The following is a 55,888-nucleotide window of genomic DNA, read 5'->3' as shown; positions in this document are numbered from 1 at the left end:
GAATGAACTGGAGTGAGTATTCGACCTTCGTCGGCGACGTCTTCGGCGCCCCGCTGGCGATGGAGGCGCTGCTCGCCTTCTTCATGGAGTCGACGTTCCTCGGCCTGTGGATCTTCGGGTGGGACAAGCTGCCCAAACGACTCCACCTGGCCTCGATCTGGGCGGCCGTCATCGGCTCCAACCTGTCGGCCTACTTCATCCTGGCCGCCAACGCCTGGATGAAGCACCCCGTGGGATACGAGGTCGTGGACGGCAAGGCGCGCATGACGGACCTCTGGGCGGTGCTGACCAACTCGACCGCGCTGGCCCAGGTGCCGCACGTGGTCGCCTCGGCGTTCATCGTGGCGGGCGGGTTCGTGCTCGCGGTCAGCGCCTATCACCTGCTGAGGAAGAACGGCGACATGTGGCGCAAGGCGCTGCGCGGCGCGCTGCTCATGACGGCGATCGCGGGGGCCGTGGTCGCGGGCACCGGCGACCAGTCGGCCAGGCTGCTGTACGAACAGCAGCCGATGAAGCTCGCCGCGGCCGAAGGGCTCCAGCACGACACGGCGGGCGCGCCGTTCTCGCTGGTGCCCGGGGTGGAGATCCCGAGCCTGCTGAGCCTGCTCGCCGCGCACGACCCGGGGGCCACCGTACAAGGTACGGAAGACCTGCAGGCCAGGTTCGAGAAGCAGTTCGGCCCGGCCGACTACCGGCCGGACGCCACGATCGTGTTCTGGTCGTTCCGGGTGATGCTGGTCTTCGGCCTGTCCACGTTCGGGCTGGCGCTTCTCGGACTGTGGCTGACCCGCCGCCGCAGGCCGGTCCCCGCCTGGTTCGCCAGGATCCTCCTGCTCGCGCTGCCGCTGCCGTTCATCGCGGTCATCTCGGGCTGGCTGCTGAGCGAGATCGGCCGCCAGCCGTGGACCGTCGCCGGCGAGCTGCTCACCGCCGCCAGCGTCTCGCCGGGGGTGTCGCTGGGCGAGGTGGCCATCTCGCTGACGATCTTCACCCTGCTGTACGGCGGGCTGGCACTGGCCGAGGCGGTCCTGCTGGTCAAGCACGTGCGCAAGGGCGCCGATGCCCAGGAAACCCCCGCCGAGCAGCGCGAACCAGCGCTGATGTACTAGGGACTGACCATCATGATCGATCTGTGGTTCGCCGTCATCGCCTTCCTGTGGACCGGCTACTTCGTCCTGGAGGGTTTCGACTTCGGTGTCGGGCTGCTCGCGCCGTTCATCAGCAAGAACGAGCGCGAGCACCAGCAGGCGCTGCAGACCATCGGCCCGGTGTGGGACGGCAACGAGGTCTGGCTGATCACCGCGGTCGGCGCCATGTTCGCCGCCTTCCCCGCCTGGTACGCGGGCATGTTCAGCACCTTCTACCTGCCCGTCGTGCTGGTTCTCGTGGGCCTGATCGTGCGCGGCGTCGGCCTGGAGTGGCGCTCGAAGCTCGCCTCGCCGCGCCTGGCCGACCTGGGCATCGTGGTCGGCAGCGCACTGCCCGCGTTCCTGTGGGGGGCGATCTTCGCCGACGTCCTGCGGCTCAACCCGATCCTGGGTGGGCTGTTCTCGCTGGCCGTCAGCGTGCTGCACGGCGCGGTGTTCCTGACCTTGAAGACCACGGGCGACGTACGGCGGCGCGCCAGGGTCGCGGCGCTGGGCGCCTCGGCCGTGGTGGTCCCGCTCGGCGCCGTGGCCCTGTCCTCGATCGGCTCGGCGCCCGCACTGGTGGCGATGGCCGCGCTGGCGGCGGCCGTGGCGCTGGTATGGCGTCGGCGCGAGGGCTGGGCGTTCGCCGCCACGGCCGGGGCGATCGTGCTGACGTCGGTGTCGGTCTTCTGGACCCTGCGCACCACCCCCCTGCCCGGCCTCACCCTCGCCGAGGCGGCCTCGGGCCCTTACACCCTGAACGTCCTGACCTGGATCGGACTGGCGGTGCTGCCGTTCGTCATGGTGTACCAGGGCTGGACGTACTGGGTCTTCAGAAAGCGCATCGCCGTGGCATGATCTCCCGATGATCATCCGGCGTCCGTTACTGGTGTTCCTCACCGCGTCCATGGCCGGCGCGCTGGCGTGGGAGTTGTACAAGCCGAACCGGCTCGGCCGCGAGAGCGGGCTCCCGATGGGGAGCGGCAATCTGGCCTGGGACGTCGGGTGGTGGCTGGCTCCCCTGTCCGCGCTGGCCATCGGCGTGCTCGCCGATCGCATACGGCGGCGTACGTTACTCGTGGCGGGGAACCTGGTGGGGGCGGGGCTGCTCGGGCTGCTGGCGGTGTCGTGGTGGCAGGACCTGATCACGTTGCCGCAGGTGTTCGCGGTGACCCTGGCGATCAGCCTGCTGGCCGACGTGTCGTGCGTGGGTGAGGAAGCCTTGCTGCCGACGCTGGTGTCGCGACGGCGGCTGGTGCTCGCCAACACCCTGCTGTACGTCTCCGTGGCGGTGGTCGGGGTGGCCGAGGAGCTCCTGGACGGTCTCCCGATCCCGTTCCTCCTGCTGGCGGGGGCCCTCGCGTACGTGATCGCGGCGCGTGGGTTCGCCAGGAGTGAGGAGGAGCCTCCGGCCCCGGCCCTCGGTGTGGGTCGCTCTCTGGTCGACGGGTTCCGCTTCGCCGCCCGCCATCGCGTGGTCCGCGCGCTCACCCTGTCGCTGATGGCGACGACGTTCTTCGGCTCCTTCGTCAACTCGGTGGAGGCCGCCTCCGCCATAGGCTCTTTCGCGCCCTACGAGACGGTGAAGGCCCTCTGGCTCGGCCAGCTCGGCGGGGTGATCGGTGTCCTCCTCGTCGTGCCCCTCGCCACTCGCTATGGCGCCTTCACCACGGCATGGGTCTCACTGCTGGTGACGCTTCCGCTGGGCATGCTTCTCCCGCTCGTGCTGCTGACCGTTTCCTCAGCGGGGCTCGTCACCCAGTTCATGGTCGCGTTCGCGCAGTCGGCTGGGCTGGCCATCTCCTCGATCGCCCTGCTCAGCCTGCGTCAAGAGGTCACCCCCAGCCACCTGCTCGGCCGGGCGGCGGCTGTCGTGTACGCCGCCACGAGCCTCGCGGCCATCGCCTCCGACGCCCTCTGTGACGCCTTGGGGCCGGAGCAGATGCTCTGGGTCGGCATGTTCGGCCTGCCGCTCGCCGTACTCCCTCTGCTGGCCGTGCGTCGCCACTTCGGGGCCGGAGTCGTCCTCAGCTCTTGACCCGGTGGTCCTTCAGGTGCAGGTCGCCGCCCAGCCGTACCCTCAGCTTGTCCAGCACCTTCCTGCTGGACAGCACCGTCCACAGGTTCCCGACCAGGTGCGGGTTGTACTCCGGCGCCGTGTCCATCCAAGCGTCCTTCCCCGCCTGAGTGGTGAACGTGCTGACGAAGAACTCGCCGTCCCCCGTCTTGCAGTGCCCCGTCCTGATGTCGGACGCGTCGACCTGGATGTGCGGGGTGCAGCCGACCTTGGCGGCCAGCTGCTCCACGGTGAGCGGCTTCTGGGGTACGGCCTGGCGCGAAGCGGGGGAGGCGGGGGAACACGCCGCCGCCAGCGCGGCCACTGCCACGAGTGCGGTGATTGTCTTCACCCTCGAGGTACGCAGCCCCGCACAGGACGGTTCAGCGCAGCACGACGCAGCCCCGCGCCTCCAGCTCCCCCTGCCACGGCAGGTCGAGCTTGTTCCACCGCAGGTCCAGCTTCTCCAGGGGCAGGTCGAGCAGCTGCTTCGGGAGGGAGCGCAGCCGGTTGTTGCGCAGGTCGAGGTGGCGCAGCCGTCCCAGCTGCCCGATGGAGGCCGGTAGCGAACTGACCTGGTTGTTGCGCAGGTCGAGGTGGCGCAGCTCGCCCAGGCCGCCGACCGACGACGGCAGCGTGGTCAGCCTGTTGCCCTGGAGATGCAGTTCGCGCAGCCGACCGAGCCCGCCGATCGACGCGGGCAGCGACTCCAGGCGGTTGTTGTACAGGCGCAGCTCCACCAGCCCGGCCATGTTCCCGAGCTCGGAGGGCAGCTCGGTCAGCCGGTTGTCAGTGATGTTGAGATAGGCCAGCCGGTCGAGCGCCCCCAGCGCGGCGGGCACCTCGGTGAAGCGGTTGTCGCTCAGGTAGAGGTAGTCGGTCAGGCCGAGGTCGCCGAGCTCCGGCGGGATGGCGCTGAGCGCGTTGTGGCCGAGGTCGAGCATGCGCAGCGCGGACAGCTTGCCGATCCCGGGCGGGACGGCGGTGAGCGAGTTCTCCGCCAGGTTGAGCGACTCCAGCCCGGTGAGCTGCCAGAGCGTGTCAGGGACCGAGGTGAGGCGGTTGCCGCCGACCGACAGGTGGCGCAGGCTCGCCATCCTGCCGAGCTTGGCGGGCAGGGAGCCGATGGCGTTGCCGTACAGGGAAAGAGTCTCGAGGTACGGCGGGCACTGCGGCAGGGCGGTCAGCTTGTTGCCGTCGAGGTGCAGGGCGCGCAGCGCGGTCAGCGTCTCCAGCTCCACGGGCAGCGAGGTGAGCTGGTTGCCGTCGAGCAGCAGCTCCTCCACCCCGTCGAGCTCGGCCAGCTCCACGGGCAGGGTGGTGAGCTGCTTCCAGGCCAGATCCATGAGGAGAACTATGGCAGAGCCTTGACGGGGAACCGCTTTCCGCGAAAGGTGAATCAAGTGGACTACGACGTCTGCATCGTGGGTGCCGGGCCTTCCGGGGCGGTCGCCGCCAAGCGGCTGGCCGAGTCCGGGTTCCGCGTCGCCGTACTCGAGCAGGGCGACTGGCCCGACTACGGCCAGGCCCGCGCTGCCGAGCCGGACTTCGAGATCAACACCGGCACCGCGTGGGAGTGGAACCCCAACGTCCGCGCCAACCCCGCCGACTACCCGATCAACACCGACGACTCCGACATCGACGTGCTCTGCTACAACGGCGTCGGCGGCGGCACGGTCATCTACGCCGCGCACTGGCAGCGCAACCTGCCCTCTGACTTCCGCGTCCGCACCCTGGACGGCGTGGCCGACGACTGGCCGATGACCTACCACGACCTGCGCCCCTACTACGAGCGGGTGGAGCGCGACTTCGGCGTCTCCGGGCTCGCGGGCGACCCGGCGTTCCCGCCGGGCGAGGGCCCGCCCCTGCCTCCGCTGCCGCTGGGCGCGATGGGCGAGCGGGTGGCGCGGGCGCACAACGAGCTCGGCTGGCACTGGTGGCCCGGGCCGAACGCGATCGCCTCGCGCCCGTACGGCGCGCTCTCGCCGTGCGTGCAAAGAGCGGCCTGCCTGTACGGCTGCGCCGACGGCGCCAAGTCGAGCGTCGACCTGACCCACTGGCCGCTCTGCCAGCGCCTCGGCGTCACCCTCATCACCGGCGCCCGCGCCCGCCGCGTGGTCATGGAGGGAAATGTCGCCCGCGGCGTGGAGTGGGTGGACAGATCAGGCGTGGAGCACCTGCTGGAAGCGTCCGTCGTCATCCTCTGCGCGAACGGCATCGGCACGCCCAGGCTCCTGCTGCTCTCCGAGCTGGCCAACTCCTCTGGGCTGGTCGGCAGGCGGCTCATGCTGCACCCGTTCGGCGTGGTCACCGGCCTGTTCGAGGAGAACCTGCACAGCTCGCACGGCCCGTGGGGCCAGCACCTGCACTCCCTGGAGTTCTACGAGACCGACACCTCGCGCGGCTTCGTGCGCGGCGCCAAGTGGGGGCTGCAGCCCACCGGCGGCCCGGTGAACGCCACCCGCTCCTGGCCGTGGGGCGACAACCCGGTGTGGGGCTCCGGCTTCCACCGCGGGGTGCGCGGCCGGGTGGACCATTCGGCCATGTGGGGCATCATCGCCGAGGACCTGCCCGAGGCCTCCAACCGGGTCGAGCTCGACCAGGACGCCACCGACTCCGACGGCCTGCCCGCCGCGAAGGTGGTCTACCGGGTGAGCGAGAACTCCGACCGGCTCATGGACTTCCACCTGGAGCGGGCGCGCGAGTCGCTGGAGGCGGCGGGCGCGTACGCCACGATGACCGCGCCGCAGATCAGGGGCACGGGCTGGCACCAGCTCGGCACGGCGGTCATGGGCGCCGACCCGGACACCTCCGTGGTCGACCCGTACGGCCGCAGCCATGACGTGCGCAACCTCTACGTGTTCGACGGCAGCGTCTGGCCCACCTCGTCCGGGATGAACCCGACGGCGACCATCGCCGCCCTGTCCCTCTACTTCACCGAGGCGCTCATCGCGCGGCGCCGCTCGCAGGAGGTGCTCTAGTGTTCCGGCTCGATCCAGCCGAGCGCGCCACCCTGTCCGCCCTGGCCGACCTGCTGATCCCCGCCGAGGACGGCATGCCGGCCGCGTCCGCCGCCGGGGTTCCGGAGGGCGGCGTCGACTACGTGCTCGACGTGCGGCCCGACCTGTGCGGGCCGCTGGTTACGCTGCTGGCCGAGGCGGCCGACGAGGATCCGTGCGCGTTCCTGCGCGACCTCGACCCTGAGGCGATGGCCGCGCTGGGCGAGGTGGTCGCCGGCGCCTACTACCTCGACGACCGGGTCAGGGTGTTGATCGGCTATCACGGGCGGCGGGCCGTACCCGTGGACGAGTCAGAGGAGATCGACCCCGACCTGCTCGCGCCCGTGCTCGCCCGCGGGCCGATCTTCAGGGACGCCAAGTGAGGTCGCCCTAGCGAGCCCTGAGGTGGAACAGCTCCGACGGCGAGATCGGCATGCGGTCGATCTCGATGCCCTCGGCGTCCTCGATCGCGCTCGCGATCACCGCGGCGACCGGGATGACCCCCGCCTCCCCCGCGCCCTTGATGCCCAGCGGGTTGAGCGGCGACGGCGTCTCCAGGTGGGCGGTCTCGATGTGCGGGATCTCCGTGGCGTACGGCATGAGGAAGTCCATGAACGAGGCGTTGAGCAGCTGCCCGTCCCCGTCGTAGACCATCCGCTCGTACAACGCCCCGCCGATGCCCTGCGCGACGCCGCCGTGGATCTGCCCCTCGACGATCATCGGGTTGATCAGCTTGCCGCAGTCGTGCACGACCGCGTAACGCAGGACGCGGATCTCCGCGGTCAGCGGGTCGGTCTCCACGATCGCCGCGTGCATCCCCGACGCGAACGTCGAGCGGATCGGCGAGTAGTAGTCGCGCCCCTCCAGACCGGGCTCCTCCCCCTCCGCGACAGGAGCCCGGTCCGGATGTCCAGCCGAGGCCGAGGCGAACTGGGTGGCCTTCGAGGTCTCCTCGTCGAAGGCGTAGCGCAGCGGGTTGGACAGCACGGCGACCGTGGACAGCGGGATGGTCGCCTCGGGCGCCCCCTTGACCCGGACGACGCCGTCGACGATCTCCAGGTCGGCGGGATCCGCCTCCAGCGCCTCACCCGCGATGCGCAGCGCCTTGTCGCGCACCTTCTTGCAGGCCAGGGCGATGGCGTTGCCGCTCATCACGGCGGCGCGCGAGGCGAACGTGCCCACGGCGTACCCGAAGCGGCGGGTGTCGCCGGTGACGACGCTGATGCGCTCGATCGGGACGCCCAGCTCGGTCGCGGCGATCTGCGCGAACACCGTCTCGTGCCCCTGGCCCTGGGAGGTCAGTCCCGTGGACACGTGCACGCGGCCGTCCGAGGTCACCTGCACGTGTCCGCCCTCGTACGGTCCCACCCCGGTCCCCTCGACGTAGCAGCCGATCCCGATGCCGAGGCCCGGCCGCTGCTCGAAGGTGTCCCAGCCGATCAGCTCCTTGATCATGCGGAGCATCTCGGGGTAGTCGCCGCTGTCGTAGATCAGCGGCCGCCCGTCCTGGAAGATCAGACCCTGGTCGTAGGGGAACTCGTCGTTCTGGATGAAGTTGTTCGCGCGGACCGCGGTCCTGTCCAGGTCGAGGTAATGGGCGATCTTGTCCATGGTGCGTTCCATGCAGAAGACGCCCTGCGGGCGACCCGCCCCTCTGTACGGCGTGACCTGCACGGTGTTGGTGTAGATCGAGCTGAACTCCACCCGGTAGGCACCGATCTTGTACGGCCCGAGCAGCTGCGTCGAGGTGATGATCGGGACGATGATCCCGTACGGCGTGTAGGCGCCGTGGTCGTGCAGGATCGTCACCTCCAGGCCCTCGATGCGCCCTTCGTCGTCGAACCCGACCCGCACGTACTGCACCTGGCCGCGCTCGTGCGCGCTGGAGATGAAGTGCTCGCGCCGGTCCTCGGCCCACTTGACCTCGCGGCCCAGCGTCATCGCCGCCCACGGCACCAGCAGCTCCTCTGGCCACGGGTGCACGATCTTCACGCCGAACCCGCCGCCGACGTCGGGAGCGATCACTTCCACATGCGGAAGCGGCAGGTTCAGTTTCGCGGCGATCGCCATTCTGACGCTGGTGGAGGTCTGGGTACTCGAGTAGACCCGCAGGTCCTGGCCGTCCCAGCGGGCGTAGACGCCGCGCCCCTCCAGCGGGGTGCAGGCGCTGCGTTCGATGTCGAGCCGGAAGGCCAGCGTGTGCGCGGCGGTCTCGATCGCCTCCCTGGCGTTGCCGACCTCCTGGACCAGGTGCGCGCCGACGTTGCCCGGCACGTCCTCGTGCACGAGCGCCGCGCCCTGGGCGGCGTCCTCCAGGCCGACGACCGGCTTGAGCGGCTCGTAGTCGACCTCGATGAGCGCGCAGGCGTCCTCGGCGAGGTAGCGGTCGGCGGCGACGACCATGACGACGGGCTCGCCGACGTGCCTGACGACGTCCCTGGCCAGGGGGTACGCCGTGCGGGCGTGGGTGAGTGCGGGGTGCGGGATGAGCAGCGGCAGGGGTTGCGCGAGCCGTTCCGGGAGGTCCTCCCAGGTGTAGACGGCGATGAGGCCCTCGACGTCGAGGGCCTGGCTCACGTCGATGTCGCGGATGCGGGCGTGCGCGTGCGGCGACCGCACGAAGGCGACGCCCACCGCCTGCTGTCCCAGGTCGTCCACGAAACGGCCCTGGCCGGTGAGCAGCCTGGGGTCCTCGACGCGTTGCACCCGCTCCCCGAACATCAGGCCTCCTCCGCCATGAGCTCGGCCGCGCGGTGGACCGACTTGACGATGTTCTGGTAGCCGGTGCAGCGGCACAGGTTGCCCGAGATGCCCTCGACGACCTCCTCGTCGCTCGGCGCCGGGTTGTCGCGCAGCAGGGCGGTGACCGTACACAGGAAGCCCGGGGTGCAGAAGCCGCACTGCAGGCCGTGGCACTCGGCGAACGCCCGCTGCACGGGCGACATCCCGTCCGGCCCCGCCAGCCCCTCGACCGTGGTGATCTCCGCGCCGTCCACGCTCACCGCGAACGTCAGGCACGACCGCACCGGCTCGCCGTCCAGCAACACCGTGCAGCACCCGCACACACCGTGCTCGCACCCGACGTGCGTGCCGGTCAGGCCGAGGTCGTGGCGCAGGCAGTCGGACAGCAGGCGGCGCGCGGGGACGCTCACCTGCCTGGCCGAGCCGTTCACGACCAGCGTGATCTCATGCCGCTGCACGGGCCGCCTCCCTCAGCGCCTGTTCCGCCAGCACGCCCACCAGGTGTCTCCTGTACTCGGCCGTCGCGTGGATGTCCGCCTCCGGTTCTGTGCTCTCCTGTACGGCACGCGCCACCGAACGCCAGTCGACCGTCGAGACGGGGCGTCTGGCGCACTGCTCGGTGACGTCGGCCACCATGGGGACGGGGCCGACGCCGATGCAGGCGGTCCTGGCGCGCTCGACCCGCAGGTCCTCGTCGAGGGTGACGACGGCGCACACCCCGGCGAGCGCGTAGTCGCCGTGGCGCCTGGCCAGCTCGCGGAAGGCGCTGCCGGTCCTCGGGGGAAGGTTCGGGAAATATGCGGACACGGCCAGCTCACCGGACTGCAGCGCCGATTCCAACGGCCCTACGAAGAACTCGGCGGCAGGGACGTCCCGATACCCGGCGGTGATGGCGTCGCTTGGTTTTCGCGGGGTGAATCCGCTGGATTCATACCGCGCCAGCCGTACGGACCCTTCGAGGACCGCCAGCACGGCGGGCAGCTCCGCCGCCGGGTCGGCGTGCACGAGCGAGCCCACCACGGTGCCGCGGTTGCGGATCACCGGGTGGGCCACGTGCCGCAGCGCCTGGTCGAGCAGCGGATGCCCGCCCAACGCCGCCGAATGCCTGGTCAAAGCGCCGATGGTCACCCCGTCGAGCCCCTGGTCCACATATGCCAGCGCGTGCAGCCGGTTGATGTCGATCAGGTGCTCGGGGGCGGCCAGGCGCATGTTCATGAGCGGGATGAGGCTCTGCCCGCCGGCGAGCACCTTGCCGTGCGCGCCCGTCCCCGCGAGGACCTCCAGGGCCTCGCCGAGCTCGCGCGGCGCGTGGTACTCGAACGGCGGTGGCTTCACCCGATCGGCTCCTTGACCTCAGTGCTGCGCGTCCCGGCTATCCATCTCAGCAGGTGGTAGCCGCCCACGACCACGATCGTGCCGAACGCGATGCCCTCCAGCCGGAAGTCGCCGCTGATGAGGTGCTTCACCGGGCCGATCGCCAGGATGATGCCCGCGCCGATGGGAACCATGTTCACCGGATCGGCGAAGTCCACCCGGTTCTCGATCCAGATCTTCGCGCCGAGCAGGCCGATCATCCCGTAGAGGATGACGGTGACGCCACCGAGCACGCCGCTCGGCGTGGCGGCGACCAGCGCGCCGAACTTCGGGCACAGCCCGAACAGGATCGCGATGATGCCCGCGATGTAGTAGGCGGCCGTGGAGTAGACCTTGGTGGCCGCCATGACGCCGATGTTCTCCGCGTACGTGGTGGTCGGCGAGCCGCCCACCGCGCTGGTGACCACGGTCGCGACGCCGTCCGCCGCGATCGCCCGGCCCACGTACGGGTCTACGTCGGTCTGCGTCATCTCGCCGACGGCCTTGACGTGGCCGATGTTCTCCGCGATCAGCGCGATCGCCGCGGGCAGCACCAGCAGCACCGCGGAGGTCTTGAAGTCGGGGAGGTGGAAGTTGGGCAGCCCGATCCAGTCGGCCTTCTCGACCGCGGTGAAGTCGACGCGGAAGTGCGCGGGGATCTTCAGCGTGCCGTCGCTGTAGGCGGGGACCATGCCGATGGCCTTGTCCCAGCCCCACGACAGCACGAAGCCCGCGACGAGCCCGAGCAGGATGCCGATGCGGCCGACGAACCCCCTGAACGCGACCACCATCACGAACGTGATGAGCATCGTGATGAGCGCCATCCACTGGTCCTGCGGCCAGTAGAAGTCGGCCACCACGTAGGCCAGGCCGAACCCGATGAGCATGACCACCGCGCCGGTCACGACCGGCGGGAAGATCCGGTTGATGATCTGTACGCCGAGGAAGTGGATGGCGACGCCGACCAGCGCCAGCACCAGGCCCACCACCAGGATGGCGCCGGTGACGATCGCGTCCGTGCCGGCGTTGTCGATCCCGGCCCTGATCGCCAGCACGCCGCCGACGAACGAGGCGCTGGTGCCCAGGTAGCTGGGCACCTTGCCCTTGACGATCAGCAGGAACAGGATCGTCGCCACGCCGGACATCATGATGGCGACGTTCGGGTCCAGCCCCATCACCAGGGGGAAGACGAACGTGGCGCCGAACATCGCGATCACGTGCTGGGCGCCGAAGCCCACCATGCGCGGCCAGGTCAGCCGTTCGTCGGGTCTGACGACCTCTCCGGGAGCCAGATGTTTGCCGTCGCCGTGTTTGGTCCAACCCAAAACCATGAGAGCCCCTTAGGTCGCTCCGGCCCCCGACTCGCACTGTTGCGGGCACATTAGGCCCGTCTGGGCGAGCCCACACCGGCATGATCTGCCAAAAAGAGCCCTCACACCAGTGAGGCCGTAAACCCCGACCAAAATGACCCCTCACCTCAAGAGCGCCCAGAACCCCCTGTGAGGAGACCCTCCCCTCTTCTCATGAGGGAAGGACCTTTATGGAGAGCCTCCACGAGGACGACCTCCACACGAGGGTGACCTCCACGTGAGGGTGACCTCCTCGTGAGGGGAGGTCTTTCTGTCAGGCGCTCTCCGTGGTTGGGGTGATCGCGCGGAGCAGGTGGTAGCCGCCCAGCAACACGATGGTCCCGAGGGCGATCCCGCTGAGCGCGAAGGTGTCCGTGACCGGAAAGGCGACCGGCCCCACGGCGCAGATGATGCCCGCGCCGACCGGCACCATGGTGGCCGGTGCCGACAGGTCGACCCGGTTCTCGATCCAGATCTTCGCCCCGAGCAACCCGATCATCCCGTAAAGGATCGTGGTGACACCGCCCAGCACCCCACCCGGAGTGGCGGCGATGAGCGCGCCGAACTTCGGGCACAACCCGAACAGGATCGCGATCACCGCAGCCACGTAGTAGGCGGCCGTGGAATAGACGCGCGTGGCCGCCATGACGCCGATGTTCTCCGCGTACGTGGTGGTGGCAGGACCGCCGACAGCGGTGGAGACCACGGTGCCGACCCCGTCGGCCAGGACGGCGCGCCCCATGTACCCGTCGACGTCCGCACCCGTCATCTCCCCGACCGCCTTGACGTGACCGACGTTCTCCGCGATCAGCGCGATCACCACGGGAAGCACCAGGATGATCGCCGACACCTCGAAGACCGGCCCGTGGAGCTCCGGCAACCCCACCCAGGCCGCCTCCCCGACTTTGCCCAGATCTATCCGTACAGGCCCGCCGAAAAGATCCAGCACCCACGACAAAAGAAACCCGAAGACCAGCGTGAGCAACACCCCGATCCGCCCCAGGAACCCGCGGAACACCCCGATGAAGAAGAACCCGGCCAGCATCGTCAGCAACGCCACCCACGGGTCCTTCGGCCAGTAGACGTCCGCCGCGACGTAAGCCATCCCGAACCCGATGAGCATCACCACCCCGCCGGTCACAGCGGGCGGGAAGATCCGGTGGATGATCTGGATCCCCAGCAGGTGGATGGCCAGCCCGACCAGCGCCAGCACCACCCCGACCGCCAGCAGGGAACCGGTGACCGTACCGTCTCCCCCACCGGCCGCCCTGATCGCCGCCACCGCGCCCACGAACGACGCGCTCGACCCCACGTAGCTCGGGATCCTGCCCTGCACGATGAGCAGGAACAGGATCGTCGCGACGCCGGACATCATCACGGCCAGGTTCGCGTTCAACCCCATCACCAGGGGGAAGACGAACGTCGCGCCGAACATCGCGATCACGTGCTGGGCGCCGAAGCCCACCATGCGCGGCCAGCTCAGCCGTTCGTCCGGCCTGACCACCTCACCGGCGCGCAGGTGCTTGCCGTCGCCGTGCAGTTTCCACATCTTCCCATTTCACGACGGGTTTCGCCGTTGGCAGGGAAGCCACGCGGAGGCTATTCGACGTGGACGGTGAACCCGTCCCCCGTCACCACCTGCCCGGCGCGGATCTTGCAGGTCTTGCGCAGCTCGACCTCGCCGTCCACCGACACGAACCCCTCGGCGATCAGGTGTTTGGCCAGCCCGCCCGTCTCGGTGACCCCCACGTACTTCAGCAGGTCACACAGCGGGATGTACTCGGTCTGCAGCTCGAAGGTCACGTCCACGGACCCAGCCTAGATCCCCCGCATGCGGAGTACGTGCAGGGCCAGCGTGAGGTTGAGCCGCAGGTGGGGGTCGTCGGTGAAGTTGCCGAGCAGCCGTTCCAGCTTCCCGATCCGGTATCTCAGGGTGTTGTAGTGGAAGTGCAGCCGCCGCGCGGTCTCGGCCACGTTGAGGTTCGTCTCCAGCAGAACCTGGAGCGTACGCCGGAGGTCGGCGTTCTCCGCGTCGTCGTCGGAGGCGAGGGGTCCGAGCGTCTCCCGCACGAAGGCGTGCAGCTCGTCGGTGTCGTTGACCAGGGAGAGCAGCCGGTAGACGCCGAGCTGGTCGAAGTGCGCGACCGCGCCCGGCCCGTGTAACTGGCGCCCGACCCTGGCCGCCTTCAGCGCCTGGGAGTACGCCTCGGGCAGCGTCTCGGGCCCCGTGCACACCCGCGAGGTGCCCGTGGAGAACGTCGCGGGCAGCGCGTCGGCGAACGCGGAGGCCGCGTCCTTGGCCACCCTGGCGGCGTCGAGGGAGGCGTCGATCACCGCGACCACCTCGTGCGAGAACCCGGCGACCGCGCCGCGCAGGTCGTGGCGGCGCATCGCGTTGGTCCACGAGACGACGAGCCGGTCCTGGGCGCTGCGCTCGTCGCTCTCCGGGTCGAGCTCGGCGACGGCGACCGTCATGCGGCGTTCGAGGTCCCAGCCGAACGCCCTGGCCCTGGTCCTGATCCGTTCCGCCGATCCGGCGCGGCCGGTGAGCACGTCGCGCAGGAAGTCGGCGCGGTATTTGCTCTCGACGGCGTTGACCGCCTCCTGCCTGGTCACCACGAGCGCGGCGACCGTGGCGGCACGTTCCAGAATGCCGATGTCGCTGTCGCGGATGGCGCCGGCCGGGCTGAAGGCGACGATCCTGCCGTGGTGGTGCCCGCCCGCCACCACGGGCACGGAGGCGAACGTCCCAGGACCCTGGTCGCGCATCGCGGCGACGTGCTCGGGCGGCCCGGCCGACGCCAGCACCCGGCCCGTGCCGTCCAGCGCCGCGACGGAGACGTCGAGCAGCCCGGAGACCTCGGCCGCGACCTCGTTCAGCCCGCCACCGGCCAGGACGACCTGCACCAGCGCCCGGTGCGCCTCCTCGGCGCGCACCAGCACGGCCGCCTGCCTGTTGAGGATGTCGGTGAGCACCTGGTTGAGGATGTCGTCGAAGCCGACGTCGTTGGGCAGCAGGATCAGCGGGAAGCCGAGCCGGTCGGCCTGCTCCACCATCTCATCGGGCAGCTCGTCGACGTAGCGGCCGAGCTTGATCGCCAGGGCGGCGAGGCCGCGCTCGTCGAGGTCGGCCACCAGGCGGTCCAGGGACTGCGGGGTGTTGCGCAGGGGGTAGCCGGTGGTGAGCAGCAACTCGTGCGGCTTCACCCACGACAGGATGTCGGGCACCTCCATGACGTTGAGGCGCTGCACGATCCGGCCGAGGCCGCTCTCCCCCGCGATGAGCCTGGCCTCCGCGAGTGTCGACACGCCGAGCACCTCGCCCACGGAGACTCCGTGGATGATCGTTCCGGTGCTGGCCAGGCGAACGGGGGGCTCCATGAGGCGATTGTTACCGATGAAGCCGTCTGTCAGGAAGAGCCAACCTTCTGGCGGACTGTTGGCAAATTTCTCCGTACGGAGGGTTCGGAGGCCGTTCTACGGTCAGGTCCAGGATCGATTGGGAGGCCCTGTGACGGTAAGTACCCACGCGCGGCGTGTGCGCACGCATGTGACGGGGGCGGCCAGCGCGGCGGTCCGTCCGCTCCTGGACGCGCCCAGACGCCCGGCGCGGGTGCTCGCCGCGTTTCCCGCAGGCGTGTATCTCGAGGTCAGGACCGATCTGGAGCCGTCCGTGATCGCGGTGATCACCGGCGCTGCCACCCGGCTGCCCAACTCGGTGCTGCTCTCCGGCGATCTTCCGCACGTCACTGTGGGTGACGACGCCTCGGTGGGCGACGGCACGGTCGAGCTGGGGCGGCTGAGCCTGCGCGCCCGCCGCTACTGGGATCCGGCGCCGCCGCTCGGTCCCGTCGATCTGGTACGGCTGGCGCTCGCCGTACCGCTGCTGTCTCCTGTGGCGGAGCGCCCGCCGGGACTCCTGGGCAACGGCGCCATCGACCTCCTCGCCGAGGGGTGCGCCTCCGGGTCGCTCGTCGGCGCGCTGACGGCGGCCGAGCAGCTCGTCGGGCTCGGCCCCGGGCTGACGCCGAGCGGCGACGACGTGCTGGCCGGGCTGATGGTGACGCTCAGGCACGTGGGCGCGGCGGCGCGGGTGGGCAGGGCGGTGTGGCTGGCCGACTGGCTGGCCGCCGCGGTCACCTTCGACGCGGGGACCCGCACGACGCCGATCTCGGCGACGTTGCTGCACTGCGCGGCGCGCGGTGAGGCGAGCCCCGAGGTCACGGCGGTGTTGCGCGCGCTGACCGGCAGGGGGGCGCTGGAGCCGGCGCTGCTGCGGCTGCGGCGGCTGGGACACACGTCGGGCGCCGATCTGGCTCAGGGGGTCGCGATCGGGGTGGCGTCCGTGCTGGCGTTGGGGGGAATGGCATGAACGATCTCGTCCTCGTACGGAAAGGGATTTATCACGACTCGGTGAGCCTGATGCGGGTCAGCCAGTCGCTGACGGCTCTGCCGTACGTCGAGGTGGCGATCGTCGCGATGGCCACGGAGCTCAACCTCGGGCTCGCCAGGGACCTGGCGTTCGAGCTGCCCGCCGCCGAGCCGGCCGACCTGTTCATCGCGTTGCGCGGCAGCGACGTCACCTCCGCTGCCGACGAGCTCGACCGGCTGCTCGCCGTACGAACCACTGGACCTGCCGTGGAGCAGCCGCCCCGTACCACCAGGTCGGCGATCCGGTCGGGGGGCGATCTGGTGCTGGTGTCGGTGCCGGGGGAGCACGCCTTCGCCGAGGCGCTGGACGCGGTCGAGGCGGGGCTGCCGGTGATGATCTTCAGTGACGGGGTTTCGCTGGAGCAGGAGGTGCTGCTGAAGCAGCGCGCGACGGCGCTGGTCATGGGGCCGGACTGCGGCACCGCGATCGTGTCGGGCGCCGGGCTCGGCTTCGCCAACGTCGTACGTCCGGGGCCGGTCGGGGTGGTCGCCGCGTCGGGGACGGGGGCGCAGCAGGTGGTGTCGCTGCTCGACCTGGCCGGGGTCGGCGTCAGCCACGTGCTCGGCACCGGGGGGCGCGACCTGTCGGCCGAGGTCGGGGGCGCTTCGACGATCAGGGCTCTGCGCATGCTCGACGACGATCCGGGCACCGAGCTGATCGTCCTCATCTCCAAGCCGCCCGCCCCAGAGGCCGCACGAGCCGTGCAGGCCGTGGTTGACAGCCTGCGCACGCCGGTTGTCCCGGCGCTGCTGGGCACCACGGATCTCACCTCGGCCACAGAAGAGGTCCTGCGCACGCTCGGCGTTCCTGTACCTGTCTGGCCGTCCTGGGGCACCGCGGTCAAAGGTCCCATCACCGGGCTCTACTCGGGCGGCACCCTCTGCAAGGAGGCCGAGCTGATCGCGGGCTCCGGGACGTTCACCGACTTCGGCGACGACGCCTACACCCGCGGCCGCGCCCACCCCATGATCGACCCCACCCTGCGCCTGGAGGCCCTGGAACGGGTGGAACCGGGCGGCGTGGTGCTGATGGACGTCGTCCTGGGCCACGGCGCGGACCCCGATCCGGCCGCCGGGCTCGCCCCCGCCATCGCCGCGTCGCGCAGCGCCGTGGTCGTGGCGCTCATCGGCACCGAGGGCGATCCGCAGGGGCTGCACCGCCAGGCGGCCGCGCTGCGCGAGGCGGGAGCAGCGGTCTTCACCTCCAACGCCCAGGCCGTCAGGAGCCTCCTGTGACGCTGCTCGAGAACCCTCCGCACGTGATCACGGTCGGCGCTTCGCTGCTCGACGAGGCTCTGGCGGCGCAAGCCGTACGGACCACCCGCGTCGAGTGGCGCCCGCCGCTGCCCGGCACCGCGGCCGCGCTGGCCCAGGTCCTCGCCGACCCGCGCAGGCCCGCGGCCAACTCCCTGGCCGCCACCCGGCTGACCACAGCCCGCCCCCAGCTCGTCGGGGTACGGCAGGCCGCCGAGATCCTGCCACACGGGACGTTCCTGCACGCCGGACCGCCCCTGGAGTGGGAGCGCGCCTCGGGCCCGATGCGCGGGGCGCTCATCGGCGCGATGTTGCTGGAGGGGCACGCGACCGACGAGGCTTCAGCGGTGGCCGCTCTCGCTTCCGGGCGCGTGGCCCTGGAGCCCTGCCACCACCACGGGACGGTCGGCCCGATGGCCGGGGTGGTGACGCCGTCGATGTGGATGTTCGAGGTGCGCGACGCCGAGCACGGCGGCACCGCCTACTGCTCGCTCAACGAGGGCCTGGGCAAGGTCCTGCGTTACGGCGCCTACGGGCAGGAGGTGATCGACCGGCTGCGCTGGATGGACCGGGTACTCGGCCCGGTGCTCGCCGCCGCCCTGAAGATCACCGGCCCGATCGACCTGCGCTCGCTCATCGCGCAGGCGCTGCAGATGGGCGACGAGCTGCACAACCGCAACCGCGCCGCCACCTCCCTCCTGCTGCGCGAGCTGGCCGCCGCCGTGGTCGAGGCGGCGCCCAGGCAGGCGGCCGAGGTGTTGCGGTTCATGAACGGCAACGACCACTTCTTCCTCAACGCGGGGATGGCCGCGGCCAAGGTCAGCACCGACGCCGCGCGCGACATCCCGGGCTCCACGCTGGTCGTGGCCATGGCGCGCAACGGCACCGACTTCGGCGTGCAGGTGTCCGGGCTGGGCGACCGCTGGTTCACCGGCCCCGCCGGCATACCCGACGGCCTCTACCTCGGCGCGTACGGCCCGGCCGACGCGAACCCCGACATCGGCGACTCCACGATCACCGAGACGGCCGGTCTGGGCGGCTTCGCGATGGCCGCCGCGCCGGCGATCGTCAGGTTCGTCGGGGGCGAGGTCGAGGACGCGATCGCGGCCACCAGGTCCATGTACGAGATCACGCTGGCCGAGCATCCCGCCTACCAGATCCCGGGGCTCGGCTTCCGCGGCACGCCCGTCGGGATCGACGTCACGCTCATCGCCAGAACGGGCATCCTGCCCGTGGTGAACACCGGGATCGCCGGGCGGATCGCGGGAACGGGCCAGGTCGGAGCGGGCCTGGTCAGCCCGCCTGCCGAGGCGTTCACACAGGCGATCAATGCACTTGCATTCGGTAAGTGATCGTTTCTGATAAACCGCCTTTCAGCACGTCAAGCGCGCTGTGTAATCCCGATATCGCTTGTTATTGCGCAATGAACGCCCTATATCGTGTCCAACCTCATAATCTGCAAGAATCACGCGTTGCATGTTTCTGGTGAGGCTGGAGTTGGGGGGCGGAGATGTCGGCGGACCGCTTGCTCGCGCAGGGGGGCTCCCCGCAGAGCCAGGGCCGCCTGATCGGACGGCGCTACCGGTTGATGTCGCCCGTCGGCAGGGGCGGCATGGGCATGGTGTGGCACGCCCACGACGTGCTGCTCGACCGGGACGTGGCGGTCAAGGAGCTCATCCTCCCCTTCGGGCTCGACCATGCGGGCAAGCAGGTCGCCCACCGGCGCATGCTGCGCGAGGCCCGGTCGGCCGCGCGCCTCACCCACCCGGGCATCGTGACCGTCCACGACGTCGTCGAGGAGGACGGGCGCCCGTGGATCGTCATGGAGCTCGTCCGCGCGTGGTCCCTTGAGCAGGCCGTACGGCAGAGCGGTCCGCTGCCCGTCGCCCAGGCGGCCGAGATCGGCATCCGCGTGCTCGACGCGCTGCGCCACGCGCACGCCGCCGGGATCCTGCACCGCGACGTCAAGCCCGGCAACGTCCTGCTGACAGCTGACAGAGTTGTGCTGACTGATTTCGGTATCGCGGCGATCGAGGGTGACGTCACGATCACGCAGACGGGTCTCCTCATGGGGTCACCCGCCTACATCCCGCCGGAGCGGCTCTCCGGGCAGCCGATCAACCAGGCGGCCGACCTGTGGTCGTTCGGCGCGACCCTCTACGCGGCGGTCGAGGGACGGCCACCGTACGAGGGCAGCGACGCCATCGCCGTCCTGGGCGCCGTCCTGACCCAGGAGCCGGTGCGTCCTCAGCGGGCCGGGGCGCTGCTGCCGATCATCGAGGGGCTGCTCCGCAAGAACCCGGCGGAGCGCATGTCCGCCGCGCAGGCGGCCGACCTTCTGGAGCGGGTGCTGCGCGCCCACGGCTCCCAGCCGCCCCGCAGCCGCGAACCCTCCCCCTCGCCATTGCCCACGCCGGGCGACTCGACTCCGATGCACATGCTCCCGCCCCTGGATCCGCCTTCGGGCCCGATGCCGTCGCGCATCGTCGAAACCCCGTCGGGCCCGGTCAGGGTCCCTTACGACCCGTCCGGCGGCCCCTCGGGGGGATACGGCCGCCCCTTCGACGCGGACGCCAGCCCGTCCGGCAGCCACCGCACGGACCTCCTGCCCTTCGACGCGGCGGCTTCGCCACCGGGTAGCTTCGACGCGACCTCCTCGGGCAGCTACCGCACCGACCAGATCCCCCCGACCTCCCAGGCCCAGCCTCACGACCCCCGCCAGCCCTACGGCGCTGCAGCCGACCCCCGCCAGCCCTTCGGCGCTGCGCCGGTCGACCCCCGCCAGCCCTCCGGCTCCGCACCATCCGACGGTGCCCGCCAGTCTTTCGGCGCTGCGCCATCGGACGGCGCCCGCCAAGCCTTCGACGCCGGGCCCTCGGATGGCGCCCGCCAGGCCTTCGGCACTCCTCCGGCTGACCCGCGCCAGGCCTTCGGCACCGCATTTCCCGGTGACCCCCGCCAGGCTTTCGACGCGGCTTCTCCGGGTGGCTCGCACCCCGGCCAGCCGTCCCCTTTCGACGCATTCACCAGCCCGTCGGGCCCGGTGCGGCTACCCGCCGAGGACCACGACGTCCTGTCCAGCCCCGGCTACCCGTCGCGTGACCCGAACCCGTCTGGCGCGCATCCCGGGGCCGGACAGCAGTTCATCCTCGACACCCCCTCAGGCCCGCAGCCCCGCATGGGCGGCTCCCCCAGAAACCTCGCCGACCCATCCACCCAGGGAAACCACCCAGGAAGCCCGTCCGGCCCGGGGCACCCCTCCCTCCCAGGAGATCCCTCCGGCTTCGGAAGCCCGTCCGGCCCGCACATCTTCGGACCCCCTTCAGGCCCCCACCCCCTGGGCCCCCAGTCAGGCCCGCACGCCCTGGGACCGCAGTCGGGCGCGCACAGCTTCGGCCCCCAGTCCGGCCCGCAGCCGATCCTGCCCCTCTCCACCGACAGCCGCTCGGCGGGCGCCTCCTCACCCTGGCCCCTGGCGTCCCCCGACGACCTGCGCGAACACTCCCGCGACCTGTCCAGAGAGCTGGGCACCAGGGACCCCGGCGACGGCCGCAGAGTCACCGGCGCCCACACCGCCCCCACAGAAGACCGCCTGACCACAAGCCGCAGAAGACCCACAGACCAGGGCAACGGCTGGCTACGCGACGGCCGCCCAACTCCCCGCCTGATCATCTCCGGCGTGGCCGCAGTGGGCGTGGCGGTGGCCGCGGCCTTCGTCCTCACCTCAGGCGGCGGCGGCACCCCCACCGCCGAACAGCCAGCCAAGAACACCCCGGCCAGCGCCCAGCCATCAGAAGCCGGTTCGGCGAGCGCCGCCCCCAAGGGCTACAAGTCGTACACCCCCCAGGGCTTCACAGCGGCAGTGCCCGCAGCCTGGAAGATGACCTCCACAGGGGGTGAAGCCACCTTCACCGGCCCCAAGGACAGCGGCCTCAAGATCAGCGTCGTGCAGGTCTCGGCGCAGAAGGACGGCGGCCTGTCGGAGCTCGGCCGCGAGGAGGCCGACGGCGGGGTGGCCGGGTACATCCAGGTGCATCTGCAGGAGGTGCAGTACCGGGGGTGGAAGGCGGCCGACTGGGAGTACACGTACACGGTGGAGGACGGCGAGCTGCCGATGCACTCCCAGGTCCGCTACGTGACCATCGACGGCAGCACCGCCTTCAAGATCACCTTCTCCACCCCGGAACTCACGTGGGACGACCAGGCAGAAACCCGCAAGGTCTTCCTGGACACCTTCCACCCCAACACCTGAACCCACCCAAACCCTCTCCCCACACCACCGCCTGACCGACCCAAACCCCCTCCCCACCCCAACACCTAACCCACTCAGCTCCCCCTCACCGCACTACCACCCAACCCACTCAGACGCCCCGCCACGCCACCCCCTGCCCCCACTCAGACGCCCCACCACGCCACCGCCTGACCCACTCAGACGCCCCACCACACCGCCGCCTGACCCCTGACGCCCCAGCTCGTCACCCCAAGCTCCTCGCCGCAGGCCCCACACCGGCAGCAGCACGCCGCCACCGGTCACATCACATCCCGAACCACGCGCCCTGCCTCCCACACCGGGGGCGCGCGAGTGTGCGGCTGCGGAGGCGCGAGTTTGCCACGGCGACCTGGCCGGTGCCCTCGGCGTACGGGAACAGCGCCCTCCACGGGGCTCCGCCGTACAGCAAGATGGATCCGGCACGTCCGTGCGGTCAGATCCCCCTACGGGGTGGTATGTCTCCACAACGACCGCCACCCGTGCGCAGGTCGGCTCAACGTGACCATGTACCGTCGGCGCATGAAGTTGGCGAGCATCCACCTCTACCCCATCAAATCCACCAGAGGCCACGACGTGACGACCGCGCGGGTCGAGCCCTGGGGGCTGGCCGGTGATCGCCGGTTCCTCGTCACCAGCGACGACGGCACCATGCTGACCGCACGCAAGCACCCCCGCCTGTTCACCTGCCTCGCCGAGCTCGGCGACGGCGCCCTCACCCTGACCGGCCCCCACGCCGCCCCCCTCCGCGTCGCCCTCACCCCCTCACCCAGCCTGCGTACGGTGTCCGTCTGGGACACCCCGGTCGACGTCACCGACTGCGGCGACGAGGCGGCCGCCTGGCTGTCGTCCCTGCTCGACACGCCTGCCCGGCTGGTGTGGCTCGACGACCCGACCCGCCGTGCGGTCGATCCCCTGTACGGCATGCCGGACGACAGGGTGATGCTCGCCGACGGGTTCCCGTTGCTGCTGGCGTCGACCGCCTCGGTGGACAGGCTGAACGACTGGATCGCGGAGGACGCGGTGGAGCGTGGGGAGGAGCTGCCTGAGCCGCTGCCCATCTCCCGGTTCCGGCCGAACGTGGTGGTGTCGGGGGTGGAGGAGGCGTTCGCCGAGGATCGGTGGAAGCGGATCAGGATCGGGGAGGTGGAGTTCAGGGTCGCCAGTGGGTGCGCGCGGTGCGTGATGACGACGATCGACGTGCCGACGTTGGAGAAGGGCAAGGAGCCGCTCCGCGTCCTCGCGAAGCACCGGCGGTGGGACGGGAAGGTGTGGTTCGGCATGAACCTCATCCCGGACACCACCGGCACCATCCACCAGAACGACCCCATCACCATCCTGTAACCGCCTCCCCAGGGGAACCCACCCTGGGAGGACCCACCTACCCCTCGGGTTCGCAGCACACCCTGCTGGCACACCCCACCGCCCCAGCCATCTGCGCGGCGGGCCCGGTGGCCGGTGCACACACCACCTTGCGCACCACACGAGGCGCCGGACACCACCGCACACCCACCCGCCGACGCGGCGCCCTGAGGTGGCGCCGCTGGGCCCCGGGACACACAGCGGCGCCCTCGGGACACGCAGCGCGGAGAGACGCCAACGCGCCCGACGCAGTCGCCCCGTGCCGCCCCACACCACCTCACCCGCCGCACAAGGCGCCGGGCACCGACCCACCGACGCGGCGCCCTGGGGTGGTGCCGCTACGGCCTCTGGATGCGGCGGCCGGGGTGACACGCACTCGGTGTGGGGCCGCCCTGGGTTGTACGCGGGGAGCGGGGTTGGCGAGAAGGCGGGGGGTGTGTGGGCCCTGCGTCGCGACGGCGGCCCGCGGACGGGTGGGGTGGGGAGGGGATCGTGGCCGGGGCGGGTCTGCGATCTATGACAAACTTCACGAGTGACCAGTACCCCCACCAATACCGACATTTCCCAGCCAGAGCGCGTCCGTAGCGTTCAGCGGCGGACCCTCGGTGTCCTCTCCACAGCGCAGATCGTGGGCGGCGTAGGTGTCGCGGTGGGCCTGGCGTTGAGTTCCGTGGTCGTCTTCAAGCTCTCCGGCTCCGCCTTCATCAGCGGCTTCGCCGGCACCGCGACCGTCCTGGGCGCCGCCCTCCTGGCCCTCCCCATCGCCAAGGCCGCCGGCAAGAAAGGCCGCCGCGCAGGTCTCAGCCTCGCCTACATCGCCGCCCTCACCGGCTGCGTGATCTCCGTGGCCGGCATCACCATCGCCTCCTGGCCCCTCCTGCTCGCCGGTCTCGTGCTCGTCGGCGGCGGCAGCGCCGGCAACTACGCCGCCCGCTACTCGGCCACCGACCTCTCCCCCGACGGCCATGCCGCCAGGCACCTGTCCCTGGTGGTGTGGGCCGCCACGGTCGGCTCGGTCGCGGGCCCCAACCTCGCCGAGCCCGCCGACGCCATCGGCAGGAAGCTCGGACTGGTCGGTACGGCGGGCCCGTTCGCCTTCGCCGCCCTCGCCTTCGCGCTGGCGCTGCTCGTCGTGGTCGCCGGGCTGCGTCCCGACCCGCTGGTGCTGGCGCGCAGCCTCAAGCCGTCGGACGGCCAGCACCCGGCGGGCAACCGTACGATCAGGGACGCCTGGCAGATCCTCCGCACCACCCCGACCGCCAGGCGCGCGCTGATCGCGATCGCGGTGAGCCACACGGCGATGGTGTCCGTCATGTCGATGACGCCCGTGCACCTCACCCACGAGGGCGCCGCCATCAGCGTCATCGGCATCGTGATCAGCCTGCACATCGCGGGCATGTTCGTGCTGTCCCCGGTGGTCGGCTGGCTGGCCGACAAGGCGGGCAAGGTCCCCGTGTTGCTGGCCGGAATGGTGCTGCTCCTGGCGGCAGGCCTGCTTGCCGGTACGGCGGGGCATGCCGTCTGGCAGATCACCGTCGGGCTGACGCTGCTCGGCATCGGGTGGTCGTGCGGGCTCGTCGCCGGGTCGGCGATGCTGAGCGAGTCCGTCGCCATCGAGCGCAGGCCCGCCGTGCAGGGGGTGTCCGACCTGCTGATGAACGTCTGCGGCGCCACCGGCACCGTCCTCGCCGGGGCGATCGTGGGCGGCGTCTCGTACCTGGCGCTCGGCCTCAGCGTGGGCGCGATGGTGGCGGCGGCGGCCCTGTGGCTGGCCCTCACCGCACTGCGCAGCGGACCTGCCACGGCTTAGAGCACGCTCCCGACCTCTCAGCGCGCCCGACGAGACGGCCGAAGCTCCCAGAGAAGGGATCCCGTCCTTCTCGGGGTCTCTCTCAGTGAGGGGAGGGGCTCCTCTCTGGGGTTCCGGGAGCTCTCGGGTGAGGGTCTATTTCGCGTCCGCGTAGCAGCTGACCGCGACCGCCTCCATCGGGAAGCGCACCGGCGTCTCGCCGAAGAGCAGCCGCGTGGCCTCAGCAGCCGCCGCCGTGACCGCCCCGATGACCTCCTCCGCCTGGTCCAGCGGGCAGTGCACCATCACCTCGTCGTGCTGGAAGAACACCAGCCGCGCCGGATCAGGCAACAACCCACGCAACACCGCGAGCAACGCCAGCGCCCACTCCGCCGCCGTGCCCTGCACCACGAAGTTGCGGGTGAACCGGCCACGGTCGCGCGCCACCTTCCCCCCGTCCGGCCCCGTGACGAGCTCGCGGAACCGCGCGGAAGGCGGCGGGCTGGTGCGCCCCAGCCAGGACCGCACCAGCTTGCCGTCCTCCCCCGCCTTGGCCGCGTCCTCGACGAACTGGTAGGCCAGCGGGAACCGCTGCCGCATGATGGCCAGCAGCTTGGGCGCGTCGCCGCTGCTCCCGCCGTACATGGCCGACAGCATCGCGATCTTGGCGTTGTCGCGCTCGCCGCCGAACGCCTTGGCCAGCGCCGAGTAGAGGTCGATCTCCCCGGCAGCGGCGGCGAGCCCGCGGTCGCCGGCCATCGCGGCCAGCACCCGGGGTTCGAGCTGCGCAGCGTCGGCGACGATCAGCGCCCACCCGTCGTCGGCCACCACGGCCCTGCGCATGGCCTTGTGGATCTGCAGCGCCCCGCCCCCGTTGGTGGCCCAGCGCCCGGTGACGACGCCGCCGACCACCCACTCGTCCCTGAACCGGTCGTCGCGCACCCACTGGTCGGCCCAGGCCCAGCCGTGGAAGGTGTAGAACCTGGACAGCTCCTTGTAGGCCAGCAGCGGCGCGACCGCCGGGTGGTCGATCTCCTTGAGCTCCCGCGACCGAGTGGTCTTGATCGTGACCCCGGCCGCCTTGAACGCCTTGACCAGCTGCTGCACCGAGTCGGGGTTGACCTGGTGGCCGAAGGCGGTGGTCACCTCGTCGGCCAGCGCCTGCAGCTTGACCGGCCGCATGCCGTGCACGGGACGCGGCCCGAGCATCTCGGTCAGCAGCGCGTCGTGCGCGCTGCGCCGCCACGGCATGCCGTAGAAGCTCATCTCGGCCGCCACCAGCGCCCCCGCCGACTCGGCCGCGACCAGCAGGCGGAAGCGCGCCGGGTCGGGCAGCGCGGCGATGCGCCGCGCCTGGTCCTCGAACACCTCGACCACCTCGGCTGACCCCAGCGCGGGGCGTTCCGGCTCAAAGAGCGTGTCCTGCCTGGCGGCCGGGCCGTGGTCGTCGTCAGGAACGGGCAGCCCGTGCAGCCGCGCGTAGGCGGCGGCCGCCGAATAGGGCTCGCCCATGCGGCCGTCGTAGGCGAGCAGCATGCGCTCGGTCAGCGCCAGGTCGTGGCAGCGCGCCACCCGCACCTCGGCACGCAACAGGTCGGGATAAACCTCCCGCGTATCCGCCCAGACCCACCGAGGGCGCGAGTCACCCTCGACCTGCCGCACGGTGGCGGCGGAAGAGACGGCGGCGGCATCCCCGAAGGGGCGCAGCTCACTGGTGGTCAGGGCGACGTGCACACCCTCAGAGTGCCACCCGGCTACGACAGTTTGATGCGCACCTCGTCCTCCATCGGAGGGTCGATCTCCTGCGGCAGGCACCCGGTCGCCCCGAAGCACCGGATGTGCAGCGTGTCCGGCGTGACGGACACGTGGAGGAAGTTCTTGAAGAACGGCGGAGTGTCCCAGTCAGACAGCTCGGACAGGTAGCGGTGGAACACCGTCCCCACCGGCAGCCGCAGCGGGAACGGCCAGGCCCCCAGGATGCGCGCCGCCCACCGCATCCGCCTGGTGATCGTCACCGGCCCCTCGATCGGCCGCACGGGCGTGTTGCCGATCTGCCCGGACATGATGCAGGACGCCTCGCGCGGCGTCAGGAAGAGCCACTTCATCCGCAACCGCTTGGCGTACAGCTGGCTGTAGAACGACAGCGAGTCGCCGCGCAGCGGGTAGCACTTGAAGTCGTCCTCATGCACCCCCGCCACGTCCACCCGCCGGATGGTGTGGGTGGCGTGCATGAACGCCCCGCCCCCGCCGGACACGATGTACTGGATCACCCGATCCCCCACCCTGACCGGATAGCGCTGGTAGTTGTGCACGTCGCCGCCGATGGCCGCGACGTACCGATGGGCCGGATCGCGAACGATGTCGTCGATCGTCCCCCCGCCCTGCAGCGGCGACGGCTTGTAGTCGTTGCGCGTGTAGATCGGCTTCCCGGTGACCAGCACCTTCGGCCTGGGGTCGAGCGAGGTACGGCGGAGCCAGTCGGCCTGCGCCTTGTCCAGGTCGCCCGCTATGCCGGTGTCGACGCCGACGATGAGCAGGCTCGGCGTCTCGATCACCCAGTAGGGCGCGGGCTGCGTGGCCTGCTGGGACGGCGCCCCGCGCAGCTTGCGCGCCTCGGCCAGCGCCTTCTCGTCGATCGCCTCCGGCTTGCGCCACAGCAGCCCGCGCAGCCCACGGTCGGGCGCGGGCTTGAGCGGCGGCGCGTCGCAGAAGACCCGCATGAACCCGCCGAGCCCGTCGTACCAGTCGTGGTTGCCGGGCACGGCGTAGATCGGCGCGCCGTACGCCTGGTAGGGACGGAAGAACTTGTCGCAGTACTCGTTGCCCGACCCCGTTGGGTAGATCACGTCGCTGGCGACCACCGCGAACGAGGTGTCCTCACCCAGCTTGAGCAGCCCGGGGACCACGGCGTACTGCGAGGCGTCCCCCTCGCCGGGGTCGCCCATCAGCAGGAAGGTGAACGTGTCGCCGACCGGGGGCCGGATCGCGAGCGAGGGGTCGGCGCCGCGCGCCTGCTGCGACTCCATCCAGCGCGCCCGCACCTGCCCCGAAGGGTCGCCGAACAGCCCGGCCAGGATCTGGTTGCGCGAGCGCCACAACGTGCGCGGATTCAGCCACGAGAACGACCGGTCGTTGGGACGCAACGACTTGAATGACCCGATCTGCTGGCATTTCCAGCCCGCGCCCTCCTCGGAAACTCGTGAGGAGAGCTGCTTCCCGCGTTCGGCCGCGACTTCCACCATGACCATATCTTTGCCGTGATCTACCGATAGCGCACCCTTCCCGCGCGAACTCTGTGTACATCAAGCGACACGGGGCGGTACCTTGCGGTAGCCTCGACAGCCAAGCAAGCGGTTGTCGGCAGGGGGCTGCGATGGCCCGCAACGGATTCAACGAGGCGGCCCGGCGCAACGCGGCGGGGGTCGAGGCCGTCGAGGGGCTGCTGGCCTATGCGCAGACACAGGCCCGTGGCACGTTCGGCAGGGGCGCGGTCAGGAGCGCCCGCGAGGCGGTGGCGATCAGCAGGCAGCTCGCCGCCCGCGATCCCACCGAGTTCATCCCGCTGTTGTCGCGTTCGCTCTGCGTCCACGCCCGGCTGCTGAAGCGGCGACCGGCCGAGGCGTTGCCGATCGCGGAGGAGGCGGTCATGCTGACCCGCGCGATCGGCGGCGGGCCGCTGGTGCTGGCGCTGAGCTGCCTGGCCGACGTCCTCACCGCGCTGGGCAGGCACGGGGAGGCCGAAGCCGCGATCGCCGAGGCGGACAAAGCCGCTAGGGGATGAGCACTCCGGGGTTGAGCACTCCCTCGGGGTCGACCCGCTGCTTGATCGCGCGCAGGATCTCCACGCCGACCGGCCCCACCTCGGCCGCGTAGGCCTCCCGATGGTCCCTACCGACGCCGTGGTGGTGGGAGATGGTGCCGCCTGCCGTACCGATCGCCTCGTTGACCGCCGTCTTGGCGGCCTCCCACTGGGCCAGGGGGTCGGCGTCCTGCGCGGTCACGACGGTGAAGTAGAGGGAGGCGCCGGTCTCGTAGACGTGCGAGATGTGGCACATGACCAGCGGCGACCCGAGCGAGCCGTGCAGCGCGAGCCGTACGGCGTCGTAGAGCCTGGGGAGGTTCGCCCAGAAACCCGCGGTTTCAAGGGTCTCCACGGTCGCGCCAGCCGCCAGGAGCGAGTCGCGCAGGTAAGGCGCGGAGAACCGGCCGTGCGCCCACGCGTCGCCGGGAGCGGTCCCGAGCGGCTCTCCTCCAAGGCGCGCCAGTACGGCTCCCGCCGCCCGCCTGCGCTCCTCGACGGAGGCCCCCTCGTACCCGGCGATCACCAGGCATCCTGAGTCGCCGCCGCCGATGGCGTCAGGCTTGGCCAGGCCGATCATGGTCTCGGTCTCGTCGGAGAGCCTGAGCACGGTGGGCATCGGGCCTTCCTGGGCGAGCGCCCGCAGAGCGGCGGAACCCTCCGCGAACGACGCGAACCGCCAGCCCTCGTAGACCTTCTCCTCCGGTACGGCACGCACCCGCAGCCGCAGCGAGGTGATGACGCCGAACGCGCCCTCCGAGCCCAGGACGAGCTGGCGCAGGTCGGGCCCGGCTGCGGACTTGGGCGCCCGGCCGGTGTCGAGGGTGCCGATGGGCGTCGCGACGGTGAGCCCCACGACCATGTCGTCGAACCGCCCGTACCCGGCCGACGCCTGGCCGCTGGACCTGGCGGCGGCGAACCCGCCGAGCGTGGCGTACTCGAAGGACTGCGGGAAGTGCCCCAGCGTGAGTCCGTGCGCGGCCAGCAGCCGCTCGGCCTCGGGGGCCCTGATTCCCGGCTCGAACTCGGCGATCATCGACTCGGTGTCGACGGAGACCAGGCGGTCCATGCGGCCGAGGTCGAGCGCGACCACGCCGTCGAACCCGTCGCGAGCGGCGGTGAGCCCACCGACGACAGAGGTCCCCCCACCGAAGGGCACCACGGCCAGCCGCTGCCCGGCCCCCGCGCCCTCAGCGGAGCCGCCCGCGCAGAGCGCCAGCATGGCCACCACCTCGTCGTGCGACGCGGGCCGCACCACTGCGTCGGGGGCGTCCGAGCCGTCGCCCGCGCGCATCCGCAGCAGGTCGGGCGTGGATTTGCCGCGCGTGTGGCGCACCCGATCCTCGTCGCCTGTGAGGACCTGCTCGGCGCCGACGATCGCATGCAACGCCTCCAGCGTCGGCGGGGTCAGCGAGACGGGCGGGAGCCGTACCCACTCCAGAGAGACGGCGGCCGACGACGGCGCGCGCACGCCGAGCAGGTCGTGCAGCAGCTTGACGATCGGCTCTGGCAGTTCCTTGGCGAGCGCCGGGTCGCCCCAGCCTGACCACAACATGGCTTCCACCACTACACTGTGACACATGTCGTCCAATCGTCACAACGATCCGGTGCTGGACGCCGCTCTGGAATGCGTGCTCGCCTACGGAGTCCGCCGCACGACGCTGACCGACGTGGCGCGCAGGGCCGGGGTGTCGCGCATGACCCTCTACCGCCGCTGGCCCGACGTGCACTCCCTGGTCGGCGACCTGATGACCAGGGAATGGGTGCGCGTCGCCGCGAGCGTGGACCTGGCCGACCCGGTGCGTGCGGTGGTGGACGGCGTACGGGCGCTGCGCGCGCACCCGCTCTGGCGCAAGATCGTCGAGGCGGACCCCGAGCTGCTCCTCCCCTACCTGATCGACCGCAGGGGCGCCACCCAGGAGGCCATCCTCGACCTGCTGGAGCCCGCGGTCGGCGACCGCGGCAGAGCGGCGTCGATCCTGCTCGTCGCCCAGTCGTTCCTGATCTCCGGCCCCACGATGCTCGACCCGGACGCGCTCGACGCCCAACTCACCACGATCCTGGAGAGGTACCTGTCATGAACACCTCGCTGAACGCCGCGCGCCGTACCAGGGAGCTGGGCCTCGCCGCGGAGCAGGACGTCGACGTGCTGGTCGTCGGGCTGGGGGCGACGGGGGCGGGCGCCGCGTTGGACGCCGCGTCCCGTGGGCTGACGGTAGCCGCGATCGACGCGCACGACCTGGCGTTCGGCACATCCAGGTGGAGCTCCAAGATGATCCACGGCGGCCTGCGCTACCTCGCCAAGGGCCAGGTGGGCGTCGCCTACGAGAGCGCCGTCGAGCGCGGCGTCCTGCTCGGCCGTACGGCTCCGCACCTGGTCAGGGCGCAGCCGTACCTGCTGCCGCTCACCCAGGACGTCTCCAGGGCACAGAGCGCGCTCGTCATGACCGGCTACCGGCTCGGCGACGCGCTGCGCATCGCCGCGCGCACCCCGCGCCGCCTGCTGCCCGGCCCGTCGCGGCTGACGGCCGCTCGGGCGCGCGAGCTGGCCCCGGAACTGAGCCCGTACGGCCTGCGCGGGGCGCTGCTGTCCTGGGACGGGCGGCTGGTCGACGATGCGCGGCTGGTGGTCGCGATCGCGCGCACGGCCGCCGGGTGCGGGGCGATGGTCCTGACGAAGTGCCGGGCGCTGGAGCTGACCGGTGGCGGGGCGAGGGTCCGTGACGAGGTGAGCGGGTCGGAGTTCACGATCAGGGCGCGCGTCGTGATCAACGCGACCGGCGTGTGGGCGGGGCAGCTCGATCCGTCCGTACGGCTGCGCCCCTCGCGCGGCACCCACCTGGTGCTGCGTCCCTCGACGCTTCCCGGGCTCCGGGCGGGGCTGCACGTGCCGCTGCCGGGGGAGAGCAACCGGTTCGCTCTGGTTCTCCCGCAGCGCGACGGGCGCGTGTACGTGGGGCTGACCGACGAGCCGGTCGACGGGCCGATCCCGGATGTTCCCGAGGCGCCGGAGGCGGACGTCAGCGCGTTGCTGGGAGTGCTGAACTCGGTGCTGGAGCGTCCGGTGGCGCGGGCGGAGGTCGCGGGCGCCTTCGCGGGGCTGCGGCCGTTGCTCGCCGCCGACGGGCGCACGGCCGACCTGTCACGCAGCCACGCCGTCCTCGCCCACAACGGCGTCGTGACCGTGGTGGGGGGAAAGCTCACGACCTATCGGCGCATGGCGGAGGACGCGGTGGACCGCGCCGTCACCCTCGCCGGACTACCCGCCTCGAAAAGCATCACCGCCCGCCTCCCCCTCGTCGGCGCAGAGGACGCGCGTGCCGTACAGCAGCTGATCGGGCAGGATCCCGCGCTTGGCGAAACCCTGCCCACCGGCGTCACCCGCGCGGACCTCGTGTGGGCGGTCAGGCACGAGGGCGCCCTGGACGAAGGGGACCTTCTCGACCGCAGGACGCGGATCGGACTGATCCCCGAAGACAGGGAAGCCGCCCTACCCGCGGCGAAACAGGCGCTTTCGGCGTGTTGAAACCCCCACCAGCCATCCCACCTGTCCCTTAGGTTAGTCTTACCTAATCTTCAAACGGGTGGAGGGGATCATGGCCAGGGGGTGCGAGCATCCCGCCGGGTGCCACAGCGGGGACCAGCCGGTCCTCGCCAGCGCCACGGTAGGCGCGCGCTCGTGGTTGCTCATCGAGCACGACGGGCCGTGGACCGCTTCCCATCTGGAGAACTGTGACCTTCCCGAGAACATCTCGGAACTCGTGCGCAGGGCGACGGAACGCGGTATCAGGGCCCAGCTGATCAGGCGGCCAGGAAGGCGCACCCGCCTGCGGGACCAGGGCATCCGTGTGCTAGTCGCCGTCTCGACAGGCGAGAAGCCCTGGTTGGCCTCAGGAGTCGTCGCAGGTCCCGACGATCTTGACTTGGACGCCGTGGTGGCCGGAGTGGTCCCAGAGTCCTGCATACTTGAAGACGAGCCGGTATTTCTGGTCTGCACGCACGCCAAGCGCAATGCGTGTTGCGCCCGCATTGGACTACCCCTCGCTCGGGGGCTGGCAGAAATTTTGCCGGACAGAGTGTGGGAAACGTCACACGTTGGCGGCGATCGGTACGCCGCCAACCTCGTGTGCTTGCCACACGGCCTTTATTACGGCAGCATGTCTCAGGCTGCTGCGATCGCAGCGGTCAACGCGTACCGGTCCGGCGAGGTGATTCTCGACCGCTTCCGGGGACGCGCAGGCATCCCTGAGCCATTGCAAGCCGTGGAGCATTTCGCCCGAGCCCATACGGGTGTGCTCTCGGTCAGTGCGGTGGCCGTGGAATCCTCCAGGTCGGACGGCGACGTCACCGAAGCCATCGTGCGCGTCGGGGACGTCCGGTTCCAGGTTGTGGTTGAGCCATCGGTGTGTCAAACACCAGGTGGTACGGCTTGCGCCGAGACAATCACCACCTACCGGCTGGTCTCGCTGGACAGGCTTTCGCCTGTGCGGTACGCCACGCCAGCGCTTACCTGATCACGGGAACATCACGGCCCTGCCTTGCGTTGGAACAGTGACGCCGAAAGCGTCCAATGCGGCTCAATTACCGAAATACCTCTCACGAAGGTGGTTTTCTCATGTCTCAGGTACGTCGGCAGATCGCCCGCCCGCGCCCCAGCTGGGGTTGGCAGGATGATGCCGCGTGCCGGGGTGAGGACCTCGTGCTCTTCTTCGGCCCCGATGGCGAGCGCCAGCCCGAGCGTGACAACCGTGAGCGGAAGGCGAAGGCCATCTGTGGCCAGTGCCCGGTCCGCAACGAGTGCCTCGACTACGCGCTGTCCCGTCCGGAGAAGTACGGCACGTGGGGTGGCCTGAACGAGGACGAGCGCGCTTCCGAGCGTCGCCGTCGTATGCGCCGCGCCGCCAGCGCCGGCATCTCCGCCGCCTGACTCCACCCGGCAGCGCTTCAACGTTTGCACGCGTGATCACGCAGTTGTCCCGATGAGCCCGGTCACCGACCGGCGAACCCGGTCGGGACAACTGCCTGATCAGGCGCTTTTCTGCTGTACCGGGATGTCCCGCGTGCTGATCCTGCGGCGGAACACCCAGTACGTCCACGACTGGTAGAGCAACACCAGCGGCAGGAAGATCACCGCGACCCACGTCATGATGCCCAGCGTCTTCGGCGTGGCCGCGGCGTTCTCGATCGTCAGGCTGTAGGCCGGGTCGATCGTCGACGGCATCACGTCCGGGTAGAGCACCGCGAAGAGGCTGATCACCGCGACCCCGATCGCGACGGCCGACAGCGTGAACGCCCACCCTTCGCGCCCGGTGAACTCCATGCCCAGCGCCGCCACGAACGCCAGCGCCGCCACGGCCGCCAGGATCACCGTGACCAGCGTGCCGCCCTGGAACTGCGTCCAGACCAGGAAGACCACGGCGAGTACGGCTGCCGCCAGGCCCGTCCGCACCGCCAGCGCCCGCGCCCTGTCCCTGATGTCGCCCGCCGTCTTCAGCGACAGGAAGATCGCGCCGTGCGTGACGAACAGCGCCAGCGTGGTCAGCCCGCCGACCAGGGCATACGGGTTGAGCAGGTCCCAGAACGAACCCACGTACTCGTGCCGCGCGTCGAGCTTGACCCCGCGCACGATGTTGGCGAACGCCACACCCCACAGCAGTGCGGGCAGGAACGAGCCGAACACGATGGCCTTGTCCCAGTTCGCCCGCCACCGCACCGAGTCGCGCTTGCCCCGGTAGTCGAAAGCCACGCCGCGCAGGATCAGCGCCACCAGGATGAGCAGCAGCGGCAGGTAGAAGCCGCTGAACAGCGTCGCGTACCACTCGGGGAACGCCGCGAACGTGGCGCCGCCCGCGGTGAGCAGCCACACCTCGTTCCCGTCCCACACCGGCCCGATCGTGTTGATCATCACCCGGCGCTCGGTGTCGACGTGCTCATGGTCGCGCCCGCTTCGCTCCTCGTTGGCATCGGATCGAGCCTCGCTCTCTCGTCGCGAGCTCCTGCGCTTGGGGGCCAGCACGGGCAGCAAAATGCCGACGCCGAAGTCGAAGCCCTCAAGGACGAAGTAGCCGACCCACAGGACGGCGATCGCCGTGAACCACAGTGTTTCCATCAGGCTCTCCTAGTAGGCGAACGCCAGCGTGTCCTCGTCGCGTGGCTCTTCCTCCGGCGGCGGGGCCTGCCTGCCGTACTTGATCATCAGGCCGACCTCGACGACGGCCAGCGCGCCGTACAGGAGGGTGAAGACGATCAGGGACGTCAGGACCGTGCCCGCGCCCACCGCGGGCGAGACGCCCGCGGGGGTCTGCATCAGGCTGAAGACGATCCACGGCTGGCGGCCCATCTCGGTGAAGATCCAGCCGAAGCTGTGGGCGAGGAACGGCAGGACCACGGCCCAGACGGCGACCTTCCAGATCCACGCCTTCTCCGGCATACGGCCGCGCCTGGTCAGCCACAACATCACCAGCGCGATCAGGAACGCCAGCCCGCCGAAGCCGATCATCAGGCGGAAGCCCCAGTAGGTGATCGGGATGAAGGGGCGGTAGTCGCCGGGGCCGAACCGCTGCTCGTACTGCTTCTGCAGGTCGTTGATGCCCTCGACCTTGCCGTCGAACGACCCGGTGGCCAGGAACGACAGCACGCCGGGGACGTCGAGCTGGAAGATCGGCTCGGTGCCGTCAAGGGTGCCGATGGTGAACAGGGAGAACGGCGCGGGCTGCGCCGTCTCGTAGAGCGCCTCGGCGGCGGCCATCTTCATGGGCTGGGTCTCGGTCATGACCTTGCCGAGGGTGTCGCCGGACAGGAACACGCCGACGAAGCCGATCAGGACGGCGACGATGCCGAGGCGCATCGACGGCTTGAACACGTCGAGGTCGCGGCCGCGGGCCAGGTGCCAGGCGGAGACGGCCATGAGGATCACGCCGCCGGACAGCCAGCAGGCGAGGATCGTGTGGGGGAAGGTGGCCAGGACGACCTTGTTGGTGAGGACGGCGCCGAAGTCGGTGAGCTCGGCGCGGCCGTTGAGCTTGTAGCCGACGGGCCACTGCATGAAGGAGTTGGCGGCGAGGATGAAGTAGGCGCTCAGCGTGGTGCCGACGGCCACGATCCAGATGCAGGCCAGGTGCACTTTCTTGGGCAGCCTGTCCCACCCGAAGATCCACAGCCCGAGGAAGGTGGATTCAAGGAAGAACGCCAGGAGCGCTTCCATGGCGAGCGGAGCCCCGAAGATGTCACCGACGAAGCGGGAGTAGCTTGACCAGTTCATCCCGAACTGGAACTCCTGCACGATTCCCGTCACCACGCCCATGGCGAAGTTGATGAGGAGGAGCTTGCCCCAGAATTTGGTGGCTCGTTTGTAGTGGGGCTTGCCCGTGCGCACCCACGCGGTCTGCAGGATCGCCACCAGGAGCGACATTCCTATCGTGACGGGCACGAACAGGAAGTGGTACACCGTGGTGACGCCGAACTGCCATCGCGCAAGATCCAACGCGTCCATGGTGGCGACTCTACGTTGTGTTACGAACACACAATGTCACGACACGCCCACCCATCCACCCCACAACCCCCAGGCATCTGGCTGGGGGTTGCGCAAGCAGCACCCCACCGGGCGCACCATCTCAGCAACCGGAGGGCCAAGAGGTGACGCCCAACCACACTCACCGGAGCTGAGGTAACCGGAGAGGCGCCTCACGCGCCTGGGCCTCCCACGAGCGGGACCTTCAAAAGGAGCGCAACCCCCACGGACGGCAAGCTCGGCCAGAGGAGGTCCGCCCGCACGGAGAGCAGCCGAAAGGAAGCCCAGCCCCAGCAGGACGGGCACTGCCAGAGGTGGTCAGCTTGAGCAGGACCAAGGGCGGGTGGGTGGGCAGGCGGAGGGCGGGGTTAGTGGATGGGGAGCCGGAGTGGAGAGTGTCAGGCGATGAGGTCGTCGAATTCGCCGTCCTTGGCGCCCAGGACGAAGGCCGCGATCTCCGCCCGCGTGTACACCAGCGCCGGATCATCAGGAAACCGTGAGTTACGCATCGCGATCTCACCGTTGGGCAACGCCGCGACCTCGACGCAGTTCCCGTTCGGATTGCTCCTGCGCCCCTTACGCCAGGCGACAGAAAGCCGGCTGGCCGTGACCCCGTTACGGATGTCCTGCATGGCATAGCTCCTCGCGTGCGGATGCACGTGCATCGGTGATTGCAGGGCAGACACTACGGTAACGGGCATGTCTCCATATAGGCGATGCCCAAAAAGGTGGTTATGACCACATTCACAGCAGGTCTGCGAGGAACTTCCGTGACTCCCGAGGCGAGTTAGCCTGCACGCTCAACCGATCCATCACCGACATGTAATGCTCGGACTCCGCCTGCTTGTCCAAGTAAAGAGCGCTGGTCAGCTGCTCCATGTACACCACGTCAGGCAGCTCACGATCAGGAAACCGAAGGATCGAGAACGGCCCCCCGGCGGCGGCGTGCCCACCCCGCTCGAACGGCATGATCTGGACCGTGACGTTCGGCTTTTCGGACATCCGAAGAAGGTGCTCGATCTGCTCCCGCATCGTCTCGGCCCCACCGAGAGTCCGCCGCACGACCGCCTCGTCCAGCACCGCCCACAACACCGGCGGCCGCTCGGCGGAGAGCCGCTCCTGCCGGGTCATCCGCAACGCGACCCGCCGGTCCAGCTCGTCGTCGTTCCCCAGCTTGATCACCGCACGCGCGTAGGCGGGCGTCTGCAGCAACCCGGGCACGAACTGGTTCTCATAGGTACGGATGATCGAGGCGGCTCCCTCGAACCCGATGTAGACCTCGAACCAGCTCGGCAGCAGGTCACCGTACTTGTGCCACCACCCGGGCGCGTTGGCGTTGCGCGCCAGCTCCAGCAGCGGCTCCCGCTCGGCCGCGTCGGTCACGCCGTACAGGGTCAGCAGATCGGCCACGTCGCGCTGCTTGAAGCTGACCTGGCCGAGCTCCAACCGGCTGATCTTGGCGTGGGAGGCCCGGATCGCGTACCCGGCGTCCTCGCGCGAGATGCCGCCGGCCGTACGGAGCCTGCGCAGCTGGGCGCCGAGAAGGATCCGCAGGACAGTGGGGCTGCCCGGTGCGTGACTGAGCACCTGGCCCGTCTCTGCTGGGTCCACGCCGAGCTCCTTGATCGGGAAAAGACCCAGTGTTCCATGGACAAGATGAAACGTATAGCCCGGTGCACGTGCAAACGAGTCATGCATCGGTAATGCACGAAAGGGTCTTGCATCACCAGCTATGCCCCGTAAGGATGGTCACTGGATCACCACAAACTGCGCTCGGGGACCCAACGATGACGACGTTCGCCGCACGACAGCAAGCCGACACCGCTCCGACGCCGCCGGAGTGGTTGAGCTCGGTCCTGACTGACGTCGACCCGGGCGGATACGTCGCGGTGTTCCACCGTCCGGCGCCGGTGGCGGCCGCCAGGCGGTTCGTGTCCACGGCGCTGACCCAGTGGGGGCTGACCGAGACCGTCTTCGACACCCAGCTCGTCGCCTCCGAGCTGGTCACCAACGCGATCAGGCACGCGGGCGGCGCGCTGGAGCTGTTACTGGTCTGCCGCGGCGCCCACCTGGCGTGCGCGGTGAGCGACGAGAGCAGCGCGGTGCCGGCGGCGGCCGCCCCCGATTCCTACGACGAGTACGGCAGGGGCCTGCAGCTCGTGCAGGCGCTCTGCTCCGGCTGGGGATGGCTCCCCCTCGACGGTCCAGGCAAGCTGGTCTGGGCAGCACTCCGCTAGACGTTCAGGCCCACGAGAGCAACGCGACCACGTCGGCGTCGCTCAGCTGGTCGAAGCGGTCGTACCACTGCCCGACAGAGCGGAACCCGGACGGGGTGGCCAGCACCACCACCTCGTCCGCCTCCGCGCGCAGCGCCAGCACCGTCTCCCAAGCCCCCACGGGTACGGCCAGCGTCACCTGGCCCGGCCTGGCGGCGGCGACGGCACGCAGCGCGGCCCGCGCCGTGACCCCGGTGGCCAGACCGTCGTCCACCACGACCACGTCCCGCCCGGCCAGCGCGGGCAGCGCCCGCTCGCCCCGGTAGACGGAGACGCGGCGGGCCAGCTCGCGCCGCTCCCCCGCGATCACCTCGGCCAGCTCGGCCTCGTCGAGGCCGAGCTTGGCCATGAGCGCCTCGTCCATGACGGGCTCGCCGCCCTCGGCGATCGCGCCGACGCCCAGCTCGGGCGTCGGCGGATAGCCGATCTTCCTGGTGACCAGCACGTCGAGCACGCCGCCGAGCCGGCGCACGATGGGCAGCGCCACGGCGACCCCACCGCGCGGGAGGGCGAGCACGACGGGGGCGCGCAGGCCGAGCAGCCGCTCTGCCAGCAGAGCCCCCGCCTCGGCCCGATCAGCGAACAGGTGACCCATGCACTGGGCTTACCCGTTCACGGCCGGTTCTTGTAGGCGCGGCGCATCTCCTTGTGGATGGTCTTCCATCTGTTGACGCGTTCCTTGGCCAGTCTGGCGTCGGTGCGCGAGGCCATCCACTCGGCCTCGCGCTGGAGCTTGCGCCAGCTTTCCAGCCGCCGTTCCGGCAGTTCCCCGCTCTCCAGAGCGGCGAGTACGGCGCAGCCGGGCTCGCTGGTGTGTCCGCAGTCGCCGAACCTGCACTGCCCGGCCAGCTCGTCGATGTCGGAGAAGACCAGGTCGACCCCGTCGGTCATCTGGTACAGCCCGACCCGCCTGATGCCCGGCGTGTCGATGACGAGCCCGCCACCGGGCAGCGGGATGAGCTCCCTGTGCACGGTGGTGTGCCTGCCGCGCCCGTCGGCCGCGCGCACCTGCTGGGTCTCCATGACCCCGCCGTCGGCGAGCGCGTTGACGAGCGTCGACTTACCGGCGCCGGACGGGCCGAGCACCACGGCGGTGCGCGAGCCCTCCAGGTAGGCGCTCACCAGCTCCACGCCCTCCCCCATGATCGAGGAGACGGCGTGCACGTCGACGCCTGGCGCGGCGGCGGCGACGTCGTCCAGGAGCTGCTCGAGCCCCTGGTCGAACAGGTCGGACTTGGTGATGAGCACGACGGGCGTGCCGCCGCTCTCCCAGGCCAGGGCCACGAGCCGCTCGATGCGGCCCAGGTCGGCGAAGTCGGTGGCGTGCATGGACGGCTCCGCGACGAACACGATGTCGACGTTGGCCGCCAGGACCTGGCCCTGGCCGTCGCCGGACAGCCCGCCCCGCGAGACGCGGTTGACGCCACCCCTGACGAACGCGGTCGTGCGCGACAGGACGGCGTCGAGCTCGTAGCGGCCCTCGGGGAGCATCCTGATGGCCGCCCAGTCGCCGACGCAGGGCAGCTCGACGGGGTTTTCCGCCGCCGCCCTGCGGACGTGGGCGCTGTATTTGACGTGGTGTTGACCGTCCGCCGCGATGACTTCCGCTGCGCCGCGGTCTACGCGGGCCACGCGGGCGGGGACGGTGTCCGATGGCAACTCGGCGACGCGGGAATCGGTCCAGCCGAGCGAGATGAGGTCGAAAGACAACTGAAGAACACCCTTGGGAGAAGCCCGGGTGCGCTACTGAGCGGTCACCCGGAGGTTGATGGACGGCAGGCTCACCGGAAAGGCCCTCATGTCCCTCACCTCCCTCTCAGTCGTCGTGACGGGCAGAGTCTACGCACCTGGCAGGAGGAGGCGCAAACAGGTTTTTCCCGAGCCGTTGAACCAGGGCGTACGGCCGGGCCGTACTTCCTGCCGACACGGGAACTCCAACGGGAAGGCATGATGATGCGACTGAGCACCCTCTCTCCTCCCGGAGCCGTTCCCATGGATGACGAACTCGTCGTCTCCGAGCTGTACCGCACCTATCACGGGCCGCTGCTGTCGTTCGTCGTGCGCCTCACCGCCGGTGACCGGCAGTGGGCCGAGGACGTGGTGCAGGAGACGATGATCAGAGCCTGGCGAGCCTCGGGGCAGCTGGACGCCGATACGCCCTCCCTCATGCCCTGGCTGGCGACCGTCGCCCGACGTATCGTGATCGACGACCGGCGGCGTAAGGAGTCGAGGCCGCAGGAGGCGGGCGACGGACCCCTGGAGAACCTGACCGTCCCCGACGAGATGGAGGGGCTGCTGCGCCAGGTGGTTGTGGAAGAAGCACTCAAATCGCTGTCTCCGGCCCATCGCGAGATCCTCAACGAGACGATCCTGCGCGACAGGTCGGTCAACGACGCGGCGGAGAAGCTCGGCATACCCGTGGGCACGGTCAAGTCCCGGGTCTACTACGCGGTACGCGCGCTGCGCGTGGCACTGGAGGAGAGAGGGGTGACGGCGTGAACTCGCGGATCGAACACACCGACGTGGGCGCCTACGCCCTCGGCCTGCTCGACGACGAGGACAGGGCGGCCTTCGAGACGCACCTGGCCGGATGCGCTGCCTGTACGGCGGAGCTGGGCGAGCTGTCCGGCATGGCCGGGATGCTCACCGGGATCGAGCCCGTCGAGGTGGCCGACCCACCTCCAATGCGCGAGGACGAGGTCATCGACCTGTTCCGGCGCAAGAAGGCAGCCGACAAGAGGACCCGCCGGGGCACCTTCGTCATCGGGGTTGCCGCCGCCGCCACGCTGCTCACGTTCGGCATCACCATCGGCACGGCGATCGGCAACGGCAACGCGCCCGCCCAGGTCGTCGCGGGCAGCCACGCGGGTCACGACGCGGGGCCGGCCGAGCAGTTCTACGAGGACGGCGCGCCGGTCGCCGGCGTGGGGGTCGAGGGCGTCACCGGCGGGCTGGTCTACGAGTCCAAGGGGTGGGGCACGCACGCGGCGCTCAAGCTGTCGGGGGTGAAGGGGCCGCTGGAGTGCGAGCTGATCGCGGTGTCGAAGTCGGGGCAGCGGCGGGTGATGACCGGCTGGGCCGTTCCGCCCTCCGGGTACGGCGTGCCTGGGCAGCCGGCGCCGCTTTATATGCACGGGGGAAGCCCGCTCAATCCCGACCAGATAGACAAATTCGAAGTGACGACGTCAACAGGTAAGACCCTGCTTACCGTTGACATCTGACTTTCTCCTCGAAGAGCCCTCTCACCTGTGGTGGGAGGGCTTCTTTTTGCCTCCGCCCTTGTGTGGAAATTTACGGATAAATGGGTTGAACCTCATCGGTGCCGGGCTCCGTACTGCCTGCCGTACACACCCGGAAATGAATGAGGTTCCATAATGCGCACCCTTCTCGTCTCAGGACTTCTCAGCCTCTCCGCCCTCGTACCGGCCACGAGCGCCTCGGCCGACGTCGGGCCCGTCTATCTCGCCGCCGGGCTGCGCGGCGCCAACGAAGTGGGCATCAAGGGCGACGGCGACGGCCGCTCGACGGTCGTCCTGAAGATCGACGGCGACCAGGTGACGTTCGCCATCCGCTGGAACAAGGTCGACTCCCCCACTGCCGGGCACATCCACCTGGGCGCCAAGGGCAAGAACGGCGACGTCAAGCTCGACCTGATCAAGCAGGCCCTGCCCGCCGGGGCGCTCGGCGTCACCGGCACCACCAGCGCCGACCCGCAGCTGCTCAAGGACCTGCTCGCCGACCCGGGCGCCTTCTACGCCAACCTGCACACGGCGGGCTTCCCCAAGGGCGCGGTGCGCGGGCAGTTCCACAAGCTCAACCGGGCGGTCGACCTCAACGGCGTCCTGCACGGCAGCAACCAGGCCACGATCTCCTCCCAGGCGGACGGCAGGCAGGAGGTCCAGGCGAACGACGGCAAGAAGCGCGGCGACGCCGACGGCAAGGCCACCTGGTGGCTGCGCCCCAACGGCGCCTCGATCGCCTACACCGCGACCTGGTCGGGCGTCGCCGCCCCCACCAACGGGCACATCCACAAGGGCGTCCAGGGCAAGAACGGCGACGTGGTGGCCGACCTGTTCTTCGAGGCCAAGGGGTTGCAGGCCAACCTGACCGGGATCGCGGGCGAGACGCCGGTGGCCCGCAAGATCGTCAAGCGGATCGCGGCCAACCCCGGCAACTACTACTCCAACCTGCACACCGTGGACTTCAACGGCGGGGCGGTGCGCGGGCAGCAGTCCGGGACGCCGTTCGCCCACCCGCGGGCGCTGACGGCGGACGTGCTCAAGGGGGCGCAGATCTACCAGTGCGTCAACGGGGCTTTCACCCAGTTCGGGGTGGCGGCGAAGCTGCGGCGGGGGATCGACCACTCGTTCGTGACGCCCGCCGCCGGGCCGCCGCAGTGGATCGCTCCCGACGGGAGCGCGGTGCGCGGGAAGCTGGTCACGAAGACGCCGAACGGCGACGGGAACATCCCTGAGCTGGTGCTGGACGCCGTGCAGGCGGGCAAGCCGTCGGGGCTGGTGTCCTTCGCCACGCAGATCCTGCGCCTGAACACCGAGGGCGGCGTCGCCCCCACGGGCTCGTGCAAGGCGGGCGCCAAGGTCCAGGTCCCTTACCGCGCCGACTACCTCTACCTCGGCTGACCCACCCCTCAGGGGAGCGCCTCGGTCCCGCTCCCCTGGGCAGCCCCGCCCCGCCGCACCTCGCGGCGGGGCGTTTTTCGTGCCCTGGGGGTCAGCCGCCGCCGTAGCGGCGGCCGACCCCATAACGTCAGGAGAAGCGTGCCCCTGGAGGCCCCCAGCCACGGTCGGCGGGTGGGCGTCCCCTGGCGGCAGCCGTACCAGAAAGCCTGTAAAGCTTTTAAGAAAGACCCGGGGTCGGGAACTGCGAGGTGAGCTCGGAGACCTCGGCGTGGACGCGGGCGATCGTCGACTCGGCGTCGCCCTTGGCCAGCGCCGTCACGACCTCGTCCATCCACGCGCCGATCTGCCGCATCTCGCCCTCCTTCATGCCCCTGCTCGTGACCGAGGGCGTGCCGATGCGGATGCCCGACGGGTCGAACGGCTTGCGCGTGTCGAACGGCACCGTGTTGTAGTTGGTCTCCAGCCCCGCCCGGTCGAGCGCCTGCGCGGCCGGCTTGCCGCCGATGCCCTTCGGGGTGAGGTCGAGCAGGATCAGGTGGTTGTCCGTACCGCCGGAAACCAGGTCGAAGCCCCTGCTGGACAGCTCCTCGGCCAGCGCCTTGGCGTTGGCCACTACCTGCGCCGCGTACTCGCGGAAGGACGGCTGCGCCGCCTCGTGCAGCGCCACCGCGATCGCGGCGGTGGTGTGGTTGTGCGGGCCGCCCTGCAGACCCGGGAAGACCGCCTTGTTCAGCGCCTTGGCGTGCTCCTCGTCGGTGGCCATCAGCATGGCGCCGCGCGGGCCGCGCAGCGTCTTGTGCGTGGTCGTGGAGATCACGTCGGCGTGACCCACGGGCGACGGGTGCGCGCCACCGGCCACCAGGCCGGCGATGTGCGCGATGTCGGCGGCCAGCACGGCGCCCACCTCGCGGGCGATCGACGCGAAGGCCTCGAAGTCGATGGTGCGCGGGATCGCGGTGCCACCGCAGAAGATCAGCTTGGGCCTGTGCTCCAGGGCGATGGCGCGGACCTCGTCCATGTCGACGCGGCCGGTGTCCTGGCGCACGCCGTACCTGACCGGGTTGAACCACTTGCCGGTGGCGCTCACCGACCAGCCGTGGGTCAGGTGGCCGCCGAACGGCAGGCCCATGCCCATGACGGTGTCGCCGGGGTTGAGGAACGCCATGTAGATGGCCAGGTTGGCGGGCGAGCCCGAGTAGGGCTGCACGTTGGCGTGGTTGACGCCGAAGACGGCCTTGGCGCGCTCCACGGCCACGGTCTCGATCTGGTCGATGACCTGCTGGCCCTCGTAGTAGCGCTTGCCCGCGTAGCCCTCTGAGTACTTGTTGGTGAGAACGGTGCCGGTGGCCTCGAGGACCGCCTTGGACACGTAGTTCTCGGACGCGATCAGCTTGACGGTGTCGGCCTGCCGCCGCTCCTCCGCCTGGATGAGCTCGGCGATCTGCGGGTCGACGCTCGCGAGAGAAGACATGGCACTCCTGTCATCTTTGACATTCTGCGAAGACCCAGGCGCACGGCCTCCGCCCCTTCCGCTCCCTGGTGGTAAAGCCCACCTGATGCGCCAGTCGCGACGCCCTAGACGATAGCGGAAGCCGCTCACTCCGTTGTGATGAGCACGTTCTTGACGACGCACAGGAGGAGGAAGTCAAGCACAGGTCCTCGGCCGACAGATCAGGTGGTGACCGTACGGCTTGCGCGGGTTGTGCCGTCCACCGGCCACAGACGGTCCACCTCGGCGTTCAGGATGGCCCCGATGAGGACGGCGAGCGCGGTGATGTAGAGCCACAGGAGGACGGCGATCGGGGCGGCCAGCGAGCCGTAGATGGACACCGGGGAGATCCAGGCGGCCAGTACGGCACGCAGCGCGGCGGCGCAGATGATCCACAGGAAGAGCGCCAGGATCGCGCCGGGCAGCTCGCGGTACCACTTCGTCCGCACCGGGACGCTCACGTGGTAGAGCACCGTCAGGAACAGGACGGAGCCGATGATGACGACCGGCCAGTAGAGCACGTCGATCAGCACGCCGTACTGCGGTGGCAGGGCGTCCTTCAGGAGTGTCGGGCCGATGACCAGGACCGGCATGACGATGATGCCGATGATCAGCCCGACGACGTAGAGGCCGAAGGACATGAGCCTGGTCCTGATGATGCCGCGCTCCTCGCCCAGGCCGTACGACACCGAGATGAGGTCGACGTAGACGTACAGCGCACGGGAACCCGACCACAGGGACAGCAGGAAGCCCAGGGAGATGAGCGAGACCTTGCTGGCGTCGTCGCGCAGGACGTCGTTGATGAGCGGGGTGACGACGCCGTTGACCGCCGAGTCGGTGAACAGCAGGCCGGCCTGGTGGATCACCCACCGCTTGACCTCGTCGACCCTGTCCGTGCCCATCCACGTGCCGAGCTTGGCCAGGGCGCCGATGAGGCCGAGGACGAACGGCGGGAGGGACAGGAGGGCGAAGAAGGCGGCCTCTCCGGCGAGACCGGTGACGCGGTAGGTGACGCCCGCGTTCGTGGTGGCGCGCACGATGGCCCAGGAACGGGTGTCCAGGAGCCAGGTGAGCCTGGCCCTGGCATCGCGCATCAGCAGCCGTGACCTTTTGGTCTTCGGCCGCCGAGCGGGCGCTTCGGTGGACGTCATGGCAACCAACGGTATTGGGAGCGGGTCTTCGGGACAGCTTATGACTCGGACAATGCCACGACGTGTCGGCTACCCGAAAGACCGCTCAAGGCACACTTTTCCCGAAAGCCACCATTTCTCTCCTGACTTTCGGACAGATCCCCCTTGACCAACCCCCACCCCAAGAGTCCTTTTGAAGCCGCAACCCCAAGCGCAGGGTCTCGGGAGCAGGGTCTCGGGAGCGTGGGCCTCGCGTGCCGGGAGCGGGGTCTCGGGAGCGTGGGAGAGGCGCTAGGCAGGGGGCAGACCGCCCATCCATCCCGCCCCTCACCCACGGCCGCGTGGCGGGGGGCGGTGGCTCGGCGTCCCTTTGCCCAGCCCCCGCCGATGGCCACCCCTTCGGGGAGCTCAGCCGTCCCCCACTCGCCTGTTAGTCGTTGTCGACGATGCGGGCGCCCAGCGGGAGCAGTGACACCGGGATCATCTTGAGGTTCGCGATCCCCAACGGAATCCCGATGATCGAGATGAACAGCGGGATCGACGTGATCACATGCCCGATCGCCAGCCACACCCCCGCCACCACGAACCAGATGATGTTCCCGATCGTCGACATGATCCCCGCGTCGGGGTCCCGCACGACCGTCCGCCCGAACGGCCACAGCGCATAAGCCGCGATCCGGAAAGAAGCGATACCGAACGGAATCGTGATGATCAGAATGCAACAGATGACGCCGGCGAGCGCGTATCCCATCGCCAGCCAGATCCCGGCGAAGATCAACCAGATGACGTTAAGGATTGTCCGCATACATCCAGCATGTCAGGCATCGTCAGCCAATATCATCCGGCATCCCCCTGACTTCCCCCTGGCTGCCGCCCCTTACCCGGCCCACCCGCGAAACACTGCGCGATCCCCATCCACGCCGCAGCCGTCTCCCCGGAGACTTCCAGCGCCGTGTCGTCCCGGTGGATCCGCTGCGTCACCAGCAGGCAGAAGTCCAGCATCGGCCCCCTGACCGTGTCCGCAGCATCCTCCGGCCCGGCAGCCCACGGCGTACCGTCCGGCATGACGAGCTCCACCCGAACCGGTTCCACCGGAACAGGCAGCCCACGTACGGCGAAGCCGTACGGCAAAGCTCTGACCCCGATCGTCGCCACATGCCTGAGCCGTGCCGTAGGCGTCCTGCGCACACCGAGCGCATCCGCGATGTCCTGCCCGTGCGCCCAGGTCTCCATGAGCCGCGCCGTAATGAACGAAGCAGCCGACATGTCCGGCCCGTACCAGGGCACCCGATCCTTGACCCCCAGCGTCGCGAAGGTCTCCAGCATGGTCCCCCGAGCCGTCCTGAACCACTCGCGCACCCCTTGCACCGGCAACGCCCTGGCCTCGTCCGCCTGAAGGTCGACGAAGTCCGGCGTCAGCCCCGCCAACGCCCCCCGGAACCCGACCGGATCCGCCACAGCCCGAGTGGCCGCTTCGTCGAAGAACGCCAGATGCCCGATCTGATCCCGAACCATCCACCCCTCAGCCGGAGTGGCCCGCTCCCAGTCGCGCGGCCCGATGGGAAGGCTTTCCAGGTCAGCGGTCTCGGCGCGCAGGTCGGTCAGTAGCTCGTCGATGAGACTCATGGACATACTTGACAGGTGATCTGCGAAGAGTGCAAGAAGAGACAGCACGAGGACTGCAGAGGCGGCTCCTGGTGCGACTGCCAGCACCAGACGGAGGAAACCCCGCAGGAGTCCCCCCTCGACTGGCCCCGCCAGGGCTGAGGACCGCTGGGGCTATGGTGCGCTCTACCTGATTTGCGAGAGATCACGGGAGCGCATGGTGATCCACGGGAGAGAGCCCGACTGGTCGTATGTGGCCAGGTCCGTCGTCAAGGTCCTGACCGTCACCGCGGCGCTGCTGCTGACCCTCACCGTCGGCGAGCGCGCGCTGGAGGTGTTCGTCGACGTGGGCGACAGGACGGCTCAGGTGTACGGCACGGCCGCCCGTATCGCGAACCCCGACAAGCGCCTGTCGCACGGATACACCCACTCGGGAAGGCTCCCGGTGACGACCTTCACGATGCGGGGCGAGCCGCGGCGGGCCGGTCCCAGTGACGGCACGACCGAGTACAAGATCGTGGAAGGCCTGTTCGGCACCGTCCAGGCCCCGTTGCTCGACGGCCCGTCCGGCAGCCTGGCCGACGCGATCGACTCCGTGGAGGCGAAACCCGGCGACGGCCGGGCCAGAGCGACCCTCGACGGGCTTCCGCCGACACTCGTCGGCGTCGGAGTCGTGGAGTTCGCCCACAAAATGACCACCGAGCAGCTCGTCGCCTTCGGCCGCCGCCACAAGATCTGCGGGGGCGACGATGTCGCCTACATCTACGAACCGTCCTTCTACGACGATTCCAGCGACCCGTCCTCACTGAACGCGATCGTCTGGAACCGCGACATGACCCGGGAAGACGACTGGGCGGAGTTCGCCTACCAGTGCGAGACCGAGCCCGAGCGGGCGCTGGCCGAGTTCCGCCGATGGGTCGGGCTGCTCGACGAGAACGACGACCTGGAGGAGTTCGAGCTGGCGTACGGCTCGCTCAAGGGCGCAGCCGACGAGGGCGTCACGTACGGGCTCGTCTTCGACCGCTGGAAACTCGCCGACCTGCGCAAGCTGCTCGACGACCCGGACGTCGGGACCATCCACCTCGCCGACGTCGCTTTCGACCTCGACACTTGGACCGGCTGAGGTGTCACCGCTTGGTGTAGTTCTTGCCCGGGGGGCGGCCCGGGATGGGCTTGCCGATCAGGGCCACCGGGATGAACAGGCACAGGTGGCCGATCGCCACGGTCAGGGTCCAGAGCTCCTTGTCGTCGTAATGCGCCGAGGCCCTGGCGAAGAGCTCGTCCGAGACGCGCTCGCCGTACGGGTTCGCCGTAAGGACGGCCTCCACCAGCTCCAGCGCCAGCCGTTCCCCGTCGGTGAAATACGGCGCGTCCTGCCAGGTCGCCACCGCGGTGATCCGTTCCTCGGACTCCCCCGCCTTCCGCAGAGCGTCGGTCAGCCGGATGGTGTGGTACGTGCTGCCGACGATCTGCCCGGCGCGCAACTGCACCAGGCTGATCGTGGTCGGCGGGACGGTTCCGCTCCTGGTGGCCTTGTGCACGGCCCCCGACAGCGCCGCCAGCTCGGGGAACTGCTCGGTGAGGTCCGGCAGTCGCGACTCGATCGTCATGATGGCGTCCTTTCTCGTGGGTGTCTCACCAGTCCGACGACGCGACGCGGAGGAATGTCAGGCCTCACAGTTCGGCGGGCTCTCTCGTCGGACAGATGAGGGCGCAGACGACCGAGGGAGACGCCGCGATCATGACCGACCGATCCGAGCCCAGCCTGAGCGCGATCATGAGCGAGCGGCGCCAGCTGATCAACCTCGCCTACCGGCTCCTGGGCTCCCTCGCCGACACCGAGGACGTCGTCCAGGAGACCTACGCCCGCTGGTACGGCATGCCAAGGGAGCAGCGGGAAGCCATCGAGTCGCCGGGCGCCTGGCTGACGAAGGTCGCCAGCCGTATCTGCCTCGACCTGCTCGGCTCCGCCCGGGTGCGGCGCGAGAGCTACGTGGGCGAATGGATCCCCGAGCCTCTGCCCGACCGCACCGCGGCCGACCCCGTCGACCGGGTCACCCTGGACGAATCGGTCACCATGGCGTTCCTCGTCGTGCTCGACGCGATGACCCCGGCAGAGCGGGTCGCGTTCGTGCTGCACGACGTCTTCTGCCACACCTTCGCCGAGGTGTCGGAGATCGTCGGCCGTACCCCTGCCGCCTGCCGTCAACTGGCCTCCTCGGCCCGCCGCCGCATCCGCGCCGCCCAGCCCCTCACGACCCCGGCGGCGCGGCAGTCGGTCGTGTTGCGTGACTTCAAGCAGGCCTGGGAGGCGAAGGACATCGAGTCCCTCATCGCCCTCCTCGACCCGGACGCCACGGCGACGGTGGACGGCGGCGGCCTGGTGAGCGCCGGGCTCCACCCGATCTCGGGCAGCGCGCAGATCGCCCGCTACCTGGTGGGGCTGGCGGGGAAGGCGTCGGAGCTGACGATCGTGGAGCGTACGGTGAACGGCCAGCCTGGGCTGGTGGCGCAGCGGGACGGGGTGGCGGTGACGGTGGCGGCGTTCGAGATGATCGGCGACCGCATCAAACACATCTGGGCAGTACGCAACCCGGAAAAACTCCGCCCCTGGACCACGCAGCCATAGGCATCTCGTCAGCCCGCGAACCCCCGATACCAGCTCCCCGGAGGCACCAGCGCATTCCACTCCCTCTCGAAGGTGCGGTCCGGGGGCTGGGGGGCCGCCCGGCTGGGGGTTTGCGGGGCTTGGCGCCCCAATAAGGCCAGCCCGGAGCGTGGAGCGCGCAGGCCCATGCTGGTCCACAGTCCAGACTGTGGACCTCTTCTTGGACATCCCGGACTGTCGGGGTATCGTTCAAGGCATGCCAGCGGACCCCATGCTCGTAGGTCGACGCCACGTCGATCTTCAGCGTGTCCGCAGTGCCATCTGTTGCGACGCCCGCTAACCCCTTCCCTTTTTGAAGCTGGGCGCGTCGCACCCCACCCCGGTCACCACCCCTGCACTCGATGACGAGGCAGGAGGTCGGCCACGCGCGCCCATAACCTAAGGACGCGCAATGACCACCCCAGCCAGCCGGCATCACAAGCGCCCGCGCGGCGAAGGCCAGTGGGCGCTCGGCTACCACGAGCCCCTCAACAAGAACGAAGAGAACAAGAAGAACGACGACGGCCTGAACGTCCGCCAGCGCATCATCGACGTCTACTCCAAGGCCGGTTTCGACTCGATCGACCCTGCCGACCTGCGCGGGCGCATGCGCTGGTACGGGCTCTACACGCAGCGCAAGCCCGGCATCGACGGCGGCAAGACCGCGATCCTCGAGCCGGAGGAGCTGGACGACCGCTACTTCATGCTGCGGGTCCGCATCGACGGCGGACAGTTGAGCCTCGAGCAGCTGCGGGTGATCGCCGACATCGCCAACGACTACGGCCGGGGCACAGCGGACGTCACGGACCGCCAGAACATCCAGCTGCACTGGATCGAGATCGAGGCCGTCCCCGACATCTGGAAGCGCCTGGAGGCCGTCGGGCTGTCGACGACGGAGGCGTGCGGCGACACCCCGCGGGTGATCCTGGGGTGTCCGCTGGCCGGGATCGAGTCGGAGGAGATCCTGGACGGCACGGCCCAGATCCGCGAGGTGCACGACCGGTTCATCGGCGACCCCGCGTACTCGAACCTGCCGCGCAAGTTCAAGTCGGCGGTGAGCGGCTGCCCGGCGCACTGCACCGTGCACGAGATCAACGACGTGGCGTTCGTGGCGGTCGAGACGCCCGAGGGGGACAAGGGGTTCGACCTGTGGGTCGGCGGCGGGCTGTCGACGAACCCGATGTTCGCCAAGCGGCTTGGGGTTTTTGTCCGTCCTGACCAGGTCGCCGATGTCTACGGCGGCGTTATCGGGATTTTTCGCGATTACGGTTACCGTCGCCTCAGGCACCGGGCCAGGATCAAGTTCCTGGTCAACGACTGGGGTGTGGAGAAGTTCCGCGAGGTGCTCGAGACCGAATACCTCAAGGAGACCCTCCCGGACGGCCCTGCCCCGCACACTCCGCGCGGCAACCGGCGTGACCACGTCGGGGTGTTCCCGCAGAAGGACGGCAACTTCTACGTCGGCTTCGCCCCCAAGGTGGGCCGCCTCAGCGGCGACAAGTTGCACCTGATCGCCGACCTCGCCGAGCGCCACGGCTCCGCCCGCATCAGGACGACCGTCGAGCAGAAGATGGTCATCCTCGACGTCGCCCCCGAGCGCGTGGACGCCCTGGTCGCCGACCTCGAGGCGAACGACCTGCAGGTCAACGCCTCGACGTTCCGCCGCCAGACGATGGCCTGCACCGGCATCGAGTTCTGCAAGCTGGCGATCGTCGAGACCAAGGCGACAGCCGTACAGCTCATCGACAAGCTCGAGGCCAGGCTGCCCGACTTCAAGGACCCGCTGACGATCAACGTCAACGGCTGCCCCAACTCCTGCGCCCGCATCCAGACCGCCGACATCGGGCTCAAGGGCCAGCTGGTCGACGGCAAGGAGGGCTTCCAGATCCACCTGGGCGGCTCGCTCGGCGTCAACCCCGGCTTCGGCCGCAAGGTGCGCGGGCTCAAGACCACCGCCGAGGACCTGCCCGACTACGTGGAGCGGGTGGTGACGCACTTCGAGGCTCAGAAGAAGGACGGCGAGACCTTCGCCGACTGGGTCCAGCGAGCGGACGAGGGTGATCTCAAGTGACCTCTCGCGCGGTTCCTTTCCACTGCCCCTACTGCGGTGACGAGGACCTGGAGCCCTACGAGGGCGACGGCGGCTGGTACTGCCGCGCCTGCGCCCGCGCCTTCAAGCTGAAGTTCCTCGGAATCGGAGTCAAGATATGACCGAACGTAGTGAGGGCATCAATAAGCACAGCAGCTTGCTCGTGAGGCCGACGAAGGAGGCCTCATGAGCACCCTCGTCGACATCGAGCTGGGGTTAAGGCAACAGCGCGGCGCGCTCGACCTGCAGGCCATCGTCGAGTCCGCCGCAGAGTTCCTGGAGGGCGCCCCCGCCAGGGAGATCATCCGCTGGGCCGCCGCCACGTTCGGCGACCGGCTGTGCCTGACCTCGTCCATGAGCGACGCGCTCCTCATCGACCTGGTCAGCCGCGTCAAGCCGGGCGTCGACGTGCTGTTCATCGACACCGGCTACCACTTCGCCGAGACGATCGGCACCCGCGACGCCGTACAGCAGGTCTATGACGTCAACGTGATCAACGTGACCGGGTCGCGGACCGTCGAGGAGCAGGAGCGCGAGCTCGGCCCGCGACTGTTCGGCCGCAACCCCGACCTGTGCTGCTACCTGCGCAAGGTCGAGCCGCTCAACCGGGCGCTTGAACCGTACCTCGCGTGGATCTCCGGGATCCGCCGCGACGAGGCCGCCACCCGCGCGGGCACGAAGGTCGTCGAATGGGACGCCAAGCGGCAGATGGTCAAGGTCAACCCGATCGCCGCGTGGACGCAGGACGACGTCGACAACTACATGTCGGACAACGGCGTGCTGATCAACCCGCTGCACTACGACAACTACCCGTCGATCGGCTGCGCGCCCTGCACGCGGCAGGTGGCCGACGGCGAGGACCCGCGCAGCGGCCGCTGGTCGGGCATGGGGAAGACGGAATGCGGCATTCATCTGTAGGCATCCCGGTGGCAGCCGGGTTCTCCGCGGGTGTGCGGCTTTCACCCGCACCACTCGTCGCGGTGGCGCACGGGTCGCGTGACCCGCGCGCCGCCGCGACGGTGGAGGCCCTGCTGGCGCTGGTACGGCAGGCCCGCCCCGGCCTGGTCGTGCGCTCGGCGTACCTGGACCACGAGGGGCCGCGGCTGCGTCAGGCGCTCGCCGGGCTGGACGAGGCCGTGGTGCTCCCGCTCCTGCTGACCGAGGCCTACCACAGCCGGGTGGATCTTCCAGCGGCGATCGCCGAGGTCAGGGCGGCCACCGGGCAGCCCGTCGTGCACTACGGCTCGACGCTGGGGCCGCATCCGCTGATGTTCGACGTTCTGGAGCGGCGGCTGGCCGAGGCAGGCGTGGTCCGTACGGATGACACCGCGGTCGTGCTGGTTTCCGCCGGTTCAAGCGACCCGAGGGCGAACGCGGTGATTGCCCGGATGGCGGCGGAATGGGGGGCCACGGCGGCCTACGCGTCGGCGGCCGGTCCGACGCCCGCCGAGGCGGTGGCCCGGTTGCGCGCGGAGGGCGCCGCGAGGGTGGCGGTCGCGCCGTACCTCCTGGCACCCGGTTACTTCGCCGACAAGGTGGCCCGCACGAGCGGCGCCGACGTGGTCGCCGACGTCCTCGGCCCGGCGCCCGAGCTGGTCGACGTCCTCTTGGAGCGTTATAACCAGGCGCAGCGGCAGGTGGTAGCCGCGTAAGCTGCCGCGGTGAAGATCGACAGGCTGCGCGGCGGCACCAAGAAGGGCGTCTATCGCCTCCACCTCGACGACGGCTCCTCCGCGATCCTGTACCGGTGGAGCCCCGAGGAGAACTACTGGCCCGAGCAGCAGGAGGGGCAGGACCTGGAGGCGTTCGTCTCCAGGCAGGCGCTGCTGGCGTCGCTCGGCGTGCGGGTGGCCAAGGTGTACTACGTAGATCGGGACGAGAACGCCGTCCTCGCCGAGGACGTGCGGGGCGAGAAGCTGGAGGAGCTGCTCGGCACCGGCGCCGCCGTACCGGCCCTGACCAGGCTGGCCGAGGCGATCGGCAAGATGCACGCCCACCGCGGACCCGTGGAACGCCCCTGCGAGCAGATCGTCCTGGAACGGGCGCTGGCGGACCTCGCCGAGGCCGCCCGCCGGGTGCAGCGCATCGAGTGGGCACATGCCCACCTCGAAGCGCGGCTGCGCGAGCTGTTCGCCGCCGTGACCCCGCGGGACGAGCACGGCTACATCCACGGCGAGCTCGGCCCCGACCACGTGATCGTCAACGACGAGGGCGAACCGGTGCTCATCGACATCGAGGGCGCGCACTTCTTCGACGTGGAGTGGGAGCACGTCTTCCTGGAGATGCGCTTCCACGAGCACTACGACCAGCTCTGCGCGCCGGGGCTCGACCCGGCGCGGCTCGCGTTCTACCGGCTGGCGATGCACCTGTCGCTGGTCGCCGGGCCGTTGCGGCTGCTGGACGGCGACTTCCCCGACCGCGCGTTCATGCTGGGCATCGCCGAGCACCACACGGAGCAGGCGCTTCGCTACGACGGGCACTTCTGAGACAGGATCTGCTGCCCGCTGCCCGGATCGACGATCACGATCGGCTGGTCGCACCTGACCAAACTGTCCTCCATGATGGTCACCGACCACTTCGCCGGGTACGCGGACGCCCACGCGACCAGCTCGTCCGCCTCGGCGCTCGTGAGGGAGTCCGAGCCCGCCGACGTCCGGGGCACGACGGCGACGGTGACCGTACTGCGGCCCGTCCCCTGCGGGCTGGTGATCGCCATGATCCCGGCGGCCTCCGCCACCGGGCCGCACGGGGTGTTGAGCATGAACCGGCCGTTCACCCACGCCATCGCGTAGGAGTCGCGCGGGCAGTCGAGCCTGATGCCGATCCGGCGGCCCCCGGTCACGAAGGTGAAGGTCTCGCGCTTGCCCGCCTCCTGGAAGGACTTGCTGACGAGCACCTTGTCGGAAAGGAAGCCTGGGGGTTCCATGGCGGTGCCGGTCTCCATCGTGTCCGCCGGGGCGACGGGCTGGTGGGGCAGGTTGGCCAGTACGGTCACCGCGGCGCCCGCCACGAGCACCGCGCCCAGCGTCCTGCGCCGCCTGCGCCTGAGTCCGCGCACCCGGGCATCGACATCGGCGACGGTCACGCCCCTGTGGTGGCCGTCCGCGCTGTCCTGCTCGAGGAGGTCTCGTAGGTCGCGTTCCGTGGTGGTCATCTATCCCCCTGCGTGGGTCGCGGCTGTGGCGGCCGGGTCCAGGCGGAGCTTGGCGAGGGCTCTGCTGGCCTGGCTGCGTACGGTGGCCACCGAGCAGCCGAGCACCTCGGCGATGGCCTGGTCGGGGAGGTCCTCGAAGTAGCGGAGCACGATGACGGCGCGTTGCCTGCTCGGGAGGGCTGCCAGGCACGTCCTGAGCGCGTCTCTGGCGCCTATGCGGGAGGTGGGGTCGTCGTCGTGGGGGACGTCGGGGAGGTCCTCGGTGGGGACCTCGGCTCGCCAGCGTCTTCGCCACCAGCTCGCGTGGGTGTTGGTGAGGATGCGGTAGACGTACGGGTCGGGGTTCTCGCCTACTCTGCGCCAGGCGAACCAGGCTTTGGCCAGGGCTGTCTGGACGAGGTCCTCAGCTGTGGGCCAGTCTCGGCACAGGAGGTAGGCGGTTCTGAGCAGGCGGTCGGAGCGCTGCTCCACGTATCGCTCGAAGTCTGCTCTGTCGCGCATCGCTCGCCTTCACTGTCGGCCATCCTCACCGACTATTACGCGCGACCCCCACCCAAACGTTGCACCCCGTTTGCTTTCCCGCGCACGGGACCACCTCACCGGTGAACCACCCGCCCATCACCCTGCGCATCGGACGGCCCAGCTCCGACACGGGGCGCATCGTGCCACCCGACCGCTTCCCACATCAGACCGCACCGCCGCGCGCATCGTGCCGCCTCCCTTCCAAGGGACCTCTCGCTACAAGCGGGAGGCCCACCGCGGTCGGCCAGGGGCAACCTCATGCGATCTACGAGGGTCGAGGGCACTGCGTCACGGG

At 69.9% G+C, this 55,888-nt stretch carries 53 protein-coding genes (1 of these 53 running past the window's edge); 28 read left to right on the top strand and 25 right to left on the bottom strand.

The genetic code is table 11. The features are described 5' to 3' along the window. The 3 genes in view from ACIBG8_RS32560 to ACIBG8_RS32550 are tightly spaced (at most 12 nt apart) and all read left to right on the top strand, a layout consistent with a single transcriptional unit that may run on beyond the window. Positions 1-1,109, top strand: partial view of a cytochrome ubiquinol oxidase subunit I gene (locus ACIBG8_RS32560; RefSeq protein WP_397346876.1) — the 3' portion only. The gene continues 229 nt to the left of window position 1, outside the view; only the last 1,109 of its 1,338 coding nucleotides appear in the window; the start codon falls outside the window, past its left edge; the stop codon is at positions 1,107-1,109. Positions 1,110-1,121: 12 nt separating this feature from the next. Continuing rightward, entirely contained in the window at positions 1,122-1,988 is an 867-nt protein-coding gene (gene cydB, locus ACIBG8_RS32555) for a cytochrome d ubiquinol oxidase subunit II (protein WP_397346875.1), read from the top strand. A 7-nt stretch (positions 1,989-1,995) separates the two neighbouring features. Further along, on the top strand, positions 1,996-3,168 hold the full coding sequence (locus tag ACIBG8_RS32550; RefSeq protein WP_397346874.1) for an MFS transporter: 1,173 nt from the start codon (positions 1,996-1,998) through the stop codon (positions 3,166-3,168). Here the strand turns inward: ACIBG8_RS32550 and ACIBG8_RS32545 are convergent. Further along, entirely contained in the window at positions 3,158-3,538 is a 381-nt protein-coding gene (locus ACIBG8_RS32545; protein WP_397346873.1) for a hypothetical protein, read from the bottom strand. The two genes, ACIBG8_RS32550 and ACIBG8_RS32545, sit on opposite strands and share 11 nt — an antisense overlap. Positions 3,539-3,569: 31 nt before the next feature. Further along, on the bottom strand, positions 3,570-4,532 hold the full coding sequence (locus tag ACIBG8_RS32540; protein WP_397346871.1) for a leucine-rich repeat domain-containing protein: 963 nt from the start codon (positions 4,530-4,532) through the stop codon (positions 3,570-3,572). Between the two features lie 57 nt (positions 4,533-4,589). On the opposite strand from ACIBG8_RS32540, the gene ACIBG8_RS32535 reads away from it, so the two are divergent. Then, positions 4,590-6,167, top strand: coding sequence for a GMC family oxidoreductase (locus tag ACIBG8_RS32535; protein ID WP_397346869.1), 1,578 nt, complete (start codon positions 4,590-4,592; stop codon positions 6,165-6,167). Then, positions 6,167-6,568: a hypothetical protein gene (locus tag ACIBG8_RS32530; RefSeq protein WP_397346868.1), complete on the top strand. Its 402-nt coding sequence runs from the start codon at positions 6,167-6,169 to the stop codon at positions 6,566-6,568. Before ACIBG8_RS32535 ends, ACIBG8_RS32530 begins: the two co-directional genes overlap by 1 nt. A gap of 7 nt (positions 6,569-6,575) precedes the next feature. Here the strand turns inward: ACIBG8_RS32530 and cutA are convergent, their stop codons facing one another. The 7 genes from cutA to ACIBG8_RS32495 all read right to left on the bottom strand — a co-directional run bounded on the left by cutA (position 6,576) and on the right by ACIBG8_RS32495 (position 15,010). Then, the gene (gene cutA, locus ACIBG8_RS32525; protein ID WP_397346867.1) at positions 6,576-8,906 is read right to left on the bottom strand and encodes an aerobic carbon-monoxide dehydrogenase large subunit; all 2,331 of its coding nucleotides are present in this window, start codon (positions 8,904-8,906) and stop codon (positions 6,576-6,578) included. Further along, complete coding sequence (locus tag ACIBG8_RS32520; RefSeq protein ID WP_397346866.1) at positions 8,906-9,385, bottom strand: (2Fe-2S)-binding protein; 480 nt, start codon at positions 9,383-9,385, stop codon at positions 8,906-8,908. Before ACIBG8_RS32520 ends, cutA begins: the two co-directional genes overlap by 1 nt. After that, positions 9,372-10,262 (bottom strand): FAD binding domain-containing protein, encoded by an 891-nt coding sequence (locus ACIBG8_RS32515; protein WP_397346865.1) that lies wholly within the window; start codon positions 10,260-10,262, stop codon positions 9,372-9,374. The genes ACIBG8_RS32520 and ACIBG8_RS32515 overlap by 14 nt, the downstream gene beginning before the upstream one ends. Next, positions 10,259-11,611, bottom strand: coding sequence for a uracil-xanthine permease family protein (locus tag ACIBG8_RS32510; RefSeq protein ID WP_397346864.1), 1,353 nt, complete (start codon positions 11,609-11,611; stop codon positions 10,259-10,261). Before ACIBG8_RS32510 ends, ACIBG8_RS32515 begins: the two co-directional genes overlap by 4 nt. Before the next feature lie 292 nt (positions 11,612-11,903). Next, positions 11,904-13,178 carry a uracil-xanthine permease family protein gene (locus tag ACIBG8_RS32505; protein WP_397346863.1) on the bottom strand — a complete coding sequence of 425 codons (1,275 nt, stop codon included), beginning with the start codon at positions 13,176-13,178 and terminating at the stop codon, positions 11,904-11,906. 50 nt (positions 13,179-13,228) lie between these two features. Then, positions 13,229-13,438: an RNA-binding S4 domain-containing protein gene (locus ACIBG8_RS32500; RefSeq protein WP_397346862.1), complete on the bottom strand. Its 210-nt coding sequence runs from the start codon at positions 13,436-13,438 to the stop codon at positions 13,229-13,231. A 9-nt stretch (positions 13,439-13,447) separates the two neighbouring features. Next, positions 13,448-15,010: a PucR family transcriptional regulator gene (locus tag ACIBG8_RS32495; protein ID WP_397346861.1), complete on the bottom strand. Its 1,563-nt coding sequence runs from the start codon at positions 15,008-15,010 to the stop codon at positions 13,448-13,450. Between the two features lie 130 nt (positions 15,011-15,140). Between ACIBG8_RS32495 and ACIBG8_RS32490 the strand changes: the two genes are divergently transcribed. The 6 genes from ACIBG8_RS32490 (at position 15,141) to ACIBG8_RS32465 (ending at position 24,753) form a co-directional block, all read left to right on the top strand. Further along, a complete protein-coding gene (locus ACIBG8_RS32490) occupies positions 15,141-16,001 on the top strand; it encodes a DUF2877 domain-containing protein (RefSeq protein ID WP_397346860.1) in 861 nt (286 codons plus the stop codon). After that, entirely contained in the window at positions 15,998-17,296 is a 1,299-nt protein-coding gene (locus tag ACIBG8_RS32485; protein WP_397346859.1) for an FdrA family protein, read from the top strand. Before ACIBG8_RS32490 ends, ACIBG8_RS32485 begins: the two co-directional genes overlap by 4 nt. Further along, positions 17,293-18,666, top strand: a complete 1,374-nt coding sequence (locus ACIBG8_RS32480; protein ID WP_397346858.1) for a DUF1116 domain-containing protein — start codon at positions 17,293-17,295, stop codon at positions 18,664-18,666. Before ACIBG8_RS32485 ends, ACIBG8_RS32480 begins: the two co-directional genes overlap by 4 nt. A gap of 158 nt (positions 18,667-18,824) precedes the next feature. Beyond that, positions 18,825-21,566, top strand: a complete 2,742-nt coding sequence (locus ACIBG8_RS32475) for a protein kinase (RefSeq protein WP_397346857.1) — start codon at positions 18,825-18,827, stop codon at positions 21,564-21,566. 537 nt (positions 21,567-22,103) lie between these two features. After that, complete coding sequence (locus tag ACIBG8_RS32470) at positions 22,104-22,925, top strand: MOSC domain-containing protein (protein ID WP_397346856.1); 822 nt, start codon at positions 22,104-22,106, stop codon at positions 22,923-22,925. A 646-nt stretch (positions 22,926-23,571) separates the two neighbouring features. Next, on the top strand, positions 23,572-24,753 hold the full coding sequence (locus tag ACIBG8_RS32465; protein ID WP_397346855.1) for an MFS transporter: 1,182 nt from the start codon (positions 23,572-23,574) through the stop codon (positions 24,751-24,753). 135 nt (positions 24,754-24,888) lie between these two features. Here ACIBG8_RS32465 and ACIBG8_RS32460 read toward each other — a convergent pair whose 3' ends face one another. Further along, a complete protein-coding gene (locus ACIBG8_RS32460) occupies positions 24,889-26,466 on the bottom strand; it encodes a bifunctional 3'-5' exonuclease/DNA polymerase (RefSeq protein WP_397346854.1) in 1,578 nt (525 codons plus the stop codon). Positions 26,467-26,486: 20 nt separating this feature from the next. Beyond that, the gene (locus tag ACIBG8_RS32455; protein ID WP_397346853.1) at positions 26,487-27,974 is read right to left on the bottom strand and encodes a metallophosphoesterase family protein; all 1,488 of its coding nucleotides are present in this window, start codon (positions 27,972-27,974) and stop codon (positions 26,487-26,489) included. Between the two features lie 131 nt (positions 27,975-28,105). Between ACIBG8_RS32455 and ACIBG8_RS32450 the strand changes: the two genes are divergently transcribed. Beyond that, positions 28,106-28,513, top strand: a complete 408-nt coding sequence (locus tag ACIBG8_RS32450) for a hypothetical protein (RefSeq protein WP_397346852.1) — start codon at positions 28,106-28,108, stop codon at positions 28,511-28,513. Here the strand turns inward: ACIBG8_RS32450 and ACIBG8_RS32445 are convergent. Next, the gene (locus tag ACIBG8_RS32445) at positions 28,503-30,086 is read right to left on the bottom strand and encodes an FAD-binding oxidoreductase (RefSeq protein ID WP_397347817.1); all 1,584 of its coding nucleotides are present in this window, start codon (positions 30,084-30,086) and stop codon (positions 28,503-28,505) included. The genes ACIBG8_RS32450 and ACIBG8_RS32445 overlap by 11 nt on opposite strands. Before the next feature lie 25 nt (positions 30,087-30,111). On the opposite strand from ACIBG8_RS32445, the gene ACIBG8_RS32440 reads away from it, so the two are divergent. The 4 genes from ACIBG8_RS32440 (at position 30,112) to ACIBG8_RS32425 (ending at position 33,458) form a co-directional block, all read left to right on the top strand. After that, positions 30,112-30,612 (top strand): TetR/AcrR family transcriptional regulator, encoded by a 501-nt coding sequence (locus ACIBG8_RS32440; RefSeq protein ID WP_397346851.1) that lies wholly within the window; start codon positions 30,112-30,114, stop codon positions 30,610-30,612. After that, positions 30,609-32,057, top strand: coding sequence for a glycerol-3-phosphate dehydrogenase/oxidase (locus ACIBG8_RS32435; RefSeq protein WP_397346849.1), 1,449 nt, complete (start codon positions 30,609-30,611; stop codon positions 32,055-32,057). Before ACIBG8_RS32440 ends, ACIBG8_RS32435 begins: the two co-directional genes overlap by 4 nt. A 58-nt stretch (positions 32,058-32,115) precedes the next feature. After that, complete coding sequence (locus ACIBG8_RS32430; RefSeq protein WP_397346847.1) at positions 32,116-33,045, top strand: sucrase ferredoxin; 930 nt, start codon at positions 32,116-32,118, stop codon at positions 33,043-33,045. Positions 33,046-33,146: 101 nt separating this feature from the next. After that, complete coding sequence (locus ACIBG8_RS32425) at positions 33,147-33,458, top strand: WhiB family transcriptional regulator (RefSeq protein ID WP_397346846.1); 312 nt, start codon at positions 33,147-33,149, stop codon at positions 33,456-33,458. 99 nt (positions 33,459-33,557) lie between these two features. Here ACIBG8_RS32425 and cydB (ACIBG8_RS32420) read toward each other — a convergent pair whose 3' ends face one another. The 4 genes from cydB (ACIBG8_RS32420) to ACIBG8_RS32405 form a co-directional block, all read right to left on the bottom strand. After that, positions 33,558-34,640 carry a cytochrome d ubiquinol oxidase subunit II gene (gene cydB / locus ACIBG8_RS32420; RefSeq protein ID WP_397346845.1) on the bottom strand — a complete coding sequence of 361 codons (1,083 nt, stop codon included), beginning with the start codon at positions 34,638-34,640 and terminating at the stop codon, positions 33,558-33,560. A gap of 9 nt (positions 34,641-34,649) precedes the next feature. After that, positions 34,650-36,023: a cytochrome ubiquinol oxidase subunit I gene (locus tag ACIBG8_RS32415; protein ID WP_397346844.1), complete on the bottom strand. Its 1,374-nt coding sequence runs from the start codon at positions 36,021-36,023 to the stop codon at positions 34,650-34,652. A 416-nt stretch (positions 36,024-36,439) separates the two neighbouring features. Continuing rightward, positions 36,440-36,673 carry a DUF397 domain-containing protein gene (locus tag ACIBG8_RS32410; protein WP_397346843.1) on the bottom strand — a complete coding sequence of 78 codons (234 nt, stop codon included), beginning with the start codon at positions 36,671-36,673 and terminating at the stop codon, positions 36,440-36,442. 112 nt (positions 36,674-36,785) lie between these two features. Beyond that, a complete protein-coding gene (locus ACIBG8_RS32405; protein WP_397346841.1) occupies positions 36,786-37,652 on the bottom strand; it encodes a helix-turn-helix domain-containing protein in 867 nt (288 codons plus the stop codon). A 176-nt stretch (positions 37,653-37,828) separates the two neighbouring features. Between ACIBG8_RS32405 and ACIBG8_RS32400 the strand changes: the two genes are divergently transcribed. Continuing rightward, positions 37,829-38,278, top strand: coding sequence for an ATP-binding protein (locus ACIBG8_RS32400; protein ID WP_397346840.1), 450 nt, complete (start codon positions 37,829-37,831; stop codon positions 38,276-38,278). A 4-nt stretch (positions 38,279-38,282) separates the two neighbouring features. Here ACIBG8_RS32400 and ACIBG8_RS32395 read toward each other — a convergent pair whose 3' ends face one another. Both ACIBG8_RS32395 and rsgA read right to left on the bottom strand, forming a co-directional pair. Further along, positions 38,283-38,912: a phosphoribosyltransferase gene (locus tag ACIBG8_RS32395; protein WP_397346839.1), complete on the bottom strand. Its 630-nt coding sequence runs from the start codon at positions 38,910-38,912 to the stop codon at positions 38,283-38,285. Positions 38,913-38,929: 17 nt separating this feature from the next. Next, complete coding sequence (gene rsgA, locus ACIBG8_RS32390) at positions 38,930-40,027, bottom strand: ribosome small subunit-dependent GTPase A (protein WP_397346838.1); 1,098 nt, start codon at positions 40,025-40,027, stop codon at positions 38,930-38,932. Between the two features lie 282 nt (positions 40,028-40,309). Here rsgA and ACIBG8_RS32385 point away from each other — a divergent pair, with 282 nt between their 5' ends. From ACIBG8_RS32385 to ACIBG8_RS32375, 3 genes are all read left to right on the top strand, one after another. After that, entirely contained in the window at positions 40,310-40,816 is a 507-nt protein-coding gene (locus tag ACIBG8_RS32385) for a sigma-70 family RNA polymerase sigma factor (protein WP_397346837.1), read from the top strand. After that, positions 40,813-41,538, top strand: coding sequence for an anti-sigma factor family protein (locus tag ACIBG8_RS32380; RefSeq protein WP_397346836.1), 726 nt, complete (start codon positions 40,813-40,815; stop codon positions 41,536-41,538). The genes ACIBG8_RS32385 and ACIBG8_RS32380 overlap by 4 nt, the downstream gene beginning before the upstream one ends. 153 nt (positions 41,539-41,691) lie before the next feature. Then, complete coding sequence (locus ACIBG8_RS32375) at positions 41,692-42,957, top strand: CHRD domain-containing protein (RefSeq protein ID WP_397346835.1); 1,266 nt, start codon at positions 41,692-41,694, stop codon at positions 42,955-42,957. A gap of 217 nt (positions 42,958-43,174) precedes the next feature. Here ACIBG8_RS32375 and glyA read toward each other — a convergent pair whose 3' ends face one another. The 4 genes from glyA to ACIBG8_RS32355 form a co-directional block, all read right to left on the bottom strand. Further along, entirely contained in the window at positions 43,175-44,428 is a 1,254-nt protein-coding gene (gene glyA / locus ACIBG8_RS32370; RefSeq protein ID WP_397346833.1) for a serine hydroxymethyltransferase, read from the bottom strand. Between the two features lie 200 nt (positions 44,429-44,628). Then, positions 44,629-45,597, bottom strand: coding sequence for a YihY/virulence factor BrkB family protein (locus tag ACIBG8_RS32365; RefSeq protein WP_397346832.1), 969 nt, complete (start codon positions 45,595-45,597; stop codon positions 44,629-44,631). Positions 45,598-46,006: 409 nt separating this feature from the next. After that, positions 46,007-46,381: a YccF domain-containing protein gene (locus ACIBG8_RS32360; protein WP_397346831.1), complete on the bottom strand. Its 375-nt coding sequence runs from the start codon at positions 46,379-46,381 to the stop codon at positions 46,007-46,009. A gap of 32 nt (positions 46,382-46,413) precedes the next feature. Then, positions 46,414-47,202, bottom strand: a complete 789-nt coding sequence (locus tag ACIBG8_RS32355; RefSeq protein ID WP_397346830.1) for a TIGR03084 family metal-binding protein — start codon at positions 47,200-47,202, stop codon at positions 46,414-46,416. Positions 47,203-47,398: 196 nt separating this feature from the next. Here ACIBG8_RS32355 and ACIBG8_RS32350 point away from each other — a divergent pair, with 196 nt between their 5' ends. Beyond that, positions 47,399-48,304: a hypothetical protein gene (locus tag ACIBG8_RS32350; RefSeq protein ID WP_397346829.1), complete on the top strand. Its 906-nt coding sequence runs from the start codon at positions 47,399-47,401 to the stop codon at positions 48,302-48,304. A 4-nt stretch (positions 48,305-48,308) separates the two neighbouring features. Here ACIBG8_RS32350 and ACIBG8_RS32345 read toward each other — a convergent pair whose 3' ends face one another. Further along, positions 48,309-48,791 (bottom strand): carboxymuconolactone decarboxylase family protein, encoded by a 483-nt coding sequence (locus ACIBG8_RS32345; RefSeq protein ID WP_397346828.1) that lies wholly within the window; start codon positions 48,789-48,791, stop codon positions 48,309-48,311. 131 nt (positions 48,792-48,922) lie between these two features. Between ACIBG8_RS32345 and sigJ the strand changes: the two genes are divergently transcribed. The 7 genes from sigJ to ACIBG8_RS32310 all read left to right on the top strand — a co-directional run bounded on the left by sigJ (position 48,923) and on the right by ACIBG8_RS32310 (position 54,403). Continuing rightward, positions 48,923-49,810, top strand: coding sequence for an RNA polymerase sigma factor SigJ (gene sigJ / locus ACIBG8_RS32340; protein WP_397346827.1), 888 nt, complete (start codon positions 48,923-48,925; stop codon positions 49,808-49,810). 235 nt (positions 49,811-50,045) lie between these two features. Next, positions 50,046-50,129 (top strand): putative leader peptide, encoded by an 84-nt coding sequence (locus ACIBG8_RS32335; RefSeq protein WP_311132608.1) that lies wholly within the window; start codon positions 50,046-50,048, stop codon positions 50,127-50,129. A gap of 111 nt (positions 50,130-50,240) precedes the next feature. Next, positions 50,241-51,899: a nitrite/sulfite reductase gene (locus ACIBG8_RS32330; protein ID WP_397346826.1), complete on the top strand. Its 1,659-nt coding sequence runs from the start codon at positions 50,241-50,243 to the stop codon at positions 51,897-51,899. Continuing rightward, the gene (locus ACIBG8_RS32325) at positions 51,896-52,039 is read left to right on the top strand and encodes an Insertion element protein (RefSeq protein WP_397346825.1); all 144 of its coding nucleotides are present in this window, start codon (positions 51,896-51,898) and stop codon (positions 52,037-52,039) included. The genes ACIBG8_RS32330 and ACIBG8_RS32325 overlap by 4 nt, the downstream gene beginning before the upstream one ends. A gap of 64 nt (positions 52,040-52,103) precedes the next feature. Continuing rightward, positions 52,104-52,835, top strand: a complete 732-nt coding sequence (locus ACIBG8_RS32320; RefSeq protein WP_397346824.1) for a phosphoadenylyl-sulfate reductase — start codon at positions 52,104-52,106, stop codon at positions 52,833-52,835. Continuing rightward, entirely contained in the window at positions 52,817-53,569 is a 753-nt protein-coding gene (locus tag ACIBG8_RS32315; RefSeq protein WP_397346823.1) for a sirohydrochlorin chelatase, read from the top strand. Before ACIBG8_RS32320 ends, ACIBG8_RS32315 begins: the two co-directional genes overlap by 19 nt. A 9-nt stretch (positions 53,570-53,578) precedes the next feature. Next, positions 53,579-54,403, top strand: a complete 825-nt coding sequence (locus tag ACIBG8_RS32310) for a phosphotransferase family protein (RefSeq protein WP_397346822.1) — start codon at positions 53,579-53,581, stop codon at positions 54,401-54,403. Here ACIBG8_RS32310 and ACIBG8_RS32305 read toward each other — a convergent pair. Both ACIBG8_RS32305 and ACIBG8_RS32300 read right to left on the bottom strand, forming a co-directional pair. After that, positions 54,385-55,071, bottom strand: a complete 687-nt coding sequence (locus ACIBG8_RS32305) for a hypothetical protein (RefSeq protein WP_397346821.1) — start codon at positions 55,069-55,071, stop codon at positions 54,385-54,387. The genes ACIBG8_RS32310 and ACIBG8_RS32305 overlap by 19 nt on opposite strands. Beyond that, entirely contained in the window at positions 55,072-55,572 is a 501-nt protein-coding gene (locus ACIBG8_RS32300) for a SigE family RNA polymerase sigma factor (RefSeq protein WP_397346820.1), read from the bottom strand. It abuts the gene before it with no gap. Positions 55,573-55,888: the final 316 nt, after the last annotated feature.

The sequence above is a fragment of the Nonomuraea sp. NPDC050556 genome, assembly GCF_044457355.1.
GTDB lineage: Bacteria > Actinomycetota > Actinomycetes > Streptosporangiales > Streptosporangiaceae > Nonomuraea.
This window is presented reverse-complemented; position numbering and strand designations above follow the sequence as displayed.

What these genes read in the sequence shown, in the direction of transcription:
- ACIBG8_RS32300 (WP_397346820.1), bottom strand. Translation starts at nt 55,572, where the DNA reads ATGCGCGACAGAGCAGACTTCGAGCGATACGTGGAGCAGCGCTCCGAC.
- ACIBG8_RS32540 (WP_397346871.1), bottom strand. Translation starts at nt 4,532, where the DNA reads ATGGATCTGGCCTGGAAGCAGCTCACCACCCTGCCCGTGGAGCTGGCC.
- ACIBG8_RS32305 (WP_397346821.1), bottom strand. Translation starts at nt 55,071, where the DNA reads ATGACCACCACGGAACGCGACCTACGAGACCTCCTCGAGCAGGACAGC.
- ACIBG8_RS32440 (WP_397346851.1), top strand. Translation starts at nt 30,112, where the DNA reads ATGTCGTCCAATCGTCACAACGATCCGGTGCTGGACGCCGCTCTGGAA.
- ACIBG8_RS32320 (WP_397346824.1), top strand. Translation starts at nt 52,104, where the DNA reads ATGAGCACCCTCGTCGACATCGAGCTGGGGTTAAGGCAACAGCGCGGC.
- ACIBG8_RS32365 (WP_397346832.1), bottom strand. Translation starts at nt 45,597, where the DNA reads ATGACGTCCACCGAAGCGCCCGCTCGGCGGCCGAAGACCAAAAGGTCA.
- ACIBG8_RS32395 (WP_397346839.1), bottom strand. Translation starts at nt 38,912, where the DNA reads ATGGGTCACCTGTTCGCTGATCGGGCCGAGGCGGGGGCTCTGCTGGCA.
- ACIBG8_RS32350 (WP_397346829.1), top strand. Translation starts at nt 47,399, where the DNA reads ATGGTGATCCACGGGAGAGAGCCCGACTGGTCGTATGTGGCCAGGTCC.
- ACIBG8_RS32345 (WP_397346828.1), bottom strand. Translation starts at nt 48,791, where the DNA reads ATGACGATCGAGTCGCGACTGCCGGACCTCACCGAGCAGTTCCCCGAG.
- sigJ (WP_397346827.1), top strand. Translation starts at nt 48,923, where the DNA reads ATGACCGACCGATCCGAGCCCAGCCTGAGCGCGATCATGAGCGAGCGG.
- ACIBG8_RS32400 (WP_397346840.1), top strand. Translation starts at nt 37,829, where the DNA reads ATGACGACGTTCGCCGCACGACAGCAAGCCGACACCGCTCCGACGCCG.
- cydB (WP_397346875.1), top strand. Translation starts at nt 1,122, where the DNA reads ATGATCGATCTGTGGTTCGCCGTCATCGCCTTCCTGTGGACCGGCTAC.
- ACIBG8_RS32375 (WP_397346835.1), top strand. Translation starts at nt 41,692, where the DNA reads ATGCGCACCCTTCTCGTCTCAGGACTTCTCAGCCTCTCCGCCCTCGTA.
- ACIBG8_RS32505 (WP_397346863.1), bottom strand. Translation starts at nt 13,178, where the DNA reads ATGTGGAAACTGCACGGCGACGGCAAGCACCTGCGCGCCGGTGAGGTG.
- ACIBG8_RS32415 (WP_397346844.1), bottom strand. Translation starts at nt 36,023, where the DNA reads ATGGACGCGTTGGATCTTGCGCGATGGCAGTTCGGCGTCACCACGGTG.
- ACIBG8_RS32475 (WP_397346857.1), top strand. Translation starts at nt 18,825, where the DNA reads ATGTCGGCGGACCGCTTGCTCGCGCAGGGGGGCTCCCCGCAGAGCCAG.
- ACIBG8_RS32510 (WP_397346864.1), bottom strand. Translation starts at nt 11,611, where the DNA reads ATGGTTTTGGGTTGGACCAAACACGGCGACGGCAAACATCTGGCTCCC.
- ACIBG8_RS32550 (WP_397346874.1), top strand. Translation starts at nt 1,996, where the DNA reads ATGATCATCCGGCGTCCGTTACTGGTGTTCCTCACCGCGTCCATGGCC.
- cydB (WP_397346845.1), bottom strand. Translation starts at nt 34,640, where the DNA reads ATGGAAACACTGTGGTTCACGGCGATCGCCGTCCTGTGGGTCGGCTAC.
- ACIBG8_RS32445 (WP_397347817.1), bottom strand. Translation starts at nt 30,086, where the DNA reads ATGTTGTGGTCAGGCTGGGGCGACCCGGCGCTCGCCAAGGAACTGCCA.
- cutA (WP_397346867.1), bottom strand. Translation starts at nt 8,906, where the DNA reads ATGTTCGGGGAGCGGGTGCAACGCGTCGAGGACCCCAGGCTGCTCACC.
- ACIBG8_RS32425 (WP_397346846.1), top strand. Translation starts at nt 33,147, where the DNA reads ATGTCTCAGGTACGTCGGCAGATCGCCCGCCCGCGCCCCAGCTGGGGT.
- ACIBG8_RS32435 (WP_397346849.1), top strand. Translation starts at nt 30,609, where the DNA reads ATGAACACCTCGCTGAACGCCGCGCGCCGTACCAGGGAGCTGGGCCTC.
- ACIBG8_RS32410 (WP_397346843.1), bottom strand. Translation starts at nt 36,673, where the DNA reads ATGCAGGACATCCGTAACGGGGTCACGGCCAGCCGGCTTTCTGTCGCC.
- ACIBG8_RS32360 (WP_397346831.1), bottom strand. Translation starts at nt 46,381, where the DNA reads ATGCGGACAATCCTTAACGTCATCTGGTTGATCTTCGCCGGGATCTGG.
- ACIBG8_RS32470 (WP_397346856.1), top strand. Translation starts at nt 22,104, where the DNA reads ATGAAGTTGGCGAGCATCCACCTCTACCCCATCAAATCCACCAGAGGC.
- ACIBG8_RS32335 (WP_311132608.1), top strand. Translation starts at nt 50,046, where the DNA reads ATGCCAGCGGACCCCATGCTCGTAGGTCGACGCCACGTCGATCTTCAG.
- glyA (WP_397346833.1), bottom strand. Translation starts at nt 44,428, where the DNA reads ATGTCTTCTCTCGCGAGCGTCGACCCGCAGATCGCCGAGCTCATCCAG.
- ACIBG8_RS32495 (WP_397346861.1), bottom strand. Translation starts at nt 15,010, where the DNA reads ATGGAGCCCCCCGTTCGCCTGGCCAGCACCGGAACGATCATCCACGGA.
- ACIBG8_RS32330 (WP_397346826.1), top strand. Translation starts at nt 50,241, where the DNA reads ATGACCACCCCAGCCAGCCGGCATCACAAGCGCCCGCGCGGCGAAGGC.
- ACIBG8_RS32455 (WP_397346853.1), bottom strand. Translation starts at nt 27,974, where the DNA reads ATGGTGGAAGTCGCGGCCGAACGCGGGAAGCAGCTCTCCTCACGAGTT.
- ACIBG8_RS32485 (WP_397346859.1), top strand. Translation starts at nt 15,998, where the DNA reads ATGAACGATCTCGTCCTCGTACGGAAAGGGATTTATCACGACTCGGTG.
- ACIBG8_RS32355 (WP_397346830.1), bottom strand. Translation starts at nt 47,202, where the DNA reads ATGAGTCTCATCGACGAGCTACTGACCGACCTGCGCGCCGAGACCGCT.
- ACIBG8_RS32385 (WP_397346837.1), top strand. Translation starts at nt 40,310, where the DNA reads ATGGATGACGAACTCGTCGTCTCCGAGCTGTACCGCACCTATCACGGG.
- ACIBG8_RS32315 (WP_397346823.1), top strand. Translation starts at nt 52,817, where the DNA reads ATGCGGCATTCATCTGTAGGCATCCCGGTGGCAGCCGGGTTCTCCGCG.
- ACIBG8_RS32450 (WP_397346852.1), top strand. Translation starts at nt 28,106, where the DNA reads ATGGCCCGCAACGGATTCAACGAGGCGGCCCGGCGCAACGCGGCGGGG.